Genomic DNA, 56,055 nt, shown 5'->3' with positions numbered 1-56,055 from the left:
GGCGGTGGCGGCGGCGGCGGAACGAAAGGGTCGGAGGGCGCACGGGGCACGGGCGGTGGTGGCGGCGGTGGTGGCGCCAGCGGTGGCGCACGGGGCGCGGGGGCCGCCGGAAGTGCGGACGGCTCGCCGGGAGACCCAGGTACGGGCGGCCCTTCAGAGTCCCGGGGAGACGGGACGGGAGCCGATTCCGCGCGCGGGATCGGTTTCGGCGTCCGGCCGAGCGCCGAACGGCGGGCCTCCTCGATGAACGACCCGGTCGCCGTGTCGGCCCCGGTCGCCGCCGAAGGGGGACCGCCCCGCGGCGGGTCCAGCCGCTCGATCGACGCCGCCGCTGGCGGTGCGCGCTCCGACGACGGGAGCGGCGAGGGCGTTGATCCGGCCGAGGAACGCGGAACGGACGGCGCGTCGGAGAACGGGGGCTCCGACGCCGGTTCCGGCGACGCCGGGACGGACCGAGCCACGCCGACCTACGAGAACGCGCCGATCCGGGCGACGGCCGACGATATCCCCGGACTCGGTCCGATCCAGTCGCTGGCGGCGCTCGCCCTGACGCTCTCGGTCGCCGCTCGTCGACAGCGGAAGGGGTGAACCGCGGTCTGCGGCGGGGATACCGGAGCGATGTCGGAGCGATACCGGAGCGGTTTCGGGCTGCTTCAGCGTTCCGGATCGGTTCGGGCCGGCGGTATCCTTTTGCTGGACCGTCCCCTTCGTTGTCCCATGAGCGTCACGATCACCCCGCCGCGAGCGCGCAAATGCGAGCTGTGCGGCCGCGAGGAACGGTGGGACGACGACGCCGACGGATGGCGGATCGACGACGAGCCCGGCGACATCTACTGCATCCACGAGTGGGACATCAACGGGACGTTTACTCCACTGAGCGAGTGACCGCGGGACGAGGGTGATCCGGCGTTCCGCCTGCGTCCTCATCCGCCGAGTTGACGATCGGTAAGTTACTCTCCGAATTCGACGGATTACGTCTCGAACGATTCCGTTGATGACCGTATTGTTTACTCAGATTCGGATCTATTCTGATCGAACAGCGATTACGTCATTGGTACACACTCCTGATGAATAATTACCTTATATTCCCTAATGTGTGTACGATGGTTCCTACCCCTATCAGGGTCATACCTTTAAGCGACGGATCTAGAGTGTGTACCATGACCGAGCCACGTAGTAACACCCGGGAGGTATCAGAGCGGGATCTCCCGGGCCACGGTGGGGGGCTTGCGGCGGTAACGGACGAGCGTTCGAACTGTGGGATCGGCGGCATCGTCGACCTCGACAACGATCCGAGCCACGAGACGGTCGCCGACGCCGTCGAACTGCTCGAGAACCTCGAACACCGCGGGACGACGGGCGCCGAGGAGGACACCGGCGACGGCGCCGGCATCATGGTCGCGCGCCCGGACGACTTCTTCCGCGAGGTCGTCGACGCCGACCTGCCCGAGGAGTACGCCGTCGGCTCCGTGTTCATGCCGACCGAACCGAGCGTGCAGGCCGAGATCCACGACGTCATCGCGGAGGTGTTCTCCGTGTACGGACTGGAGGTGCTGGAGTGGCGCTCGGTCCCGACGGACAACGCGGACCTGGGCGCGACCGCGCTCGACTCCGAGCCGGAGGTCTCCCAGCTGTTCGTCGCGCCGGTCGAGGGCGCCGGCCTCGCCGAGCGGTTCACCAGCGAGGAGACGCGCCCCGACGATTCTGACCCCAAGATCCTCGGCTTCGACCGCGCGCTGTACGCCGCGCGCCGCGAGATCGAGAATGCGGTGTCCGAGGTCGACGGCGCGGGGCGGTTCTACGTCTGCTCGCTCGACCGTCAGCGCGTCGTGTACAAGGGCCTCCTCAAGGGCTCGCAGCTCGCCGGCTACTTCCCGGACCTGACCGACGAGCGGTTCGCGAGCCACGTCGCCCTGGTTCACGCGCGCTTCTCGACGAACACGCTCGGCGCGTGGCACCTCGCGCACCCGTACCGCAACATCGTCCACAACGGCGAGTTCAACACGATCCGGGGGAACGTCAACTGGATGCGCGCCCGCGAGAACGACCTCGAACACCCGGCGTTCGGCGCGGAGCTCGACACGATCAAGCCGGTGATCGACGACCCGAACCAGTCCGACACCGCGAGCGTCGACAACGCGGTCGAACTCCTCCTGCAGGTGGGCCGCGACCTCCCGCACACCCTCCGGATGCTGATCCCGGAGGCGTTCCGCGACGACGACCTGATGGAGCAGGCCCGCGCGGACTTCTACGACTACCACGCCTCGCTCGTCGAGCCGTGGGACGGTCCCGCCCTCGTCATCGGCTTCGACGGCGACCGCGTCGCCGGCGTCTTGGACCGCAACGGGCTCCGTCCCTGCCGGTACGAGGTGACCGACGAGAACCGGTTGGTCGTCGGCAGCGAGGTCGGCGCGCTCCCGACCGAGCCGGCGGACGTGACGCGTCGCGGCCGGCTCCAGCCCGGCGAGATCTTCGTCGCCGACCCCGAAGAGGGACGGATCGTCCCGGACGACGAGGTGTTCGATGACCTCACCGACGAGAAGTACGGCGAGTGGGTCGCCGAGCGGCAGGTCGACCTCGACGACATCATCGAGGAAGACGCGGTGGCCGCGAGGATCGACTCGGGCGACGACGCCGACGGGGGCTCCGACGGCGCCGCCGACGACGCCGACACGGAGCCGACCGTGCGCGCCCATCAGGCCGCCTTCGGCTACACCACCGACTCGCTGGACCACCTCGTCGAACCGATGGCGACGGACGGGAAGGACCCGGTCGGGTCGATGGGCGACGACACCCCGCTGTCGGTGCTCGCCGATGTGGATCGCCCGCTGTTCACCTACTTCAAGCAGCTGTTCGCGCAGGTGTCGAACCCGCCGATCGACTACATCCGGGAGGAGCTCGTCACCTCGCTGGAGACCCGGATCGGGAACCAGCGGAACCTGCTGGACGAGACGCCCGAACACGCCGAGCAGATCGTCTCCGACACCGCGATCCTCACTGACGCCGAGACCGCCGCGCTGCGCGAACTCCCGGGGCCGGGCGAGCGCGCGCCGGGAGCGGGAGACGGTGAGGCGGGGGACGCCCCGTCGTTCACCTCCGTGACCGTCGACGTGACGTACGACCGCGACGGCTCGCTGGTCGACGCCGTGAGCCGCGTCCGCGAGGACGCCGCGACCGCCATCCGGGACGGGGCCGACGCCGTGGTGCTCTCCGACCGGGCGGTCGGCCCGGACCGGCTCGCGGTGCCGAGCCTGCTCGCGACCGGCGCGGTCCACCACCACCTCGTCCGCAACGGCCTGCGGAACCGCGCGGGGCTCGTCGTCGAGTCCGGCGAGCCGCACGAGGTCCACCACGTCGCGACGCTGGTCGGCTACGGCGCGGACGCGATCGACCCGTACCTCGCGTACGCCTCCATCGCCGACGTGGTCGCCGGCCCCGACGGCGCCGACGAGGACGAGGCGCTCGCCGCCTACCGCCACGCGCTGGAGGACGGCCTCCTCAAGACGATGGCGAAGATGGGTATCTCGACGATGGAGTCGTACCAGGGCGCCCAGATCTTCGAGGCGGTCGGGCTCTCGTCGTCCCTCGTCGCCGAGTACTTTGAGGGGACCGAGATCCGCACCGAGGGGATCGGGATCGCGGAGATCGAAGATGACCTCCGGACGCGCCACGCGATGGCGTTCGGCGCGGACCCCGAACTGGAGACGATCGGCGAGTACGAACACCGCTCGTCGGGCGTGAAGCACGGCTGGAACCCCCAGACGGTCGGGACGCTCCAGCAGGCGGTTCGCGGCGGCGACTACGAGCAGTACCAAGAGTTCGCGGAGCTGGTCAACGATCAGTCCGAGGAGCTCCAGACGCTCCGCGGGCTCCTTTCGTTCGAATCCGACCGCGATCCGGTCCCGGTCGAGGAGGTCGAGCCGGTCGAGTCGATCGTGGAGCGCTTCTCGACGGCCGCGATGAGCCTCGGGAGCATCTCGCCGGAGGCCCACGAGAACAACGCGATAGCGATGAACCGGCTCGGCGCGAAGTCGAACACGGGCGAGGGCGGCGAGCCCCCGGAGCGGTTCGACACCGAGAAAGAGTGTAGCGTCAAGCAGGTCGCCTCCGGACGGTTCGGCGTCACCTCCGAGTACCTCGCGAGCGCCGACGAGCTGCAGATCAAGATGGCGCAGGGATCGAAGCCCGGCGAGGGCGGTCACCTCCCCGGGAAGAAGGTCAACGAGATGATCGCGCACGTCCGGTGTTCCACCCCCGGCGTCGGGCTCATCTCGCCGCCGCCGCAACACGACATCTATTCGATCGAGGACCTCAAACAGCTGATCTTCGACCTGAAGGCCGCGAGTCCCGACGCGGACGTCAACGTGAAGCTGGTCTCCGAGGCCGGCATCGGCACCATCGCGGCGGGCGTCGCGAAGGCGAACGCCGACGTGGTCCACGTCTCCGGCCACGACGGCGGGACCGGCGCGTCGCCGAAGACGTCGATCAAGAACGCGGGGCTCCCGTGGGAGCTGGGGCTCGCCGAGGCGAACCAGATGCTCCGCGCGACCGGCCTGCGGGACCGCATCCGCGTCACCGCGGACGGCGGGCTCAAGACCGGCCGCGACGTGGCGGTCGCCGCCGCGCTCGGCGCCGAGGAGTACGTGTTCGGCACCGCGTCGCTCGTCACCTCGGGCTGCGTGATGGCCCGGCAGTGCCACGAGAACACCTGCCCGGTCGGCGTCGCCACCCAGCGCGAGGACCTCCGTCAGCGCTTCCCCGGCCAGCCGGACCACGTCATCAACTACATGACGTTCATCGCGCAGGAGCTCCGGGAGATCATGGCCGAGCTCGGCTACACGGAGGTCGAGGAGTTCATCGGGCGGCCCGAGCTCCTCTCCCAGCGCGAGACGGACCACGAGAAGGCCAAACACCTCGACCTGTCGGCGGTCATCGCCGAGCCCGCGGGCGACGCCCGGACGAAGACCCGCGAGCAGGACCACCCCGGCATCGACGAGCTGCTCGACTGGGACCTCATCGAGGAGGCGAGCCCGGCGATCGAGGACGGCGCGCCCGTCGCGCTCACCCGCGACGTGGAGAACGTCGACCGCGCGGTCGGCGCCGCCCTCTCGAACCGCGTCGTCTCCGAGCACGGTGGCGACGGCCTCCCGGACGACACCGTCACCTGCCGGTTCGACGGCTACGCGGGCCAGAGCTTCGGGGCGTTCCTCGCGTCCGGCATCACCATGGAGCTGTCCGGCGCCGCCAACGACTACGTCGGCAAGGGGCTCTCCGGCGGTCGGATCGTGATCGACACGCCCGAGGAGGCCGGCTACGACCCCGCCGAGAACGTCGTCGCCGGCAACGTCGGGCTGTACGGCGCCACCGCGGGCGAGGTCTACGTCAACGGCGTCGCCGGCGAGCGCTTCGGCGTCCGCAACTCCGGCGTGACGGCGGTCGTCGAGGGCGTCGGCGACCACGGCTGTGAGTACATGACCGGCGGCGCCGTCGCCGTGCTCGGCGACACCGGGCGGAACTTCGCGGCCGGGATGTCCGGCGGGGTCGCCTACGTGTACGACCCGGACGACCGGCTCGACGACCGCGTGAACCGCGAGATGGTATCGGTCTCGGAGGCCCTTGAGGAGTCCGACGAGCGCATGCTCCGCCGGCTCGTCGAGAACCACCACGCCTACACCGACAGCGACCGCGCGGCCGAGCTGCTCGACGACTGGACGGCCGCGATCGACGACTTCGTCCGCGTCTTCCCCGACGCCTACGCCGAGATCATCTCCGAGGGCACGGGCGCCGACGTGCGCGATGAGCTGCCGGAGCCCGCTGCCGCCGTCCCCGGTTCGGCCTCCGACGCGACCGGACAGGCGTCGAGCGACGACTGAGTCGGCGTGGCGCTCGCGGGCGGCGTCCTCGCCGACCGCCAACGCGATCGTCAGGTCCGCGCCGGTCACCGTCGACGGGCGATTGCGCCGGGGAGACGTACCTCGCGTCCGGTCGTCGGACCGCTTAATAGGCGCCGGCCGAACCCCCCTCCGTGGACGAACTCGTCGTGAGCACGGAGGTGTACGCCGACCCCGAGGACGTGTACGCGTTCCTGCTCGACTTCCCGCGGTACGCCGACTACTCGGAGTACCTCCGAGAGGTGCGAACGCTGGAAGGGGAAGGCGGACCGAACACCCGCTACGCGCTGACGTTCGCGTGGTGGAAGATCACCTACACGGCCCACTCGCGCGTGACCGGCGTCGAGCCGCCCGAGCGGATCGACTGGGAGATCACGAAGGACATCGACGCCGGCGGGTGTTGGCGGGTGACGCCGGCGGAGGCAGACGGAGACCCGACCGCCGACGGCGACACCGATCCAGCCGACCCGGCCGGCCCGGCCGACTCGACCGACCCGACTGACCCGACTGACCCGACCGATCACCCCTGCGAGGTCGCGCTCGAAGTCGAGTTCGACCCCGGCTCTGCCAGCTCTGACACGCTCGATCTCCCGACGCTCGTCTCCTTCGACTGGGTGCTGAAGAAGGCGATCCCCCTGATCAGAGGCGAGGCCGAGCGCGTCGTCGAGCGCGCCGTGCGCGACCTGGAGGACTCGACGCGCGACGTGGACCTCGACGTGTACGTCGATTCCGCGCGGATCTGAGGCCGTGTGGGAGTCGGTGTCGCCGGTGTCGGCGAGTCGAAGGCCTTAATATATCCAGCGGGGAACGAATGGATGCGTACGAGGGCTCGTAGATCAGTGGTAGATCATCCCCCTGGCACGGGGAAGGCCCGGGGTTCAAATCCCCGCGAGTCCACTCGACTCACTTCGTTCGTCTCGTTCCCTCGTGTGGTCCCGTTCGTTCCACTCACGGGACCCCCGCGAGTCCATTCCGACACCTCCGTTATATCGGCTGTTCTCAGACACACAGTAGAGACGCTATACAGTACGGTATCAACCGGATCGGGTCAGAGCCGAGACTCGCCGCCCGCAGTGGTGTCCCAGTAGAGCGCGGCCCCCGCGAGCAGCGGGAGCCAGAGGGCGTGGAAGAGCGCGTTCGTCGCGCCCGGAACGACGAGGCTCGCGGCCGCGTCGAGGTCGGGAGCGACCGCGGCCGCGACGACGACCGCGACCGCGCGTCGGTCGAACGCGCCGCCGAGCAGGGCCGCCGCCAGCAACGCGCCGACGGCGGCGGCGACGAGCGTCGGAGCCATACCGGCTCTGACGGTCGCACGAGAATAAGCGCACCGGGGGCGGGGAGTCGCCGGGACCCGATGCCGGATCAGGAGCGGTCTTCGCCTCGATCCGAGCCGTCGTCCGACTCCGGATCGACGGCGTCCGCCGGGATGAACTCGTCAGCTTCAGGGGCCACGGATTCGGCGCCTGTCGGCGCCTCGTCTTCCGGTTCGTCGTCTTCCGGTTCGTCGTCTTCCGGTTCGTCGTGAGCAGATGCCGGGTCGGTAGGAGCCGACCCGGCAGCGAGCGCCGAGTCGGTAGGCGCCGGGCCGCCGGTCCCCGCGGAATTCTTCGACGCCCCGTCGTCCGCCGTCGGCTCTCCGAGCAGCGCGGTCGCCATCCGCCGGCAGACGTACGCGACGAGGTTCGTGATATGGAGCGCCGCGAGCACCCCGACGATTCCGACCGGGACCGCGAGCAGCGCCTCGGGGAGCGTCTCGATCGCCCACGTCACCGGCTCCCCGTTGGATTCGCCGAAGTTGACCACGTAGGGATACCGCAGCGGGGCGACGACGAGCGGGAGCCCGTTCGCGAGCGCGAACAGGGGGACGAACGCGAGGACGGTGACGAAGAACTTCAGCGAGAGGAAGCCGACGCCCCGCCACGTCGACGCCGCGTCGACGTACTTCCTGACGTTCGCGACCGCGCCGCCCGCGTCGGCTGGCACGTCGTCGTACCGGTCGAGGTCCGTTCCCAACAGCCGGTTGGCGAGCCAGCGTTCGAAGCCGGCGGCGATCCGGGCCCCGAGAAGCGTCGCCACGAGGAGGACGAGCCCGACGAGCACCACGGAGAACACGACCCCGAACAGGAATCCGAACGAGAACAGCGTCGAGTAGATGAACCCGACCGGGACCGCGAGCAGGAGGTACAACAGGTGTCTGTACGTTTTACCGTCGACGAGGACGCCGACGATCGGGAGCGTGGAGGGTGAACGGAGGGAGACCATGCGCGGTCGAAGTGTTTCCCTCTGCCGACATAAATCGGTCGCCATTGGCGGGGCGGGAGGGGAGGGAACCGAACGTCCGCGCCGCGCCCGGCTATCTCACCCGATGAAGAAGTCGATCGCGTCGCCGGACGACCGCCCCTTGTACAGCTCCGAGTAGCCGCAGTCGGCGCACGAGACCACCGTGAACCGGCGGTTTTGCACGTCGAACAGCTTGGTGAGGCCGGTGCCGCTCGTGGCGATCTCGTCCGTCTCGGTCTCCTCGCCGCCGCACTTCGGGCAGCCGTGGCCGTCGCCGGCGGCGATCGAGTCGTGGTGGTCGTCGGTCCCGGTGGACCGATCGCCCGTCGTGCGATCCCGGTCGCCGCCCGGTCGCTCCCGATCGTCGGTCGCGCGGTCTCGGTCGTCGGTCTGTTCGTCGTCGAAGACGGAGTACTCCGTCTCGCCGTCGTCGGAGGGCATCGGTGCCATCTGCTCCCGCGACGGGTAAACCTCTTGTGGCGCCACTCGCCGCACCTCCCGTGGCGCCACTCGCCGCTCCCCTTGTGACGCTACTCGTCGACCTCGTCGACAAGCTCGTCGGCGACGCCGACGTAGCCGGCCGGGGTCAGCGCCTTCAGCTCCTCGCGGACGCCCTCGTCGACATCGAGGTCGTCGAAGAGGTCGCGGAAGTCGTCGAGAGTGACGCGCTTCCCGCGAGTGAGCCCCTTCACGCGCTCGTAGGCGTCCGTGTCGCCCTCGCGTCGGAGGATCGTCTGGACGGCCTCGCCGATCACCTCGGGCGTCGCCGCCAGCTCCTCGCGCATGACGGTCTCGTTCGGGACCACCGTCGCGAGCCCGTCGCCGGCCTTCGAGTAGCCGATCAGGCAGTGCGCCAAGGCGGCGCCGACGTTGCGCTTGACGGTGGAGTCCGAGAGGTCGCGCTGGAGCCGCGAGGTCGTCACGTAGTCGGCGAGGAAGGTGAGGTCCGAGTTCGCCTTCGAGAGGTTCCCCTCGCTGTTCTCGAAGTCGATCGGGTTCACCTTGTGCGGCATCGTCGAGGAGCCGGTCTCGCCCTCGACGGTCCGCTGGCCGAGGTAGCGGTCGGAGACGTAGAGCCACGCGTCGAGATCCAGATCGAGGAGGACGTTGTTGACGCCCCGCAGCGCGTCGAACAGCGCCGCCAGGTCGTCGCAGGGATTCACCTGCGTCGCGAGCGCGGTGTGTTCCAGATCGAGCCCGCGCACGAACGACTCGGCGAAGGCGGGCCAGTCGACCTCGGAGTAGGCCGCGTCGTGGGCGGCGTAGGTGCCCGAGGCGCCCGCGAGCTTCCCGGAGAGATCGCCGTTCGCGACGACGACTCGCCCGAGCGCGCGACCGAGCCGCGAGGCGTACACGGCCATCTCCTTGCCGAACGTCGTCGGCGTCGCGGGCTGGCCGTGGGTGCGCGCCAGCATGGGCGCGTCGCGGTGTTCCTGCGCGAGGTCGGCGAGCGCGTCTCGGACCTCGCGGATCGCGGGCACGACCACCTCGCTCACGGCCTGCGTCACCAGCAGGCGGTGCGCGAGGTTGTTCACGTCCTCGCTCGTGAGCCCGAAATGGATCCACGGGTACAGCGCCTCCCCGTCGGCGATCGCGCCGGACTCCGCCAGCCCGTCGAGTCGGACCCGCAGGAAGTACTCGACCGCCTTCACGTCGTGGTTGGTCGCGCCGTACCCCTCGGCGCCCTCGACCTCCAGCGCCTTGATCAGGCGGGCGTCCTCGGCGGAGAACTCCTCGTAGACCGCCCGAATCGCCGCCTCGGCCTCCTCGTCGAGCGCGACCGGGGTCGCGTCGAGGGCGACGAGCGCGATCAGGTACTCGACCTCGACGCGGGTCCGGGCGCGCATGAGCGCGGCCTCGCTCGCGTACGGCGACAGCGGGGCGGTCCGGGAGGCGTACCGCCCGTCGAGCGGGGACACCGCGGCGAGCGGGTCCGAGCGCGACAGCCCGGGGATCGGTTCGTCGGCCGGCGTGCCCTCGTCCGGCGTGCCCTCGTCCGGCGCGCCCTCGTCCGGCGCCTCGTCGCCCGCCGGTTCGGAGTCGTCGGTCATGTCCGCGACTGCCGCCGGAGCGAGCAAAAGCGTGTCGATGGGGGAATCGCACAGACGTGGATAGGTAGTCGCAGTTTTTGGGCTCGGGTGGGATATCTTATCCGCAAACGTGGATCTACCCCCGGAACGGACCGCAATCGATATACGCGATCGGTCGGACCACTCGCGTATGAAGATCGCCGGACTCGCGAGCAACCGGGGACGGAACCTCAGACACATCGCCGACGCCGCGCCGGGCGGCGCAGAGCTGTCGGTCGTCCTGACCAACCGCGAGCAGGCCCCCGTGCTGGAGGCCGCCACGGAGCGCCGGATACCCACCGAGGTCGTCGAGCGCGAGGAGGACGAGTCGCGCGAGGCCCACGAGCGACGGATCGTAGACCGACTGGCCGGGTACGACTTCGATCTCGTCTGTCTGGACGGGTACATGCGCGTGCTCACAGACGAGTTCCTCGACGCGGCCCCCACGACGCTGAACGTCCACCCGTCGCTGCTGCCGGCGTTCCCCGGCACGGACGCCCACGAGCAGGTGCTCGACGCCGGCGTCCGCACCACCGGCTGCACCGTCCACGTCGTCACCGAGGAGGTCGACGCCGGCCCGATCGTCACGCAGGAGCCGGTGCCCGTCTACGAGGGCGACGACGCCGACGCGCTGAAGGACCGCGTGCTTCACGACGCCGAATTCACGGCGTACCCGCGGGCGGTCCGGTGGTTCGCGGAGGATCGGGTGACGGTCGAGCGCGACGGCGACGACGCGCCCGTGAACGTGACCGTCGACGGCGACGCCGGCGGCGACTTCCCCGAGCGGCGCTTCGTCTCCGAGGAGCGCGCGGACACGCTGCGGTACGGCGAGAACCCCCACCAAGACGCCGCGCTCTACGTCGACGACGGCTGCGAGGAGGCGAGCGTCGTCGACGCCCCCCAGCTGAACCCCGGCGCGAAGGGGATGGGGTACAACAACTACAACGACGCCGACGCCGCCTTGAACCTCGTCAAGGAGTTCGACGAACCCGCCGCCGCCGTGATCAAGCACACGAACCCGGCCGGCTGCGCGACGAGCGACACGCTCGCGGACGCGTACGACCGCGCGCTCCGCACCGACGCGAAGTCCGCGTTCGGCGGCATCGTCGCCGTGAACCGCGAGTGCGACGCCGACACCGCCGACGCGGTCGTCGACTCGTTTAAGGAGGTCGTCGTCGCACCCGGCTACACCGACAGCGCGCTCGACGTGCTCCGGGAGAAGAAGAACCTCCGCGTGCTCGACGTCGGTCCCCTCGGCGAGGACGACGAGCGCTTCTCCGAGCGGTTCACCGAGAAGCCGATCGTCGGCGGACGGCTGGTCCAAGAGCGGGACCGGCAGTCGCCGACCGCCGCCGACCTCGACGTGGTCACCGAACGCGAACCCACCGACGAGCAGCTGGAGACGATGCTGTTCGCGTGGAAGACGCTCAAACACGTGAAGTCGAACGGCATCCTGTTCGCGACCGGCACGGAGACGGTCGGCGTCGGGATGGGGCAGGTGTCCCGCGTCGACGCCGTCACGCTCGCGGCGATGAAGGCGGAGAAGGACGCCGACGGAAAGTCCGCCGAGGGAGCGGTGATGGCCTCGGACGCCTTCTTCCCGTTCCCGGACGCGATCGAGGAGGCGGCCGAGGCCGGCATCGAGGCCGTGATCCAGCCCGGCGGTTCCGTCAACGACGAGGACGTGATCGCCGCGGCCGACGAACGCGACATGGCGATGGCCTTTACGGGCTCGCGCTGCTTCCGCCACGACTGAGCCGGAGGCCCCTCTCCGACTACTCGGCCGACTCCATCCCGGTGATCTCGAACCGAGCGCCGCCCGCGTCGCTCTGGGTCACGGACACCTCCCAGCCGTGCGCCGAGACGACCTGCTGGAGGATCGTCCCTACGACCCCAGCTGCTCGCGCGCGAGCTTCGCCAGAAGCGGGAGGTCGGAGAGGTGGAGCAGCTTCGCCATCGATGCCTTCTTGCCGCGGTTCGCCTTCTCAAGCGTGTTCTCCTCCGCCTGTCGGAGGTCGCGCATGAACCGGTCGTAGCGCTCGTTGGGCGCGAGGTACAGCAGCCGCGTGAGCATCAGCCGCGCCTTCATCCGCGGGGCCACGTCGCGGTGCCAGAGCCGCTCGTAGACGGCGAGGCTCTCGGCGTCGAGGCGCCGCTCCGAGTCGGTGAGACACCGATCGACGGTGGCCGCCGCGGCGCGGGCCGACTTCATTCCCTTGTGTATCCCCTCGCCCCACAGCGGATCGATGGAGGGGACCGTGTCCCCGATCGCGAGGAAGCGGTCGGTGTGCATCTCGTCGGGCATCTGGATGTGCGCGGAGCCGCGATGGACCTTCCCGTCGATCTTCTCGGCGTCGGCGAACCGCGGGTCGCGGTCGACCCACGCGTCGAGGTAGCCGTCGACGGTCTGGCCCTCCTGTGCGAACTCGCGGTGGCGGTCGTTCTGGATGTAACAGAGGCCGACCTTCGCGGTGTCCTCGCCGGTGGCGAAGATCCACGAGTAGCCGCCGGGCGCGATGTCGTGGTCGAGTCGGAGCATCATCGCCCGTCGCAGGTCGGCGTACTCCGGATGGTTCATCTCGACGCCCCCCATCTCGTACTCGATGCCGATCGCCTGGTTCTCGCGTTCGAGGTCGACCACGTCGAGCGCGCTCGCGATCGGCGCCGCGGGACCGGTGGCGTCGACGACCACCTCGGCGTACACCTCCTCGTCGCCGTTGTACCGGACCCCCTCGATGACGCCGTCCTCGTCGAGGATCGGCCGGGAGACCCGCGAGTCGAACCGGTACTCGGCGCCGTTCTCGCGGCCGTCCTCGACGAGGAACCGCTTGAACTCGGCGAACTCCAGCACCGCGCCGGGCTGGTAGCTCTTGTAGTGGCTGTTGGGCGACTCCAACACCACGTCGTCGGTGTACGACATCACCACGTCGTCGGGGACCCCGAAGGAGGACATCATCGAGGGGAACGTCCCGGCGGTCGACTTGTTGCTCTGGCGGGGGAACTCGTCTTCCGGCTCCGTTTCGAGAACGACGACGTCGTAGCCTCGCGTCGCCAGGTCGCGAGCGCACTGGGCGCCCGCCGGTCCGGCACCCGCGATCACGACGTCGTAGCGATCAACCATATACCCGTGAATACGGACCCACGTAATTAGGCTTGCTGAAACCGGTCGGGAACGACCGTTGAGCCGCCGTTGGCGGGGTATTTTGGCCGATCACCGAGGTCGGAATTCGGCGGCGAGGGGTGGCCTCACTCGACGACCGACGCGCCGGTGACCTCGAAGCGAGCCCCGCCCGCGTCGCCCGCGGTCGCCGCCACCGACCAGCCGTGCGCCTCGGCGACCTCACGCACGATGGTGAGCCCGAACCCCGTCCCGTCGGCGACGGAGGAGTATCCGCCCTCGAACACGCGGTCCCGCTCGTCGGCGGGGATGCCGACGCCGTCGTCCTCCACGTAGAACCCGTCGCCGTCGTCGAGGAGCCCGACCGTGATCGACAGCGGCGAGCCGTCGGCGTCAGATCCCCCGTCCGGGTTCGCGTCCGGCCTCCCGTCCGGGTTCGCGTCCGACCCCTCGTCGACGCCGTGTTCGATCGCGTCGCCGGGCTCCGCCCGGCTGCCCGTAGATCCGTGTTCCACGCTGTTCCGAAAGAGGTTCTCGAAGAGCTGTCCGAGCCGGCTCTCGTCGGCGCGAACGGTCGCGTCGGTCTCGACAGCGAGCGTCGCGTCGGCGGTCTCGACGGTGCGCCACGACGACGCCGCAGCGTCGCCGAGATCGACCGGGACCGGGTCCTCGACCGCCTGCCCCTCGCGCGCCACCGCGAGCAGGTCGTCGACGAGCGTCTCCATGCGGTCGAGGGCGTTCGCGGCGTCGTCGAGCCGCGGGCTGTCGCAGGACTCGCGGGCGACGTCGACGTTTCCGGCGGCCACGTGAAGGGGGTTCCGCAGGTCGTGGGAGACGACGCTCGCGACCGCCTCGGACCCCTTTCCGGTGAACAGTACGAACGGGAGGTCCGGATAGTCCTCGCGGACGATCCGGAGGAACTCGATCCCGGAGCGCTCCGGCATGTCGTAATCAGAGACGACGCAGTCGACGGGATCGCCCTCGTCGAGCGCGCGGAGCCCCGCCGCCACCGACGTCGCCGTCTCGACCGCGAACCGATCGTCGACCCGCTCGAGGTAGTTCGCGGTGAGGTCGGCGAAGTCGGGCTCGTCGTCTACGTGGAGAACCCGGATCTCGTCCATGGCTGCGTGATGCTCACGTCGCAGGTAAATAGCTGTGTTGTCGGTCCGGCGAAACGACGCGCCGAGGAGAGGTCCGGACCGCGAGTCACCGATCGCCGACGCCGGCTCAGTAGAACTCGCGGACGAGGTCCGTCGCGCCCTCGGGCGCGCCGTCCGGGATGACGGACATGTCCTCGTCGACGCCGTGACGCTCGTGGTACGGCACCGACTCCTCGTCCTGGTAGATGACGCCCTGGTGCTCCGTCTCGTCGTCGAAGATGACATCCTTGGCGGCCTGCTTGTCGCTGGGGTCGTGGTCCGCCTCCTTCAGGTCGACCAGCGAGTCGCGGAAGTAGTCGTAGGTGTCCACGTCGTTGAACGTGACACAGGGCGAGTAGACGTTCACGAAGCCGAACCCGTCGTGTTCGACCGCCTGCTGGATGATCTCCTGGTGGCGGAGCGCGTCCGAGGAGAACGACTGCGCGATGAACGTCGCGCCCGACGCCAGCGCCAGCGCGTGCGGGTTGACCGGGGGCTGTTTGGGACCCTCGGGGCTCGTCGACGTCTCGAAGTCCTCGCGGGAGGTCGGCGACGCCTGCCCCTTCGTCAGCCCGTAGATGCGGTTGTCCATCACGACGTACGTCATGTCGACGTTGCGCCGGACCGCGTGGACGAAGTGGCCCGCGCCGATTGAGTAGCCGTCGCCGTCGCCGCCGGCGACCATCACTTCGATGTCGGGCCGGGCCATCTTGACCCCCGTCCCGACCGGGAGCGCGCGCCCGTGAACGCCGTGGAGCGCGTAGCTGTGCATGTACGTGCCGATCTTGCCGGAACAGCCGATGCCGGCGACGACGAAGGTGTTGTCGGGGTCGTTGCCCGTCTCCGCGAGGGCCTTCATCATCCCGTTCATCGTCCCGAAGTCGCCGCATCCCGGGCACCACGTCGGCTGCTTGTCGGACTTGAAGTCGGTGAATCGAGTGTCTGAGCTCATTGGTTACGCCTCCACCCCCTCCGCGAGGGTCTCCTTGATGTCGTCTGCGAGTTCGTCCGCCTTGAACCGCACGCCGTTGTACTTGTTCACCCGATCGACGCGGGCTAACACGTCGTGTTCGACCAGGTCCGCGAACTGCCCCTGCTCGTTACACTCCACGACGATGACGTTCTCCGCCGCCTTGACGTCCTCGGACAGATCCGGGCGCGGGAAGATGTACGGGACCGACAAGACGCGGACATCGAGCCCGTCGTCCGCGAGGAACTCGACGGCCTCGGCGAGCGCGCCCTCGTTCGACCCCCACGAGATCACGAGCGTGTCGGCGTCCGCGTCGCCGAACTCGCGCGGGCTCCAGTCCTCGCGCTCGCGGGCCGTCTCGACCTTCCGGTTGCGCTTGTCGACCTGCTCGACGCGCATCCCCGTGTCCTCGGTGCGGCGCCCCTGCTCGTCGTGTTCGAGGCCGGTGGACATGTGCGCGCCGTCGGCGGTGCCGGGGAACGCCCGCGGCGAGATCCCGTCGTCGGTGATCTCGTGGGGTTGGAAGCCGTCGGAGTCGCTCATGTGGTCGTCGATGTCGGCCTCGTCGACGACGAAGCCGCGGTCGACCTCCACCTCGTCCATGTCGAACGTCTCCGGGGAGAACGTCTGCTCGGTGACCGCCATCGAGAGGTCGGCGGTGAGGTAGACGGGGAGCTGGTACTTCTCGGCGAGGTTGAACGCCTCGACCGTCTTCCAGAAGCACTCCGCGATCGTCGTCGGCGCGAGCACGAACCGGGGGACCTCGCCGTGGCCGCCGTACAGCATCTGGTTCAGGTCGCCCTGCTCCTGTTTCGTCGGCATCCCCGTCGAGGGACCGGAGCGCATCACGTTACAGATGACCAGCGGCGTCTCCGAGGTCGCGATGAGGCCGAAGGTCTCCGTCATCAGGTCGATCCCGGGACCGGACGTTGCAGTCATCGACCGCGCGCCCCCGCGAGCGGCGCCGAGCGCCATGTTGATCGCGGACAGCTCGTCTTCCGCCTGCACGACGTGGCCGCCGTAGTGCTCGATCCGGCCCGTGAGATACGTCATCACGTCGGTCGCCGGCGTGATCGGGTAGCCGGCGTAGAAGCGGCAGCCGGCCGCGATGGCGCCCATTCCGATGGCCTCGTCGCCGTTGAGGAGGACGTAGTCCTCGTCGGTGGTCTCCAAGTCGTAGTCGAACTCGTGGTCGTACTCCTCGACGACGTACGACCGCCCCGCGCGGGCGGCCTCCTTGTTGTTGTCGACGAGCTTCTGACCCTTGTCGGAGAAGCGCTTTTCGAGCGCGGAGTCGAGGTTCTCGATGGGGAACTCGGCGACCTCGCAGGCCGCGCCGAGCGCGACGACGTTCCGCATGATCGCCCCGCCGGCCTCCTCGGCGAGCCGCTTGAGCGGGACGTCGATCCCGATCATCCCCTCGGGGATCTCCACGTCCTGCATCGTGGTCCGCTCGCCGTCGTAGATGATCACCGACCCCTCGTGGAGCTCGTCGAGGTTCTCCTCGATGGTCCGGGGAGTCAACGCGATGAGGACGTCCAGGCGATCGACGACGCTCTGTACCTTGTCGACGGAGGTTCGCACCTTGTAGGCGGTGTAGCCGCCCCGAATCCGCGAGGCGAAGTCCTTCGACGTGAACACGTGTCGACCCGCTCGAGAGAGCGCTTGCGCGAAGATCTTCCCGGTCGAGTCGATGCCGTCGCCGGCCTCTCCGCCGACGGCCCAGTTGAAGTCCGCAGCCATGCTATACGGGGGCTTTCGCCGGACTCATCAAAAGACTTCTGGAAGGAGCTATCGACCCATTTCTGAACGAACATTGCTTTTTTAGCGGATATTGCCACAAAATAGCTCTACTATCCGCCCTTATCACGAATATAGTGGACAAACGTTTTTCGAATCTCTCACGATCGACCCCCATCGTCGTCGGGGGTTTCGACGCGCGTCGAACCGGCGAGGATCGGGTTCGGCGGGACGGCGCGCGGCTCGATCGACGCCCGCCCGGGTTTCGACACGGGCAGCACCGATGCCGACGGGAACACGTTTGTGTCTCCCGGTCGGATCGGGGTCATGGACACGACAGCGACGGTCAGCGCGGTCGAGACGGTCGGCCGCGACACGTACGCCCTCCGGTTCGACGCGCCCGACGGGTTCGCCGCCGAGCCCGGGCAGTTCGTCAAGCTCGGCACCGAGATCGACGGCGAGTCGGTCGCCCGCTTCTACACGCTCTCGTCGCCGACCGTCGGCGACACCTTCGAAGTCACGGTCGGCATCGACCCCGAGGAGGGCGGCGAGTTCTCCGCGTTCCTCGCCGACGCCGAGGCGGGCACCGAGATGACGCTCTCCGGTCCGTTCGGCGACCAGCACTACGACGGCGAGCCGCGCGCGGTCGTGATCGCGGGCGGTCCCGGCGTCGGCCCGGCGGTCGCCATCGCGGAGCGCGCGCTCGACGACGGCGCCGAGGCCGCGGTCGTCTACCGCGACGACGACGTGTCGCACGCGGACCGGCTGGAGGCGCTGCAGGAGCGGGGCGCCGCGATTCACCTCCTCGACGCGGACGAGGCGCTCGACGAGCCGGTCGCCGAGGCGCTGAAAGGTAGCGAGGGCGAGACCGTCTTCGTGTACGGCTTCGCCGATCTCGTCGCCGACGCCGAGGCCGCGGTCGAGGCCGCGGGCGGCGACGCCGACGCCGCGAAGGTCGAGAACTTCGGCTAGACGTGGGTTAGGACGTTTCAGTGGATCGTTTATAAGTAGCCGATCGCGGAGCGACGGTGAACACCTCCAAAGCCCCAGCCGCGAGGAGCCCGCACGCTCGCTGCGCTCCTCGTCGCTCGCGGTGCTCGCTCCTGCGGTGCTTGGCGTCGCCTCCGGGCTCCTCGCGGCTGCCCCTTTGAGTCCCGCCCGCCCGCACCGCACAGCACCTCACACCTCCCCAGCCTCGTCGGTCGCCCTCCGCGTCGCTCCGGGCGACCGACTCCCTCGCGCCGGCGGTTCGCGCCCCTTCGGGCCGCTCACCGGGGCGCGCCGACCGCGATTCTTACTCCCCCTGATCGAGGTCCCACGGCGCGTCGTCCGGGAGGTCGCTCGTCTTGTACACGCCTCTGCCGACGGCGACCCTCCTGCCGTCGGAGTCGTCGCCCTCCGGCTGAACGACTTCCACGTCGACGACGGCTGTCTCGCCGCCCTCGCGCACCGTCTCGGCGGTCGCGACGAGGTCGTCGGTCGCGGGCGCGAGGTAGTCGATCCGGAAGTCGATCGTCGGCGTCGGGAAGCCGACCAGCGCGGTCGCGGCCGCGCCGGCCACGCTGTCGGCCAGCGAGAAGGCGACGCCGCCCTGCGCGATCGCCTGCCGGCGATTCGAGGAGTGTTTCTCGCCGAACCGCAGTCGACCCGCCGCGCGCCCGTCCGCGGCCTCGGTCACCTCGATGTCGAGCAGGTCGCGGTACGGGCTCCGGTTGAAGTAGTCGAGGATGTCCTCCCCGTCGTTCCCGTCGTTCCCGTCGTCGCTCATCGCGAGTCTGGGGCGCCGTCGGCGAAGTAGTCGGCGAGGCGCTCCGCGGCCTCCTCGGCCCGAGGGGTCACGAGAGCGAACCGAACCCACTCGTCGCGGGCGGTGCCGAACGCCTCGCCCGGCATCCCGGCGACGCCCGCCTCGTCGATCAGGCGCTTGACGTTCGCCATCGTTCCGGGGAAGCCGTCGAAGCGCGCGAGCACGTAGAACGCCCCCTCCGGACGGGTGTACTCCGCGCCGGCCGCGTCGAGCGCATCCGTGAAGGCGTCCACGCGGTCGGCGAGCAGGTCGCGGGCCTCCGCGTAGTAGTCGGGGGGCGTCTCCGCGAGCGCGTGGTGGACCGCGTACTGCGAGGGGCGCGCCCCGGCGACGTTCACGAGCATGTGCCGCGTCTTCGCGTCGTCGACGTACGCCTCGGGGAATATCCCGTAGCCGACCCGGAACCCCGTGATCGCCATCGACTTCGAGAAGCCGCCGGTAACGATCACGCGGTCGGAGGAGAGGGCCAGCGCCGACTCGAAGTCGCCGGTCAGATCGAAGTGGTCGTACACCTCATCGACCACGACGAGGGCGTCGACCGCGTCCGCGACCGCGTCCGCGACCGCGACGACCTCGCGAATCGCGTCAAGGTCGTAGACGGCGCCGGTCGGGTTGTTCGGCGTGTTCAGGACGATGAGCGCAGTGTCCCCGCTCGCGGCCTCCCGGATCGCGTCGGTGTCGAGTCCCCCGTCGCGCTCGGTGGGGACGAGCGTCGACTCGCCGCCGAGCATGTCCACCTTGCCGGGGTAGTACGGGTAGACCGGGTCCATCAGCAGCGCCTCGTCGCCCGCGTCGTCAGCGTCGCCAGCGTCGTCCGCGTCGCCCGCGGCACGCTCGAACGCGCACGCCAATGCGAGGTAGTTGGCCTCGCCGGTCCCGTTCGTGACGACGACGCGATCGGGGTCGACGTTCCGGCGCTCGGCGATCGCCTCGCGGAGTTCCAGCAGTCCCTCGCTCGGGGGGTACTGGAAGGCGCCCGGCGGGAGGTCGGCGTACTCGCGGAGCGCCTCCCGGAGGGCGGCCGGCGGCTCCCAGTCGGGGTTGCCGCTCACCATGTCGATGACGTCCCCGTCGGCCCCGGCCGCGTACTGCATCACGTGGAAGAACTTCGGCTCCTCGTACTCCATACCGGTCGCTCGGCGTCGGGCGCCGTGGCTCTTTCGGCTGGCTGTCCGCGCGCGTTACGCCGGTCTTCCCTCCCGCCCGCCCCGATCCGGTGGTTTCACTTACGGTCCCGGCCACCCGGAGGTATGAACAAACGGGGTCACGTTCTCAACGGCTTACTGCTCGCGCTCGGGCTCGGCTTCGTCATCGAGCCCGGCCTCGGCATGGCCACCGCGCGGACCGTCGCCGAGATCACCGTCCCGATCGTGTTGGGTGCGCTGTTCCCCGACGTCGACACCGCCTTCGGCCGCCACCGGAAGACGCTCCACAGCCTCCCGGTGCTCGGGCTCTTCCTCGCGTACCCGATCGTGTTCGGCAACCTCCAGTACGTCTGGATCGGCGTGTTGACCCACTACGTCCTCGACGTGGTCGGGAGCCGCCGCGGCATCGCGCTGTTCCACCCGCTGTCCGACACCGAGTACGGGATGCCGACGGGCGTGACGACCAGCAGCAAGTACGCGGACCTCGTCACCGTGGTCGTCACCGCCGTCGAACTCGCGGTCTTCTGGGCGATTCACACCTACGTCGTGACCCTCGATCTGGACGTCTCCGCGGTCGCCTCTGAGGCGGCGGCCGGGATCGGGATCTGAGAGCCGGCCGAGATCGGGATCTGAGAGCCGGCCGAGATCGGGATCTGAGCCGTCGGAGAGATGCGCTGGAAAACGCCGAGACCGCGACCGCGACCTAGTTCGGCCGGTAGTCGGAGAGCGTCCCGGAGTAGACGCTCACGTCGTTGAACCGCCCCTCGTAGGCGACGTTGCTCGGGAGGGTCGGCTCGTCGCCCGAGAGGAACTGCCGATCGAGCTTCTCCCAGGTGTTCTCGTACGCGAGGTGGGCGAACTCCACGAGCCCGCGGAGCTGGTGGCCGGCCCCGCCGCGGTGGACCACGGTGCGGGGCCGCGCCTCGCGGAAGGCGCCGACGACCGCGTCGATGCCGTCGAGGTCGCCGTCGAACTCCGTCCACGCCTCGCCGACGGTACCGGGGAGGTGGGCGTACGACGAGCCGAACCCCGGCTGGTCGGTGGCCTCGGCGATCCGGCGCGTCCGGGTGTTCTGGTGCGGGAGGAGCTTCGTGTTGTACGTCTCCACCGCGTCGATCCGGGCGCCGTGGGCCTCGATCTCCGGGCGGGTGAGCGAGATGGTCGCGAAGCCCGGGTGGGGCGCCAAGACGGCCGCGTCCTGTCGGTCGGCTTCCGCCATCGCCGCCTCGAACGTGATGTAGTCCGGAACGGGATCGTCCAGACCGAGGACGAGGATGTGGCGTCGGTTTCCCCAGTCGCCCGTGAACACCTCTCGCGCGGGGACCACGGTGAGGTCGGCGTCGGAGAACCGGGCCGCGCGCTCTCGGATCGTCGGCAGACGGGTGAAGTGCGGGGCGTACACGAGCGCGTCGATCCCCCGTTCCTTCGCGAGGGCCACGACGTCGTCGTCGAGCACCTTCACGTGGGCGTCGACGCGCGTTCTCGATCCAGTCACGGGTGGGCGTTCTTCGTCGCCGAGCAAAGGCGTATCGTTCGACGGCGACCCGACCGCCTCGATCGCCCTCCCGCCCGCGCCGTCACCTCCCGCCCGCCCGAGAGCGCTACCGCGCGCCGTCGGTGGGGAAACCGTTAATCCCTCGCGGCGGAGACGGGATGACATGCCCCGCTGGACGTGCGGAATCGACGGCTGCGACGCCGCCTTCGACGACGTGGAGTCGGCCATCGTCCATCAGACGAACGGCCACCAGCGCCACGAGTGCAAGGTGTGCGGCACGATCGTCCCGGACGGCTACTTCGCGATCCGGCACGCGTTCGACGAGCACACTCGGGCCGAGTTCGTCCGCGCGTACGACGCCGACTCCGCGGCGGTCCGCCGACGCGAGGAGATCAAACGGGAAATCGAGCGCGAGGCGGATCTCCAGCGGATCGTCGATCAGCTGGACCGGAGCCCCTGACGGCGTCCCCGGTGGCTCGCCCGGCCGCGGCTTCCCGGTCTCAAAGCACCCGCTTTCCGAACGCGCTCGCGGCCAGCTCCGTCGCGAGCTCCGCGGTCTCGTTGTGCTGGTCGAGCGTCGGATTCACCTCGACGAGCTCCATCGACCGGACGGAGTCGCTCTCGGCGACGACCTCCATCGCGCTGTGGGCCTCCCGGTAGGTGACGCCGCCGCGGACGGGGGTCCCGACGCCGGGGGCCTCCTTGGGGTCGAGCCAGTCGAGGTCGAGGCTGACGTGGACGCCGTCGACGCCGGCCGCCGCCTCGGCCATCGCCTCCTCCGTCACGTCCGTGATCCCCCGCTCGTCGATGTCGGACATCGTGTACGCCGCGAACCCGTGGTCGCGGATCACCTCGACCTCCGCGTCGTCGACGGAGCGCAGTCCGACGAGCGCGACGTTTTCCGGGTCGAGCCCGGGCGCATTCGCCCAGTCCGACCCCGCGAACTCGCCGAGTCCGAGCGCGGCCGCGAGCGGCATCCCGTGGACGTTCCCGGACGGCGTCGTCGAGGGCGTGTTGAGGTCGGCGTGGGCGTCGAACCACACCGCGCCGATCTCCGCGTCGCGCGCGGACCCGACGAGCGAGCCGATGGCGATCGAGTGGTCCCCGCCGAGCGCGAGCGGCACCTCTCCCTCGGCCAGCGTCCCGCCGACCTCGTCCGCGAGCCGGCGGCAGACGTCGGCCGTCTCGCGGAGGAACTTCGCGTCCCCGTCGCTCGGAGACTCCGCGTCCGGGTCGCGCTCCTCGGCGCGGGGGACCGCGAGGTCGCCCGCGTCGACCGCCTCGACGCCCGCGCCCGCGAGCTGGTCGGCCAGCCCGGCGTAGCGGATCGCCGACGGTCCCATGTCCACGCCGCGTCGGTTCGCCCCGTAGTCGGTCGGCGCGCCGATGATCCTGACGGTGGTCATGTCCGAGAGAGCGACCCGGCGCCGCTTGAATGGTGGGGTCCCGGCCGGAGATCGCGCCGCGATCGCGAGGAATTTTCACGTCGCCCCGCCAACGGCGGGCATGAGCGGTTCCGAAGGCGACTTCGCTCCCTCCGACATCGAACCGATCGGCGCCATGATCGCCGTCGCGTTCACCGGCGCCGTGATCGGGCTCGTCGGCGCCGGAGTCGCCTTTTTCGTCGGCGACCTCGGGCTCGCGCTGATCGGCGTCGGCGCCGTCGTGGCGCTCTCCAGCCCGATCGCGTACGTTCGACTCCGTCGGCTCCGGCGATCGTGAGAAATAACACGATCGTTTATAACGGGCTTCCATCGCATTTAAGCGGGGGCGCCATCTATTTGCGATCATGTCATCGATCGAGCTCACATCGAGTCAGAAGAGCATCCTCACGGCCCTCATCAACCTGTACGGGGAACAGGAGGACGCCGTCAAAGGCGAGGCGATCGCGGAGGAGGTCGACCGCAACCCGGGTACGATCCGCAACCAGATGCAGAGCCTGAAGGCCCTCCAGTTGGTCGAGGGCGTCCCGGGGCCGAAAGGGGGGTACAAACCGACCTCGAACGCGTACGAGGCGCTCGACATCCAGCGGATGGACGAGCCCGCGGACGTGCCCATCTACCACGAGGGCGAGGAGGTGACCGGGGTCAACGTCGACGGGATCGACCTCTCCAGCGTTCACCACCCCGAACTCTGCCGCGCCGAGATCCACGTGCAGGGCTCCGTCCGCGACTTCCACGAGGGCGACTCCGTCACCGTCGGCCCGACGCCCCTCTCAAAGCTCGTCATCGACGGGACCGTCGACGGGAAAGACGACACCGCGAACATCCTCATCCTCCGGATAGACGACATGCGCGCGCCCGACGAACCCGCCGAGCACTAACCGTCCCGACGACGACAGCGTTCTGCGTTCCTCTCTTTGCAGCGCCGTCGACACCCCCGAGCGCAGCCGCTCGCGCTCAGTCTGTGGCTTCGCCGCTACAGACAGAGCCGTCCCTCTCGGAGACGGAAACGCCCTGAAGGAAAAACGCCGCCGAGTCGATCCTCGCTCTCGCCGACGCTACATGTCGCCGAACGCGCTCACGCCGCGCCCGGCCGAGGAGACCTTCGCGATCCACCGCACCGCGATGGACTTCTTCAGGAGCTTCGCTGGAGTCCCGCCGAACGTCTGGATCGGCATCCCCATCACGTCGTGGGCGACCGCGTCCTCGCCGACCGAGATGACGGTCCCCTTGTCCGTGTGCTCCCACGACTGGAGGGGCGCGCCGCGGGCGGCGCGCGCGAGGTTCTCGCCGGCGACCTCGGCGGCCTGCCAGGCGGCCTGCGCCGTCGGCGGCGCCACCGCGTCGTCGCCTTGCTCGACGAGGGCGGTGTCGCCGATGGCGAACACGCGGTCGTCGCTGGTGGTGAAGTCGGAGGCGGCGTGAACGCGGTTCGAGCGCTCGTCCTTCTCGACGTCGACGTTCTCCAGCTCCGGCTGCCCCGTGATACCGCCGGTCCAGATCAGCACGTCGTAGCCGAGCTCCTCGGGCTCCTCCTCTTCGCCGCCGCCGAGGTACACCGCGTCCTCGTCGGCCTTCGAGATGAAGTCGCCGGTGAGGATCTCGATGTCGGCGTCCTCGAGCCGCTGGCGGAGCGCGCCCTGGATCTGCGGGTCGTTTCCGGGGAAGACCTCGTCGAGGCCCTCGACGAGCTTGATGTCGATGGGGGCGCGGTGTTTGTCGCGGTACTCTGCGATCTCGCCCGCGGTCTGGATGCCGGAGAGGCCGGCGCCGCCGACGATGACCTCGACGGGATCGGACCGGGTCGCCTCCGCGGCGGCCGACCGCACGTCCTCGTGGATCACCTTCGCGTCGTCGAGGCTCTTGAGCTGGTGGGCGTTCTCCTCGAGCCCCTCGATGCCGAAGAAGGCGGTCGTGGAGCCGACGCCGAGCAGGAGGTAGTCGTAGTCGACGGTCGTCCCGTCGTCGGTCTCGACGACGCGCTCGTCGGTGTCGACGTCGACGACGCGGCCCTGCACGAAGTCGGACTCGGACGACTTGATCTCGTCGACGGGGATGGTGATCTTCTCGGCGACCGCGGGGTTGCGGATCGCGCGGTGAACTTCGTGGAGAACGAGGTGGTACTCGTGCTGCGAGATCCACGTGAGCTCGGCCTCGCCCTCGCCGACCTCGTCCTCGAACGCCTTCACCGCCCCTGCGCCGGCGTAGCCGGAGCCGACGACGACGACCTGTGTAGTCATGCGTGTCGTTCCGCGGTCCGCGGGTAAAGTCGCTTTGGAACGTCGTTGACGCCGCCGTCGGTTGACTGATCGGCTCGATTCGACGGTCTGACCAGCGCGGCCGCCTACAGCGAGAGCCCGGCGTGCCAGCGGTCGGCGCCCGCCTCCCGCTTGACCTCGTCCATGCTCGCGAGGAGCTTCACCGCGAGACTCGCGGTCTCGGCCGCCCGCGACTCGCCCTCGGTGCGGAACTCGCCGGTGACCCGGTTCGCGTAGACGGAGCAGACCGCGCCCGCGCGGAGCCCGTACACGCTCGCGATCGTGAGGATCGCCGACGCCTCCATCTCGATGTTCTTCACGTTCGCGTCCCGCAGCTCCGCGACCAGCTCGTCGGACCCGGCCGCCTCGAACCCCTCGAAGCCGGGCCGACCCTGCCCGGCGTAGAAGGAGTCGGCACTCATCGTCACGCCGGTGTGGTAGTCGTGGCCGAGCCGCTCGGCGGCGGCGACGAGCGCCGAGACGACCTCGCCGTCGGCGGCGGCCGGGTAGTCCTCGCGGACGTACTCGTCGCTGGTCCCCTCCTGCCGGACCGCGCCGGTCGTGATGACGAGGTCGCCCACGTCCATCCCCGGCTGGATCGCGCCGCAGGAGCCGACCCGGATGAACGTGTCGACGCCCACTCTGGCGAGTTCTTCGACCGCGATGGCGGCCGACGGCGAGCCGATCCCGGTCGAGGTCACCGAGATCGGCGCGTCCTCGTAGGTCCCGGTCGCGGTGCGGTACTCGCGGTGGTGCGCGACCTCCTCGTGGCCGTCCCACAGCGCCGTGATCTTGTCCACGCGCTCGGGGTTGCCGGGGAGGAGGACGGCGTCCGCGACGTCGTCAGCGCCGACCTCGACGTGGTACTGGACCTCGTCGTTGGGGTCCTCGCTGTCGCCGGCCGCGCCGGCGGTGTCGTCGGTCTCGCTCTCGTCGGTCATGTCTCCGGCCTTCGACGAGCCGTTTAAAAGTAGTTCCGTCTCGTGGTCCGGCGGCTCTCGCGACCCCTACGCCTCTCGACCCCTACGCCTCGCGACCCCTACGCCTCTCGCGCATCGTCGAGCGTCCCCTCCGAGATGGTGTTCGGGAGCAGTTCGCCCAGCGTGTACTCGCCGGTCTCCCCGTCGCCCTCGTCGCAGACGACGACGAGGTCGTCGGCCGCGAACTCCGCGAGTGACTGGCGGCACATCCCGCAGGGGGTGACGCCGTCGCGGACGCCGGAGGCGACGGCGATCCGGTCGAACTTGCGGTGGCCGTTCTTCACCGCCTCCGCGAGCGCGACCTCTTCGGCGTGAAGGCTGTTGGAGTAGTTGGCGTTCTCGATGTTACAGCCGGTGTAGACGGTGCCGTCGGCGGTCCGGAGCGCGGCGCCGACGCGGTACTCGGAGTACGGGACGTGCGCGTCGGCGAGCGCGTCACGCGCGGCCTCGATCAGGTCCATACGGGGGCGTCGCTCGGCGCGCCGATAAGCGGTCGGATCGCGGTCCCGGTGCGCCGTCGGGGCGCTCCCGCGTCCCGAAGGTCTGCCGATCCCATCACCGCCCCGTGTCGTACTTGTACGTGGCCGAGTCGGGGTCGATCCCGAAGTCCTCGGGCGACTCGGTCGCGTCGTCGGCGGCCTCGGCGGGCTCGGCGGCCTTGAACGCCTCGCGGAACCGGTCGGGCATCTCGAAGTCGTCGACGGCCAACCGCAGGCCGACCACGTCGCCGCCGAGGAACTCGCGCTTCTCCGCGAGCCGGTCCGAGAGCGCCTCCGGGAGGTCGTCGGTGTCGACCCGCTCGAAGCCGAACTGGGTCAGGTACTCGGGTTGGTCGGTGAGCACGTACACCGTCTCGAACCGGTCCGCGGCCGCGGTGTCGACGAGGCGCTCGACTACGTGTGCGCCGACGCCGCGGCCCCGCCACTCGGGGAGCACGCCGATTCCGGTGAGTTCGATCCGATTCTCGTCCCCCTCGTCGCCGCGGTGCAGGCGCAGTCGGCCGAACCCCGCCCGGTCGCCCGACTCCTCGTCGACCGCGATCACGTAGTCCCGTGACCGGAAGGCGACGTCGTCGAGCCCCAGTTGCTCGATCGCGTCCAGTAACCACGCCTCGTCACGGTTCTTGGCGTCGCGGACGTACATGGATACACGTACGCGGGGCGACGTAAAAACGGTTCCCCGCGGGGCGTCGGAGGGCGCCGCGGGACATCGGTGCCAACCGCCGATCAGATCCCCTGCCCCATCAGGTGACTGCGCAGCACGTCCGGCGTCTTGAGCCCGGCGTCGCTGTTCACGAGGACCACTGTCTCGTCGCCGTCGAAGAACCCCGCCTCCTTGAGCGCCCACGCGCCGGCCGGCGCGGCACCGCCGGTGGCGCCCATCTCCATCACCTCGTTCTGCGCGACCGCGATCGCGCTCGCGAGGATGTCCTCGTCCTCGACGCTCACCGCGGTCCCCCCGCTCTCCGTGACCGCCTCGACCGCGGCCGCGCCGCCCGCGGGGTCGGCGATCTCAAGCTCGCCGCAGATCGTGTCCGGCGTCTCCCACGGCTCCGGCTCGTCGAGGTCGCGCTCGATCGCGGCCGCGATCGGCGCGCAGCCCGCCGCCTGCGCCGCGACGACCTTCGGGACGTCGTCGATCGCGCCGACGCGCTCCAGCTCCGCGAACCCCTTGTACACCCCGGCGACGACCTCGCCGGAGCCGGTCGGGACGACCACGGCGTCGGGCGCCGCGCCGAGGTCGGCGACCAGCTCGAACGCGAGCGTCTTCACGCCGTCGTGGCGGTACGGCGTCGCGAACTCGGCGAGGTCGGTGTACTCCGTCTCCAGCTGCTCGTCGACCGCGTCGGCCGCGTCCGGGAAGCGCCCGCCGACCACGCGCATGTCGCCGCCGTGGACGTTGGTCATCGCCTTGTTCGAGAACGCGCACCGCGAGGGGACGAACGCGTACGAGCGCAGGTCGGCTCGGCCCGCGTACGCCGCCATCGACTGCCCGGCGTTGCCGGGACTCGCGCACGCGAGCGGCTCCACGTCGGCCCCCTCGGCGGCTCTCCCTGCGACCGCGGTGAGCGCGACCGAGAGGCCGCGGTCGAGCACGGTGCCCGTCGGGTTCCGCCCCTCGTCTTTGACGTACACCGCGTCCACGTCGAGTTCGTCGGCGAGCCGCTCCGTCGAGACCAGCGGGGTGGCGCCCTCCCCCGCCGAGATCGCATCGTCGGCCGAGAACGGGAGCAGCGCGTCGAAGCGCCAGTGGCCGCGACCGGTCCCGGCGGGCCCGTCCTGCGGTCCCGACAGCAGCGTCTCGGGATCGACCGCGTCGTAGTCGTAGGCGGGGTCGATCCCGAGACGCTGCTCCTCGGCCGACACCGTCGTCGGGTCGGCCGTCTCGTGGACGCGACCCGACGCGCGACTCTCCAGCCCGCGGAACGCCGTCGTCGTCTCCGTCGACTCCATACCCGCCCTTGCGGCGGCGGCGACTAATCGCTTCCCTCTCGGAGTTGGTGCGCCATCGAAATGGCACTCCAGTCGTTGCGGTGGCGCGTGCCTGCGAGCGCCCGGAGGGCGTGAGCAGCGCGCGCGAGGTCGTCGGGCTTCGCCCGACTGCCAGAGGCGCGTAGCGCCTCGCTGTCGCCGGCGCTGCGCGCCGGCTGCCAGAGGGACCGTCGGTCCCTCGCTGGAGTCGGCCGCCCGGAGCAACGCGGAGGGCGGCCGACGAGGCTGGGGCTTTGGAGTGTTCACCGTCGATCCACCGGCAACCATTTATAAACGATCTGTTTGAAATGTGGAGGTGCTCGCCGTCGATCCGTCAGCAACCGCTTATAAGCACACAACTCGATCACAGACGTATGGACGGAGACGCCACCGTCGTCGGCGGCGGGCTCGCGGGGCTCGTCGCGGCGACCCGGCTCGCCGAGGCGGGCGCGGACGTGACGCTGTACGAGCGACGGCCCGCGGTCGGCGGGCGCGTCCGGACCGAGACCGTCGGCGGGTTCACCCTCGACCGCGGCTTCCAGGTGTTGTTCACGAGCTACCCGGCGGTCGCGAGCGAACTGGGCGCCGATGGCCTCGACGACCTCGACGACCTCGACGTCCGCCGATTCGCGCCCGGCGCGACGATCTGCCGTCCGGGGTCGCGCTCGGTGCTCTCGGACCCGCTCCGCGATCCCCGCGCCGCGATCGCCACCCTCCGCAACGACGAGGTCTCCTTCTCCGACAAGCTCCGAACGCTCGCGCTCCGGCACGACCTCGCGGAGCGGGACGAGGAGGAGTTCTTCAGCGGTCCGGACATCACCATCCGCGAGTACCTCCGCGACTGGGGCTTCGCGGACGACTACGTGACCAACTTCGTCGAGCCCTTCTACGGCGGGATCACCCTCGACCGAGGCCTCTCGACCTCGAAGCACGTCTTCGAGTACACGTTCCGCGCGATGAGCCGCGGTGCGATCGGCGTCCCCGCCGAGGGGATGGTCGCGATTCCGGAAGTGCTCGACGCCCGCGCCCGCGAGGCGGGCGTGACGATCGAGACCGGCGAGGACGTGGAGTCGGTTCGGACCGCGGGACGGGGGCGAATCCCGTTCCGGACCGGCGCGGCCGACGCCGAGGGCGCGACCGTCGAGCTCGCTGACGGGTCGACGCGCGAGACGGACGCGGTCGTGGTCGCGACCGCACCGCCCGAGGCCCGCCGGCTGACCGGCGTCGAGTCGATCCCCACCGAGGGCGTCCCGAACGTGACGGGATGGTACACGCTGCCCGCGGGCGAGTCGTTCGAGACGGGCAGGCGCATCCTCCTCAACGCCGCGGACGACTCTCCGAACGCGGTGATTCCGATGTCGGAGGTCGCGCCCGAGTACGCCCCCGACGATCGGGCGCTACTCGCCGCGACCTTCCTCGGCGAGGCCCCGCTGGACCGCCCCGCCGCCGGCCTCCGCGACGACGTTCACGAGGCCTTGAGCGCGTGGTACCCCGGCCGCGACTTCGACGGCTTAGAGACCGTCGACACCCACCGGGTCCGGTTCGCGCAGTTCGCGCAGCCGCCGGGGGTCCACGCCGACCTCCCCGATCCCGACGACCCCGAGGGGCCGGTCGTCCTCGCCGGCGACTACACGGAGTGGTCGTCGATTCAGGGCGCCTTGGAAAGCGGGCGGACGGCGGCACGGGCGGCCGGCGAGCATCTGTAACCGGCCGGCGACGACGGCCCCGGCTCTACTCCTCCCGCCGGAACGCCTCTTCCCCGTGTTCCTCGACGGTCGCGAGCAGCCCGTCGCGCTGGCGGCGGATCTCGGGCGGGAGGTCGGCGTACGCGTGGTCGAACATGTCGGCCGGATCTGGTTCGACCGATTCCGCGAAGTCGATCGCGTCGGCGACGACCGCGTCGGCCTCCTCGCGGATCGCCGCGACACCCTCGTCGTCGATCCGCCCGGTCTCCCGGAGGAACGCCTCCATGCGGTCGAGCGGGTCGAGCGCGCGCCACGGGTCCACGTCGTCGGGGTCGCGGTAGGCGGTCGGGTCGTCGGCGGTCGTGTGGGCGCCGAACCGGTACTCGACGAACTCGATGAGGACGGGGCGTGGGTCGTCCACCGGAGCGTCGCCCGCCGAGCCGTCGCCTTCCCCGTCCTCGTCGTCCGAACCGCCTCCGCCGCCCCGCGCCCGCTCGGCGGCCTCCCGCGTGACCGCGTAGCTCGCGAGCGGGTCCATCCCGTCGACGCGGACCCCCTCGAAGCCGTAGGCGGTCGCCTTGTCGGCGAAGGTGTCGCTCGCGGTCTGTCGCGACTCGGGGATCGAGATCGCCCAGCCGTTGTTGTGACAGCAGAAGAGGGTCGGCGTGTCGAAGACGCCCGCGAAGTTCATCGCCTCGTGGAAGTCGCCCTCGCTGGTCGCGCCGTCGCCGAAGTGCGCGGCGACGACCCTGTCCTCGTCGCGGTAGTCGAACGCCCAGCCGGCGCCGACCGCGTGCGGGAGGTGCGCCGCGATCCCGATGTTCAGCGGGAAGACGTTGCCGTCGGCGATCGTCTCGGTCCCGGACTCGTGGCCCATCCAGTAGGGGAGGTACTCGGCGAGGAGGTCGCGGGCGACGATCGCCCCGTGCTCGCGGTACTGGTAGCTGATCAGGTCGCGGTCCGCGAGCGCGTGGGTCGACCCGACGGCCGACCCCTCCTGACCCGCGCAGGGCGCGTACGTCCCGATCCGCCCCTGCCGCTGGAGGCTCACCGCGCGCTCGTCGAACCGGCGCGTGACGACCAGATCGCGGTAGATCGCGCGGAACTCCTCGTTCGACAGGTCCGGGACCGTCGCGTCCGGCAGGGGACTGCCGTCCGGCCCGAGCACGCGATAGAGGTCCGCGTCGGCGAGGGGATCGGTCGCACCGTCGGTGGAGCCGGGGGCGCCGGCGCCGTTCTCGTCCATATCCGTCTGGTGTGGGTTCCGATCACAAGGAGTTAGCGGTCCCTTAGGAGGGACAGCCGGCGTCGGCACTCAGGGCGTTATCACGGCCCGCCCGTCGATCTCCCGGTGTTCGAGCTTCTCGGCGACCGCGTTCACCTCGCCGAGGTCGTACCGGCTGGTGTGGAGGTCGACATCGCCCTGCTCGACGAGCGCGACGAGCTCCTGCAGCTCCGCGTACCGGCCGACGATGTTGCCGACGAAGGAGAACTCGCCGTTTACCAGCGCCTGCGCCGGCTCGTGGACGTGCCCGCCGTAGCCGATGATGTGGTGGTCGCCGCCGGCGGCCGTGATCTCGGGCGCGTACGCGGTCGTCACGTCCTCGCCGACGAAGTCGAGCACCTGCGCCGCGCCCGTCCCGTCGGTGATCCCGTCGAGCTCCTTCCGCACGTCGGCCTCGCTCGGGTCGATCAGATGGTCGGCGCCGTACCGGTCGGCGAGGTCCAAGGCGGACTCCTTCAGATCGATCGCGGTGATCCGCGCCGCGCTCATCGCGTCGAGACACTGGAGCCCGATGTGGCCCAGCCCGCCGACGCCGATGACGACCGCGTGGTCGCCGGGGTCGAGGTCGGCGACCGCCTTCTTCGCGGCGTGGTACGCCGTGATGCCGGCGTCGGCGTGGGGCGCGATGTCGATCGGCTCGACGCCCGACGGCAGCGGGATCACCGAGCGCTCGCTGGTGTGGAGGTACTCGGCGAAGCCGCCGTCGGTGGTGAGCCCGTTGAACGCGTCGTTCTCGCAGTACATCGTCTCACCCAGTCGACACGGGCGACAGGTGCCGCAGGTCTGGACCGGGTGACAGATCACCGGGTCGCCCTCGGAGACGATGTCCACGTCTTCGCCCGTCTCGACCACCGTTCCGGCGTTCTCGTGACCGAGCGTCATCGGGAGCTCCTGTGGCACGTACTCCGCCCACATCCCCTCGATGATGTGGTTGTCAGTCTGGCACCATCCCGCGCCCTCGACCTCGACGATCACGTCGCTGGCGCCGGTCACCGTCGGGCGGTCGACCTCGTCGATCGCGAGCCCCTCATTCATGTCGTCGGTGTACTCGTGGAGTCTGGCAGCTTGCATGTGTATGACACACACTCGTACTCCCACATAAACATTCGTTGTAGATATCTCGCGAAGGTGAAACTGTGTACGAGTTTTTGGTTTTTAGTTTACCAATGGTAATTATCCTGAATAATCCTTATGATTATGTGTGATCACTTCTCACAGACTACGTATGTACGAGATGGACGGCGAGGAGATCTTCGTCATCGACGGCCACGTTCACCTGTGGGACGCGCGGCAGGAGAACATCATCCACGAGGGGGGCGAGCAGTTCCTCCAGTGTTTCTACGACTACCACACCGGGTTCACCCCGGAGGAGGAACAGTGGGACATCGACGAGTACCGCCACTACGGCGCCGACCGCATGACCGAGGACCTGTTCGGGAACGCGGCCGCCGACATGGCGATCTTCCAGCCGACGTATCTCGACGAGTTCTACGACGAGGGGTTCAACACGACCGAGCAGAACGCCGAGCTCGCGGAGGAGTACCCCGAGCGGTTCGTGCTCAACGGGAGCTTCGACCCGCGCGACGGCGAGGAGGGCCTGCGCTACCTCGAACACCTCAAAGAGGAGTACGACATTCCCGGGGTGAAGCTGTACACCGCCGAGTGGCGCGGCGACTCGAAGGGGTGGCGGCTCGACAGCGACGACGCCTTCGACTTTTTGGAGAAGTGCGCCGATCTCGGCATCGAGAACATCAACGCCCACAAGGGGCCGACGATCCGGCCGCTCAACCGCGACGCGTTCGACGTGAAGGACATCGACGACGCCGCGTCGTCGTTCCCGGAGCTCAACTTCATCGTCAACCACGTCGGCCTCCCGCGGCTCGACGACTTCTGTTGGATCGCAGCGCAAGAGCCGAACGTGTACGGCGGGCTCGCGGTCGCCTCCGCGATGTCGACCCACCGCGAGCGGAAGTTCGGCGAGATCATGGGCGAGCTCCTCTTCTGGCTCGGCGAGGACCGGATCCTGTTCGGCTCCGACTACGCGCTGTGGAACCCGGACTGGCTCGTCGATCAGGTGATGAACGCGGAGCTCACCGACGAGCAGAAAGACGAGTACGGGGTCGAGCTCGACGTCGACACCATGAAGAAGATCATGGGCGAGAACGCCGCGGAGCTGTACGATATCGACATCGAGAAGAAGAAGCGTCAGTTCCGCGACGACGACATCACCGAACGGTTCGACCTCGGCGAGCACTACGGCGGCGACACGGGGGCCGCGGCGGACTGATGTCGGGGAGCAGCGCGGACCCGCCGAGCGACGCCGGCGGCGAATCGACGACCGAGTCCGCCGGCGACCCGACCGGCGACCGCCCCGACGGAACGACGGCGGTCAGGGATCGACTGGACCGCGTCGAGGACCCGGAGCTCGCCCGTTCCATCGTGGAGTTGGAGTACATCGACGCGGTCGAGATCGACGGCGGCCGCGTCGAGGTGCGGTTCACGCTCCCAACGGCGTGGTGTTCGCCCGCCTTCGCGTGGATGATGGCGACCGACGCCCGCGACGAGGTCGAGGCGCTCGACTGGGTCCGCGAGGCGCGGATCGAGCTGTGCGACCACATGCACGGCGAGGAGATCACCGCGGGCGTGAACGCCCGCGACACCTTCGGCGAGACGTTCCCGGACGCCGACGGCGACGTCGCGGCGGTTCGGGCGGCCATCGCCGACAAGGCCCGCGTCTCCACGCAGCGCGAGGCGGTCCGGACGCTGCTCGACGCGGGGGTCGACCCCGAACAGGTCGTCTCGCTCGTTCGCTCCGACCTGACGATCGCCGGGGAGGAGGCGCACGTCGACCTCGGCGGGGTATCGATCGTCGTCGACGCCGCGCCGCTCGCCGACTACCTCGACCGCGTCACGACGAGCGGGCACGTGACTGCGGGCGACGACACGCTGTTCCTGACGCCAGAGGGCGACCCGATCCCGGCGGACCGGCTGGACGTGGTGCAGAAGCGCTCCCGGCTTGCGACCGTGAACATGGGCGGGCAGGGCGCGGTGTGCGACGCGCTTCATCGGGCACGCCACGGGCCCGACGGCCCGGACGGATCCGGGGCGTCGCACGTCGACCGGTCGGATTCCGAGGGGTCGGCGTACGACGGCGACGTCCGCGAGTTCACCTCGACCTGGACGGCTACCACCGACGACTGAGCCGGCGTCCGTCGGCCCCCCACGGCTCCGTCGCCTGCGGCCGCACTCAGCGTATCGGTCCCAGTCCTCCGAGCCCGCCGCCCCCCGAGTGACTGTCCTCCTCCGGCTCACCGTGGCCCTCCTTCTCCAGCCCGTGGCGGCCGTGTGCGGCCCACTCGTCTCGGCTCCACCCGCAGTCGGGACACTCGCCCTCGCTCCAGTCGAAGGGCTCGCCGCACCCGAGACAGGCGTTTTTCGTGTTCATGGACACCGATACACACGGGAGCGGAAAAGCGTTCGCGCCCGCCGTCACCGCGGGGATCCGCCTCTGGCGACGGCCGGCGCGCTCACCGACGGGAGCCCGTTCGCGGACCGGGCGGAGCGCCGCGGTCGCCGCCCCCTGCGCCGCCGCGGTCGGTCGGCCGGGCGCGTCCGCCCCCCTCGCCGACGTGGTTGCGCGCGGTCGCGTACGCCTCGCGGACGCGCCGGAACGACTCCTCGTCGCCCCCCTGATCCGGGTGGGTCTCCTTGACGCGCTCGCGGTAGGCGCGTTTCACCTCGTCGGCGTCGGCGTCCGTCGCCACGTCGAGCTCGGCGAAGGCGGCCGCCACGGGGTCACGTCCGCCGTGAGCGACCGACGGGTCCGGTCCCCACTCGGGCTCCGTCACGTCGAAGGGGAGCCGCCGGCCGAGCCCGCGGCCGGGCATCTCGTGTTCACAGAGGACGGTGTAGATCCCCTCGCCCTCCAGTTTGAAGTAGTCGTGCGCGTCGAAGGTGATCGCGACGCCGCGCTCGGGGAGGTAGAAGGGGACCGCGACGCCGTCGAACGCGTGGTCCTCGCGGAACCGCTCGCCGATCGCCCGCAGGTACTCGCGGATCTCGCGCCGCCGCCGCTCGTCGCCGGCCGACCCCGGATCGGCGCCAGCGGCGGTGCCCGCGGGACCGGGGCCACTTCGCCCCCTGGCGCCGTCGCTCGGGGCGGGCCCCACGTACCGGTCCCCGAGGTAGAAGGCGAGCGCGACGAGCGCGGAGGCGACGGCGCCGAGCGCGAGGCCCAACGCGACCCACGGCGGCAGGAGACGGATGAGCTCGACGACCACGCCCGCAGTTACGGCTGCGAGCGTATGAACCCCTCGGCGGTTCCACGGACGGACCGAAAACCGAAGCGTCGCGTCGAGCGCGGGCTCAGATCATCCCCTTCGCTTCGAGCCCGTCGATGATGTCGTCGACGAGCTCCTCGGAGGTGTCGTAGGGGAACTCCTGTTCGCTGCCGAGCTTCGCGGCCAGCTCCATCGCGGTGAGGCTCACGTCGCCGGCCTCGAACTTCGTGCCCGGTCCGTCCGGGAGCGCGGGGACCAGGTCCATCTGGTTCTCGACGGGGAAGTCGGCGCCGCCGAAGGCCTCCAAGAACTGTTCGCGGAGTTCCGCTTTCACGTCGGTCATACACGCACCTCCCGGGAGGGACCGCAAAAGCGTTGCGGAACAACGCTAAACGAATTGACCGTTCTCGTCGTCCCGCGCCCGCGGCGGAACCCCACGGACCTTTGTCGCTCGGCCCGTCACGCGGAACCATGTCGTTCGACTTCGACTTCGACCTGCTCCGGGAACTGACCGAGGCGCGCGGCGTCCCCGGCTACGAGGACGACGTCCGCGATATCGTCCGCCGCGAGTTCGCCGACCGCGCCGACCGCGTCCGCACCGACGCGATGGGCAACGTCGTCGCCACGATCGAGGGCGACTCGGACTACTCGGTCGCCGTCGCGGCCCACATGGACGAGATCGGGTTCATGGTCCGCCACGTCACCGACGAGGGGTTCGTCCAAGTCGACCCGCTCGGCGGGTTCGACGCCCGCGTGCTGCGCGCCCAGCGCGTCACCGTCCACGGCGAGGAGGACCTCACCGGCGTCATCGGCTCCGTTCCGCCGCACACGCTCACGGACGAGCAGACGGAGAAAGAGGACGAGGTCTCGGGCGTGTTCATCGACGTGGGACGCGACGCCGAGGAAGTGGAGGGGCTCGTCGGCGTCGGCGACCTGGTCACTCTCGACCAGACGACGACCCGCATGGGCGATCGGATCACGGGGAAGGCGCTCGACGATCGGATCTGCCTGTTCGCGGCGCTTGCGGCCGCTGAGCGGATCGACAACCCCGACGTGACGATCCACTTCGCGGCGACGGTTCAGGAGGAGGTCGGGCTCCGCGGCGCGACCGCGCTCGGCGTCGACGTCGACCCCGACCTCGCCGTCGCCTTGGACGTCACCGTCGCGAACGACGTGCCCCAGATCGGCGACGCGGCCGACGCGGTGACGGAGCTCGGCGAGGGGACCGCGATCAAGCTGAAGGACTCCTCGGTGATCACCAGCCCGAAGGTCCACCAGCGGCTCACCGCGGTCGCCGAAGAAGCGGGGATCGACCACCAGCGCGAGGTGTTGCCCGCGGGCGGTACCGACACCGCCGGGTTCCAGAACACCGCGGGTGCGAAACCCGTCGGCGCGATATCGATCCCGACGCGGTACCTCCACACCGTCACCGAGACCGCCGACGGCGACGACGTGGCCGCGACGATCGACCTACTGACGGCCTTCTTGGAGTCAGAGACCGGCGAGCACGACTACACGCTGTAGCCGGGATTCACACGCGATAGAAGAGAACGCCGTCGTCAGACCGCAGTTCTGGATCGCTGCCGACGCCTCACCGCTCGTCGACCGGAACGAACGACGAGTCCTCGGGGCCGGTGTACCGGGCCCGCGGGCGGATGAGGCGGTTGTCCTCCTGGTACTCGACGACGTGGGCGATCCAGCCGCCGGCGCGGCTCATCGCGAAGATGGGAGTGTACATGTCGACCGGGATTCCCAGCGAGTCGTAGACGGAGCCGGAGTAGAAGTCGACGTTCGGGGCGATCCCCTTCTCAAGCAGCCCCTGATCGATGAGGTACTCCTCGATCGCGGTGGTGTAGTCGAGCCACTTCGTGTCGCCCGACGACGCCGAGAGGTCGCGCAGCTTCCCTTCGAGGATCTTCGCGCGGGGGTCTTTCACCTTGTAGACGCGGTGGCCGAAGCCGGGGATGCGCCGGCCGGCCTCGCGGGCGTCCTTCACCCACTGCACGGGGTCCTTGTCGGAGGCGTCGACCTCCTGTAACACCTCCATCACGTCCTGGTTCGCGCCGCCGTGGAGGGGGCCGGAGAGCGCGCCGATCCCGCCGGTGACGCCGGAGTACACGTCGGCCATCGTCGAGCCGATCACTATCGCCGTGAACGTCGAGGCGTTGAACCCGTGGTCGGCGTGGAGCGTCAGCGCCATGTCGAACGTCTCGGCGCTCACGTCGTCGGGCTCGGTCCCAGTGAGCATGTAGAGGAAGTTCGCGGCGTGCGAGAGGTCCGGGTCGGGTGAGACCGGGTCCGCGCCCTGCCGGGCGCGCTCGAAGGCCGCGAGGATCGTCGGGATCTTCGCCGTGATCCGGCGGCCCTTCCGGAGCGTCGCGTCGAGGTCCGCGGGGTCCGCGTCCGCCTCGGGCTCGTACGCCGACAGCATGGAGACCGCGGTCCGCAGGGCGGCCATCGGGCGCTCGCCCGCGTCGGCGAGCGTCCGAACGGTGTCGAGCACGTCGTCGTCGACGCCGCGCTCGGCGGCCAGATCCGCGGCGAACTCGTCGAGTTCCTCGCGCGTCGGCAGCGAGCCGTGCCACAGGAGGTACAGCACCTCCTCGTAGCTCGCGCCGCGAGCGAGGTCCTCGATGTCGTGCCCACGGTACACGAGCTTGCCGACCTCGCCGTCGACGTAGCTCAGATCCGACTCCGCGACGAGGACGCCTTCGAGCCCGCGCTTTAACTCGTCTGACATGCAGTGACGTTCCGACCACCACCAAAAAAGCGTTATCTTTCAGGAGGAATACGCACGACGATCGACGAACACCCGCGCGTCGAACGACGGCCACGCAGTCGGCGGGTTTCCGAACACAGCGGCGGCGGACCGCGGCGATCCCGGCCGAAATCGGCGCAGAAACGCGACGATCAGCGAGCCGGCACGACCGTCACGGTGCGCTTCCGATCGATCGCGTCCTCCAGCTCCTCGGCGATCGCGGAGCCGCGGGACACCTGCACCTCACCGCCGCGGCCGACGGTGGCGGTGAAGAGATACTCGCCGTCCGCGCGCACCTCGACCGTCTCGCCGACGCCGGCGTCGACGTCGATGACGACGTGTCGGGAGGTGATCTCGGGCGTCACGACGGTGCCGCGCTCCTCGCCGACCTGCCCGCCCCGACCGTCGCCCTGTCCGTTCGCGCCGCGTCCGTCGCCGCCCGAACCTCCCCCGCGACCGCCCGGCTTCTCGTCGTGTGTGCGAACGTCGATCTCGATCCCGAGCCGGTTCTCGATGTCGCCGATGCGGCCGCCGCCCTTGCCGATGACGGTGCCGATGTCGCCCTCGGAGACGTACACCACCGCCTCGTCGTTACCCTTGAGTTCGACGTCGACGTGGCCGTGCGCGACCGACTTGATCTCGCGTTCGATCTCCTGTTTGGCGATCCGGCCGACGCCCGTCTCGCTTTTGGCCTCGCCGCCCTCCTCGTTCAGCGGGACGGTGACGACCTGCCGGTTGAACGTGTAGATCTCGTACTCCGGACGGCCCGTCTCGAAGTTCGACACCTGAATGACCGGGCGCGCGAGGTCCTCGGCGGTGAGCCCCGCGGGCACCTTCACCTCCGTCGTCACGTCGTAGACGGTGTGGACCTCGCCGGCCTCGATGTAGACGACGGTGTCGACGATCTGCGGGATCATCCCGAGCTCGACCCGGCCGACGAGCCGCTGGAGCGCGTCGATGGCGCGGGAGGCGTGGACGACGCCGACCATCCCGACGCCGGCCATCCGCATGTCCGAGAACACCTCGAAGTCGTTCGTCTTCCGGACCTCGTCGTAGATGGTGTAGTCGGGGCGGACCAAGAGGAGGGAGTCGGCCGTGTTCTCCATCTCCCCGCCGAGCGCGCCGTACTGGGTGATCTCCGGCCCGACCTGCAGGTCCCGCGGCTTCTCCATCGTCTTGACCGCGTAGTCGCTGTCGTTGAGGAACTCGGCGACCGCCTGCGCGAACGTCGACTTCCCGGCACCGGGCGACCCGGAGATGAGCACGCCGCGCTTCCGTTCCTGGAACCGCTCGCGAAGCTCGTCGGCGAACTCGTAGTCGTCGAGCGTCGTCTTCGCGATCGGTCTGACGGCCGTGATCTCGATCCCGTCCGCGAACGGGGGTCGCGCGACCGCGATCCGGTAGTTCCGGAACTGGACGATGTCCATCCCGTCGTCGGAGAGCTCGATGAACCCCTCGTTGGACTGCCGCGCCAGATCGACGACCGCGGTGGCCCACTCGTCCATCTGCGCTTCGTCCGTCTCCTCGTCGTCGATGACCTCGTACCGCATCTCGCCGAGCGCGCCGCGCTTCGCCTTCGGCTTCGTCCCCGTCTTGAGGTGGACCGACATCGTCTCGTCGGTGAAGAAGTGCTGGATCGGCAGCTCGTCGACGACGCCGCGGGCGACCGGCTCGACGTACTCGACGTCGATCCCCTTCGCGCGGGCGACCTCCGCCTGCACGACGTCGCTGGAGAGGAGCGTGGCGTCGCGGTCGGCGGCGACGTCGCGGATCAGCGCGTCCACGTCGCCCTCGTGGGCGTGCGAGCGGGCGTCGCCGTCGGCGCGCTCGCCGACGTACTCCAGCTCGATCGTCCCCTCGTCGGCGAAGTCGGCGAGCCGCTTGAGCTCGCTCAGCCCGTCCCAGCCCGATTCGAGCCCGTCGTTGGCCTGCGACTCCAGCTCGCCGACGACGGCCTCCGGGACGAGCACCGTCGCCGCCGCGTAGGTCCCGTCCTCGACGCGTTCGGACACGCGGCCGTCCACGACCGCACTGGTGTCCGGTACTACGTTCATACCCTGTTTCCGGGCGGGAACCGTATAAGCGTGTTCGACCCGTGCGGCGTTCGAATCGACGGGGGATCGTCCCGGCAAACATCCCGAGAACCGCCCCGACGACTCAGTCGCCGGCCGCCGCGACCGACTCCCGATCGGCCTTCAGTCGCCCGCCGCCGCGACCGACTCCCGGTCGGCCTTCAGCCGCCGGGCGTACGCGACGAAGTTGTCGAACAGCGGCTTCGCCTCGCAGGCGGCGTCGTACGCGTCGGGCGTGATCTCGGCCAACACCGCGTCGACGCGGGCGTCGCCGAGGCGCTCGCGTTTTCCCTCCGTGACCTCCCGCGCCGTCTCGAGGTCGTACTCGGGGTGGAACTGGACGCCCCAGCAGTGGCCGTCGCGGAACGCGTGGACGCCGTGGTCGTTCTCGGCGAGGAGGGTCGCGTTCTGCGGGAGCTCCACGACCGCGTCGCCGTGGGTCGTGAAGACGGTGAACGCCTCGTCGATCCCCGCGAACAGCTCGTCGTCGCCGCGGTGGCGCACCTCGTTGTACCCGATCTCGAACTCGTCCATTCCGGCGACGCGCCCGCCGAGCGCCTCGGCGACCACTTGGTGGCCGTAACAGACGCCGAGCACCGGGAGACCGGCGTCCGCGGCCTCGGCGACGTAGTCGACGAGCGGCGGGATCCACTCCTCGTCCCAGTAGACGGACGAGCGCGATCCGGTGACCACGACGCCGTCGAACTCGGTGTGGTCGGGGAGGTGTCCGTCGCTGGCCGAGAACTCGACGAGGTCGGCGTCGAGCTCCCGACGGAAGTTCCGGCGGGTGTTCCCGCCGTCGTGGGCAGCGTTCAGCAGGGCGAACCGGAGCCGTGTCATTGGACGCTCTGAGGCGCGACGGGGCAAAAACGGTTGCGGCGGCGGGAAGCGCTACCGGCGTCGACGAGGCGGGGGACGGCCGGCCAAGAGGCGTCCGACCGATCGGGAGACCCCGGCGGGCCGACCCGCCTACTCCGAGAAGGGATCTGCAGCGTGTTCCGCGAGCCAGCCGACGAGGGCGTCGTTGACCCCGGCGGACGCCTCCACGCCGACGAGGTGACGCGCGCCCGCGACCGCGTGGAACTCCCCGCGCGGGAGCCCCTCGGCGAGCCCCTCCGCGGCCGGTTTCGGACACGCCGTGTCCTCGGTCCCGTGGACGACGAGCGTGGGCGTGGTGAGCTCGTACAGCCGGTCCGAGAGGTCGAACCCCTCGACCGCGGCGCGGTGGGCCGCGAACGTCTCGCGGCCGGCGTCCTCGCCGAGGCGCCACTCGACGATCCGCGAGAGCACGTCGGGATGCGTCTCCCGGAACGACTCCGAGAGCAGTCCGTTCAGCGATCCCTTCACCGCCGTCGGCGTCGACGGGTCGGCCCACACGCCGGCGGAGTTGTAGGCGTCGCCCGCGGGCGGCGTCCCGATGACCGAGAGACTCGCCGGGCGCGACGAGGCGATCGCGTACGCGAGCGCGACCATCCCGCCGAGCCCGTACCCGACGAGGTGCGCGTTTCGGACCCCTTCCGCGGCACACACCGCGTCCACGTCGCTCGCGAGCTCCTCGACCGCGTACGGTCCCGGCGGCGCGTCCGATCGCCCGACGCCCCGCGTCTCCGGCGTGATCACCGTGTGCGGACCCGCGAGCGCGGCGTGTTGCCAGCCGAACTGCCACGCGCCGAGCCCCACGTCGCCGCAGAACACGACCGCCTCGTCGGGGTCGCCGGCGTCGGGGGCGTCCACCTCGTACCGGATCTCGACGCCGGCGTTGTTCGCGCGGGGCATGGGAAGCGTGCGAGAGCCGTCAGGCCTCCTGTAAGTTACGGAGCACGTCCGGCGCCGCCGCCAACGCGTCGTCGAGCGCGTCCGCGTCCGGGCCGCCCCCCTGCGCGAAGTCCGGCGGGCCGCCGCCGCCGCCGCCGACGCGGGCGGCGAGCTCCGAGACCACCTGTCCGGCGTTCATGTCGACGCCGTCGGGGACGCCGACCACGAAGCTCGCGGAGCCGTCCGCGCCGCTGCCGACGACCGCGACCTTCCCGTCGTCGACGTGGGCGTTCGCGGTCGCGCGCAGCTCGTCGGCGTCGCCGTCGAGCCGCTGAATTACCGCGGTGACGCCGCCGATATCGACCTCCTCGGCGTCGGCGCCGCCGGAGGCGCGCGCCGCCGCGAGCTCCTCTTTGAGCGACTCGACTTCCTTGCCGCGCGCCTTCCACTCCTCGAAGAACCGCTCGGCCGTCTCGGGCATGTCGAGCGGGTCGACGTCGAGCGCGTCGGCGGCGTCGTACAGCGCGTCCTCCGTGCGCTGGGTCGCCTCGATCGCCGCGCCGCCCGCGGCGAACACGATCCGCTCGACGCCGTCTTGGACGGGCTCCGTCTTCAGCACCTTCACCGCGCCGATCTCGCCGGTCCGCTCGACGTGGGTCCCGGCGCAGGCCTGCACGTCCTCGTCGCCGACGTGGATCAGACGGACGTTCGTTCCCGGCGGAACGCCGCCCTGATAGAGGTCGAAGCCGTGCTCGGCCTCCGCCTCGTTGCGGTCGGGCCACTCCTGTCTGACCGGCACGTCGTCGCGGACGAGCCCGTTGGCGACGCGCTCGATCTCCTTGACCTGCTCGCGGGTGATCCGCTCGAAGTGGCGCACGTCGAGCCGGGAGGAGTCGATTCCCTTCTGGGCGCCCGCCTGCCGGACGTGGTCGCCGAGCACCTCGCGGGCCGCGTGGCCGATCAGGTGGGTCGCCGTGTGGTGGGCGCGGAGCCGGTCGCGGCGGTCGCCGTCGACCTGCCCCGTGACGAACTCGCCCTTCCCGGGGTCGGCGTCGGTGCGGTGGAGCACGACGCCGCTTCGCTCCTGGACGTCGACCACGTCGACGGTCGTCTCGCCGGCGGTGAGCTGGCCCCGATCGGCCGGCTGCCCGCCGCCTTCGGGGTAGAACATCGTCTGGTCTAACACCACGTCGTACCCCTCCTCGCGCTCGAACACGTCGAGGACGACCGCCTCGAACTCGGTGCGGCCCTGGTCGTCGTAGAACAGCTTCTCAGTCTCGGGGAGGTCCTCGAAGCGGTCGTCGCGGTCCGCAGCCGCCTCGTCGCCCTCTTCCTCCTCGTGACGGTCAGCGACGAGCGAGTAGAAGTCGTCCGGCACGTCGACGGTCGCGCCGCGCTCGGCGGCGATGTCGGCGACCATGTCCGGCTGGATGCCGTGGGAGTCGTACAGCTCCAAGAGCGCCTCCGTCGGGATCGGTTCGCCCGTGCCGGCGTACTCGTCCGCGAGCGACTCCACCTTCCGGGAGCCGCGTTCGAGCGTCTTGCGGTACTTCCGCTCCTCGGTGCGGACGATCTCGCGGATCGTGTCGCGGTTCTCGTAGCCGAGCCGCTCGGCCTGCATGTCGACCAGCTCGTCGAGCGGGGCGTCGACCCCGACCTCGTCGACGAGCCGTTTCGTGCGTCGCAGCACCATCCGGGCGAGGTACCCCGTCCCGACGTTCGAGGGGACGATTCCGTCGCCGAACATGTACGCGAGCGTCCGCGAGTGGTCGGCGATCGCGTAGATCGATTCGAGCGGCTCGACCAGCTCGCGGAGCCGGTCGACGTCGACGTCGAGCCGGTCGGCGATCTCGCCGCGGGCAGCCTCCACGTCGTCGACGTCGTCGATGTCGAGCCGGCCGGAGAGCTTCGCCGCGCGGTGGACGAACTCCCGCTCCTCCGCCGTGCGTTCGATCCCGGCGTTTTCCTTGAGGAAGTCGATCGCGTCGGGGTAGATCGCCTCGTACACCGTCGCCGTCCCCTGACTCATCCACGTCCACCGTTCGAGCCCGTATCCGGTGTCGACGATGTACGTGTCCATGAACGAGTAGGTGTGCCCGTCCTTCATCTCGTAGTCGCCGTCGGGGTCCCGCTCCATGCACATGAAGACGAGCGTCGCCAGCTCGGCGCCCTTGTAGATGACCTCGATGGCGGGGCCGGCGTTGCCGCCCCCGACCCACGGGTCCTCGATGTAGGTGATCTCCTCCAGATCGGCGCCGAGGCTCCCGAACAGCTCGTCGCAGTACTCGACGGTCTCGTCCTTCCAGTACACCTCGCCGTGGTAGGCGTACTCGTCTTCGTCGACCTCCTCGCGCGTGTTGAACGCGTGGTGGGCCATCATCTCGAAGGCCATCGTGTGCCGGCCCGTCTTGCCGACGTTGTCGATGTCCTGCATCCGGATGCAGGGCTGTGAGACGGTGAGGGGGTTCGCCGGCGGCGGGGTCTGGCCCGACGTGACGAGCGGCTGAAAGTCGTAAATCGACGCCTGCGTCAAGAGCACGTCGTCGCGCCAGCGGTTCGCCGCGACCGGGTACGGGTCGATCCGCTCGTGGTCGTGTTCCTCGAAGAAGGAGAGGAACGCCTCCCGCATCTCGGTCAGCGAGTGGGCCTCCGGAAAGCCCGGGTCGTCGATGAAGCTGTAGTCCTCGCAGGGCGGCTCGCCGCACAGTTCGCGGTCGGCGTCGCGGGTCCAGAAGTGCGCGCCGCAGGAGGGACACTCCTTTCGCTCGAACCCCTCCTCCTCGAAGTAATCGAGGCGGTACTCCGCTTCGAGATCGCTCATTACAGGAACGTGACCCGTGTTCCGCCAAAAGGGTTCCGGGGCGCCTCGCGACCCGCTTCGGGGCCGTGCCGCGATCGCTCCGCGCTCGTTTCCCGTCCGCACCGGACGCGTGTCGTCCCTCGAACGCGCACCACTCCTCCAACGCACACCACTCCCTCGAACGCGCTCCGGCGGAACGCTCCGATTCCGGAGAGACCGACTACGGGAGGAAAATTTATCCGGACCCCAGTAGTGTCTATCTCCATAGTGACCACCGAGTCGAGCGAGCGTCCGTCCGTCCTCGTCCTCGGCGGTGACGCGGACGCGGCGGCCGAGGTGGCCGACGGGTTGGGGAGCGGCGCCGTCTCCTCCGCGTCGGCCGGCGGCGACGCGCTCGCGGCGGCGGACGTGGCCGTCGTCCTCGACGCCGAGGGGATCGACGCGGTTCGCGGCCGCGACCGGCCGTGCCGCGTGGTCGCGTTCGTCGACGGCCCGGACGCGGAGGCGGCGGCCGACCCCGTCGTCGACGCGATCGCGACCACGCCGGCGGACCTCGACGCGACGGTCCGTTGGCTCGCGGCCAGAGACGAGCCGGGGCTCGACCGCGACGGCGAGGCGTTGCGGACGGAACGGGACCACCTGCTCGCGCTGTTCTCGAACATCCCGGACTCGGCGATCGCCTACGACTACGTCGACGGCGAGCCGGTCGTTCATCGGATCAACGACGCGTTCGAAGAGACGTTCGGCTACGACGCCGACCGCGTGGTCGGCGAGTCCGTCGACGACTACATCGTCCCGCCCACCGACGAGGCCGAATCCGAGGCCACAGAGCTCAACGAGCGGCTGCAACGCGGGAAGAACGTCAGACGAGAGGTGACCCGCGAGACCGCAGACGGCCCGAGACACTTCATCCTCCACGTCGTGCCGATCCGGCTCGACGCCGAGAACGTCTCCGGATACGCCATCTACACCGACGTGACGGAGCGACGCGAGCGCGAAGCGGCACTCGAACGACAGAACGAGCGACTTGACGAGTTCGCGAGCATCGTCTCTCACGACCTCCGGAACCCGCTCTCCGTCGCAGAGGGGTACGTCACCCTCGCTCGCGAAGCCGGAGAGACGGACCACTTGGAGAAGGCGGCCGAGGCGTTGGGCCGCATGGACGAACTCGTCAGCGACCTGCTCTCGCTGGCCCGACAGGGGGAGTCTGTCGGCGAGACCGAGCCCGTCTCGGTCGAGGCCCTCGCGAGGGACGCGTGGGAGAGCGTCGACACCGACGGCGCCGAACTCGTCATCGACGGCGACGTGACGATCCATGCGAACGCAACCCGCACGCGGGAGCTGCTGGAGAACGTGTTTCGGAACAGTGTCGAGCACGGCTCGACTGGCAGTCAGGCTCCGCCCGACGACAGCGTGGAACACGGCCGGAGATCACCGAACGCGGACGGCGGCGCCGGCGGCGACGCCCCCCTCACCGTGCGCGTCGGAGAGGCGGCGTTCCGCGGCGACGAAGAGGAGACGGAGACCGGCTTTTTCGTCGAGGACGACGGTCGCGGGCTCCCCAAGGGCGAAAGCGACCGCGTGTTCGAGAGCGGGTTCACAACCGAGGAGAACGGGACCGGTCTCGGGCTCGCGATCACGAAACGGATCGCCGACGCGCACGGCTGGGAGGTACGAGCGCTCGCCGGCGAGTCCGGCGGCGCGCGATTCGAGTTCAAAACGCCGTGATCGCGGACGGCCGCGGCGGCGAGGTGATTCCGTCCCGTCGACCTTCCCCGAACCGGTCCGAAACGACCTTACGCCGCGCGCTCGCCTCTCCGGTATATGGTCGAGAACGTCGTCTATCCCGCGTACTTCGACGCCGACCGATCCCGGTCGGCGGGGCGCCGCGTCCCGATGGACCTCGCGGTCGAGGAGCCCACCGTCGACGAGATCGCGAAGGCGGTCCAGCAGGTCGGCTACGACGCGGTGATCGAACGCGAGAAAACCTACTCTCGGGAGTTCGAGCCGCGAGGCGCGGTGGTCGTCCGCGGCACCGAAGACACCGCGAAAAACGACCTCGTGCAGGCGATCGCCGCCTACCTCGGGGTTATCCGGGAGTGACGATGCGCCGCGTCGGCACCGTCGTCCGCACCGCCGGGGGGCTCGCCATCGCGCGCGCCGAAGCGGGCGCGGAGCCGCCGCGGATCGGCTCGTCCGTGGTCGACGAGTCGCTCGCGACGGTCGGGCGCGTCGTCGACGTGTTCGGCCCCGTCGACCGCCCCTACGTGGCGGTGACGCCGAGCGACGACGACCTCGCGGCGCTCGTCGGCGGGAAGCTGTACGCGCGCTGACCGCCTCCTACTCGGGCGTCGGCGCCTCGGCGGGGTCGTCAGCGTTTTCGTCCCCGTCCTCGGCTCCGTTTCCGTCCCCGTCCTCGGCTCCGTTTCCGTCCCCGTCCTCGGCTCCGTTTCCGTCCCCGTTGCTCTCCACGACGGCGAAGTCCTCGATCGTCTTCGTTGAGCGAGCGATCCGCTCTGCGACGACGAGCCTCTCGGTTCGATCGAGCCGCTCCCAGTCGATCTCCGTCGGCGGCGACTCCTCGAACGCCCGGAACTGCCGGTACACCGCCTCGTTGACGAACCGTTCGAACGACTCGCAGTTCGGGCACGTCACCGACAGGTGCGAGGTGTCGAACTCGCGGCTCACCGTGTGTTCGAGGCAGTTCAGACAGCGATAGGTCCGGGTTCTGCTCACGGTTCGACGAACGCGATGGACGCGCTAATACCTGCGGGTACCGGTGCGGAGAGCGGAGACCGAAAGCGCCGCGAGGGCGGCGACCCGCTAGAACAGCGCCGACGCCGCGGCCTCGGCGGTCTCGATGACCGGTCCGAAGCCGGGCAGGAGCAGCACCGTCGCGACCGCCGCGAAGACGACCGCGGCGTACAGCCCGGTCGGCCGCACGTCGATGGCGTCCAGCGCGCTCGACGACGCGGGGTCGTCGATGAACAGCGCCTTCACGACCCGGCTGTAGTAGTACAGCGAGACGACGCTGTTGACGGCGCCGAGCCCCGCCAGCCACAGGAAGCCGTTGTCGATGGCGCCCATGAACAGGAAGTACTTCGAGAAGAACCCGGCGAAGGGCGGCAGCCCGGCGAGCGAGAACATGAACACGGCCATCGCCGTCGAGGCGACGGGCGCGCGCCGCGCGAGCCCCGCGTAGTCCTCGAACGTCCGGCCGACGCCCCACCGCTCCGCCATCGCGACGAAGAGGAACGCGCCGGTGTTCATGAACCCGTAGACGAGCAGGTGCGCCATCGCCGCGCCCATCACGGCGCCGTTGGCGCCACCGTCCTGCGAGAGCGCCGCGACGCCGATGAGCACGTAGCCCGCGTGCCCGATGGAGGAGTACGCGAGCATGCGCTTGACCTCCTCCTGAACGGCCGCCGCGAAGTTACCGAGCGTCATCGTCACGGCCGCGAGCACGCCGAACGCCAGCACCCAGTCGATGCCGGCGGCGAGCGACGCGCCCACCGGGAACGCCTCGGTGAACAGGCGGAACGCGACCACGAAGCCGGCCGCCTTCGAGGCCGACGAGAGGAACGCGCTCACCGGCGCGGGAGCGCCCTCGTACGCCTCCGGCGCCCAGAAGTGGAACGGGACGGAGGCGGTCTTGAACGCGACGCCGCCGAGGATCATCACGATCCCGAGGCCGGCGACGCCGGCGAGCCCGTCGAGCGAGCCGATCCCGTCGGCGACGTCGGCGAACAGCAGCGAGCCGGTCGCCGCGTACACGAGCGAGATCCCGAACAGGAAGATCGCGGAGGAGAGCGCCCCGACGAGGAAGTACTTCATCCCCGCCTCGACGCTCCCGTGGTTCTGTTTGAGGTACGCGACGAGCACGTACGACGGCAGCGACACCATCTCCAGGGCGACGAAGACGACCGCGAGCGAGTTCGCGGCCGCGAGCAGCGCCATCCCGGTCGCCGCGAACACGACGAGCGAGTAGAACGCCGCCGGGCTCTCGTGGTCGTGGAAGTAGTCGTGAGCCGCGACGACGACCAGCGCCGTCACGGACGCGAAGATGGCGGTGAAGAACAGCGCCATCGTGTCCACCTTGATCGCCTCGGCGAACAGGGTGATCGCGCCGCCGGTGTCGGCGCTGCCGGTGCCGGAGACGACCAGCCAGACGCTCGCCGCGAGCGCGGCGAGCGATCCGAGCGCGCCGACGACGGCCATCGAGGTGTTCGACCGCGCGTCGGGACTGATCGTGTCGACCAGCAGCAGCGCGAGCCCGGTGAACGCCAGCACGAAGACGGGCAACAGCGCCGTCATCTGCGGAAGCGTGTTAACCATTGACGGTCACCCCCTCGACCACGGGAACGACAGCGTCACGGATCATCTCGAAGAAGATGTCCGGCGCGACGCCGAGCACGATGATCGCCACCAGAAGCACCGCGAGCGGGGCGACATCGTGGAACGGCGCGGGACCGACCTCGTAGTCGGTTTCGAGCTCGAACGGCCCGAACAGCGTACTCTGCATCGCCGACAGAAAGTAGCCGGCGACGATGACTATACCGAACATCGCGAGCGCCGTGAAGACCGGCGCGTACGGCAGCGCCGGCGCGGCGAACGAGCCCACGAAGATGAAGAACTCCCCGGCGAAGCCGGCCATCAGCGGGAGCCCCATGTACCCGAACGCACCGGCGACGAGGATGCCCACCGCGACGGGCATCCGGTCGGCCATGCCGGACATGTCGCCGACCATCCGCGTGTGCGTCGCGTTGTAGACGACGCCGACGGCCATGAACAGCAACCCCGAAATGAGACCGTGCGCGACCATCTGGAACGTCGCGCCGCCGACGCCGTACTCGGTGAACACGACCAGTCCGAGGATGACGTACCCCATCGACGAGACCGAGGAGTAGGCGACGATCCGCTTGAGGTCCTTCTGGGCCAGCGCCAACATCGCGCCGTAGATGACGCTGATGACGGCGATGGCGGCGATCGGGACCGCGAGCGCGGACGCCTGATCCGGAAGCATCGTGAAGTTGAACCGGAGCAGCGCGTACGTCCCCATCTTCAGGAGCACGCCGGCCAAAAGCACCGACACCGGCGTCGGCGCCTCGACGTGGGCGTCCGGGAGCCACGTGTGGAACGGAACGATCGGGACCTTCACCGCGAATCCGGCGAACATCGCGAGGAACGCGACCATCGCGATCCGGTCCGGCGAGATGCCGAACCACGTTCCGAGACCGCCGTCGGCGATCGCCCCCGTGATCTCCGGCAACGCGAACGAGCTCACGGAGTCGCCGAGCGCGAACGTCAGCGACATGAAGCCGATGAACATCAGCAGCGACGCCGCGTTCGTGTAGACGAAGAACTTGATCGCGGCGTACTTCCGGCGGGGACCGCCCCAGACGCCGATGAGGAAGTACATCGGCACCAGGACGGCCTCCCAGAAGACGAACCAGAGGAAGAAGTCGAGCGCGGTGAACACGCCGAGCAGGTTCGCCTCCATGAACAGCATGAGCCCGTAGAACTGGCTCTGACGGGCGTCTATCGGCGTCCACGCGCTCACGATCGCGAGCGGGACGAGGAACGTCGTGAGCACGACGAGCGGGAGGCTGATCCCGTCGACGCCGACGAACCACGATACGGTCCGACCGCCGACCTCCAGCCATTCGATCTGGGTGGCGTACGCGATGTCGCCGCCCGTGAGGGCGTTGCCGGCGCCGTCGAAGCCGGACCAGAGGTACAGCGAACCGACGAACGGGAGCAGGCTGAACGCGAACGCCAGCCGCCCCGCCCACTCGTCCGGGGCGAGCAGCACGAGGAGCGCGGCCACGAACGTGAACCCGATGAGGGCTTCGATCATCACAGGAACCACCCCCCGGTCACGCCGAGCGCGAGCAGTAAGGCGACGAGCCCCAGCGTGAGCAGCGTGGCGTACTGCGAGACCACGCCGCTCTGGAGCCGGCGGACCCGGCTTCCGCCGAAGAGGCTCACCGACGAGACGCCGTTGACGACGCCGTCGATGATCCCCTGATCGAACGTGTTCGCGCCGCCGGCGACGTCTTCGGTGCGATACGCGAGCCATACCTGCAGTTCGTCCAAGTAGTAGTTGTTGTACAGCACGTCTTTGATCCCGCCGAGCTTCGCCGTGTGCTCCGTCGGCGACGGAACGTTGTAGAGCCGCCAGGCAACGAGGAGTCCGGCCAGCGCCAAGCCGAGCGAGACGGCCGCGCCGACGAGGACTGTGCCGACCTCGCCGCCGACGAGGTACCCGCTACTGTACGGGCCGATGTCCCCGTAGTGGTGCGAGGAGAGCCCCTCGATGCCGCCCCAGTGGTTGTCGAGCCAGAGGTGGAGCAGATCGATCCCTTCCAGTCCGAGGACCTTCTGGACCGGCACCATGTTGATGAAGCCGGTGACGACGGCGAGCGCGCCCAGCACGGTCAGCGGCCCCTTCACGTTCCAGCGAACGGGTTCGGGGTCGCGTGCGGTGTCGCTGCGCGGTTCGCCGTGGAAGGTCAGGAACACCATCCGGAAGGTGTAGAAGGCGGTGACGGGCACCGCGAGCAGCCCCATCAGGTAGCCGCCGAGCAGCAGCGGGTCGTTGAGCCCGTGGACGAGCGCCTCGTAGAGAATCTCGTCTTTCGACCAGAAGCCGGCGAACGGGAAGATGCCCGCGAGCGCGAGCGACCCGGCGAGGAAGGTGTAGTACGTGACGGGCATCTTCGATTTCAGCCCGCCCATGTCCCACATGTCCTCGTTGTGGTGCATCGCGATGATCACCGCACCGGCGCCGAGGAACAGCAGGGCCTTGAAGAAGGCGTGGGTCGTCAGGTGGAAGACCGCCGCCACGTACCCGCCCGCGCCGAGCGCGAGCATCATGTACCCGTACTGCGAGATGGTGGAGTACGCGAGCACCTGCTTCAGCTCGTCTTTCACGACGCCCATCGTCGCCGCGAACAGCGCGGTGAAGCCGCCGATGAAGGCGATCACCGCGAGCGCCGTCGGCGACAGCGCGTAGAACCCGTACATGCGCGCGACGAGGTAGACGCCGGCCGCCACCATCGTCGCGGCGTGAATCAGCGCGGAGACGGGCGTCGGACCCTCCATCGCGTCGGGGAGCCACGTGTGCAGCGGGAACTGCGCGGATTTCCCGACGACACCGCCCAACACGAGCAGACCGACGACCGTCAGCCACGTCTGTAGTTCGACTCCGCCGGGCGTCCACGCGACCGATCCCTCTCCGGCGAGCGCGGCCTCGGCGAGATGCGGGAACGACTCGCTACCCGCGAACTGCGCGGTACCGAACGTCGCGAGCACCGCGACGACGCCGATCAGGAAGAAGTAGTCCCCGAACCGCGTCACGAGGAAGGCCTTCTTCGCCGCCGACGGCGGACCGGGCTCCCGGAAGTGGAAGCCGATGAGCAGGTACGAGCAGAGCCCGACCAGCTCGAAGAACATGAACGCCATCAGCAGGTTGTCGGCGACGACGAAGCCGAGCATCGAGGCCGTGAACAGGCCGAGCCCGGCGTAGTACCGTGGCAGGCCCGTCTCGCCCTCGTCGTTCATGTAGCCGAGCGAGAACACGTGAACCAGAAGCGCCACGAGCGTCACGATGACGAGCATGAGCGCCGACAGCGGGTCGATCAGGATACCGAAGGACAGCTCGACGTCCGTCGGGCCGATGCCGCCCGCGCTCGCCCACGTGTAGAGCGTGCGGTTCGCCGCCTCCCCGCCCGCCACCGTCGCGAGCACCCACAGCGAGAGCAGGAACGACCCCGCCGTCGCCGCGATGCCGCCGAAGGCGCCGCCCTTCGGAAGGTGCTTGCCGGCACCGAGGGCGATCAGGAACGAGAAGAACGGGAGGAGAACGATCGCCGGAACGTATGAGAACACGTCTATCATGTTACCACCTCATCTCCGTTGGAACGGTCACGTCGGTGACGCCGAAGTTGCGGTACAACACGAGGATGATGCCGATCCCGATCGCGACCTCCGCGGCCGCGAGCGCGATGACGAACAGCGCGAACACCTGTCCCGTGAGGTCGCCGTAGTACAGCGCGAACGCGACGAAGTTGATGTTCGCGGCGTTCATCATGAGCTCGACGCTCATCAGGAAGTACAGCGCGTCACGCCGCGTGAGCACGCCGAACAGGCCGATACAGAACAGGCCGGCGGCGAGCAGCAGGTACCACTCGGGCGGGATCGAGGAAGCGACGGCGGTCATCGCCGCTCACCTCCCTCGCGCCCGCCGTCGGTGAGCGCCTCGCCCACCGCGGCGACGATGGAGCCGTCTTTCTCGCGCTTCGCCAGATAGACCGCACCGTCGACGGCCACGTCGAGCGCGACCGCCGCGATCAGGAACGCGGCGAGGAATCCCTCTGACGGGACCGAGCCGAGCTCGTACTCGCCGAGGTTGAACAGGGCGTACCCGATGTTGTGAACGATCGACGCGTCCGCCGGGAACGCCGCCACGGCCCCGAAGTCGGCAGACAGCACCGTCAGGGCGATCACGGCGAACAGGAGCCCGACCGCGGCTGCGGGCACGAGGCGCCCGCGGCTTCCGGAGTCGCCGTCGCTCATGCGCTATTCACCTCCGTTTCCGTGTCCGATCGCGTGAGCATCACGGCGAACGTGACGAGGATCAAAACCCCGCCCACGTAGACGAGGATCTGCATGGCGGCGATGAACTCCGCCTGCAGCATCACGTAGTGCACCGCAACGCTCGTCAGGGCACCGCCCAGGAGCAGCGCGGCGTGGAACACGTCGCGCGCCAGGACGACCCCGAGGCCGAACGCCAGCGTGACCGCGGCGAACAGCCCGAACGCGATGGTAGCATAAACCATTGTGTGTGTCTCCTATGAGAGTCCCTTTGAAGATTTCGAGACGCGCCCGTTACTGGTAGTCGACCTCGCCGTCTCCCTCCCCGATCCACGCGCCGCGATCGGGGTTGCGGGACTCCAGCGGGTCGATTCCCTTGTACCACGGGACGTTCTTGAGCTGTTCTTTGTTGAACACGAAGTCGTCCTTCGTGTCCGCGGTGAACTCGAAGTTCTGCGTCAGCAGGATGGCGTCGACGGGACAGACCTCCTCGCAGAGCCGGCAATAGATGCACTGGCCGATGTGGAGGTTGTACTGCTCGCCGTTGCGCTGGTCGTCTTGGACAATCTGGATCGTGTCGTTCGGACAGACGTTCTCGCACTGCCGACACCAGATGCACCGCTCCTGACTGAACTTGTGGACGCCGCGGAAGCGCGGGCTCACCTCGGGCGCGTCCTCCGGGTATTCCACCGTGAACGTCGTCCCGTCGAGCGCGTGCTTCATCGTCGTCGCCATGGATTTCATGAGTCCGATCATGTTACGCGATCACCCCCACGATTACGGCCGTGAGCACCAGGTTCGCGAACGACAGCACCAGCATCCCCTTCCAGCCGATCTCGATCAGCTGGTCGATCCGGACGCGCGGCAGCGCGGAGCGCGCCCACTGCGTGAACAGGAAGAAGCCCCAGACCTTCACCACGAACCAGATGAAGCTGATGCTCTCCGGACCGGGACCGGACGCACCGCCGAGGAACGTCACGGCGAGGATCGCACCGCCGAGGAAGATGTGGACGAACTCGCCGAGGTAGAACAGGACGAAGTACGCCGAGGAGTACTCCGTCTGGTACCCCGCGACGATCTCCGTCGGTGCCTCGGGGATGTCGAACGGGTTCCGTCCGATCTCCGCCATGTTCGCCGTGAGGAACAGCACGAACGCGAACGGGTTCACGAACGCGTACCACGCCGGGATGTCGAATCCGCCGATCGTCACGAGCGTCTCCGTCTGCGCCCCGACGACGCCGCTTATCTGGAGCGTCCCCGCGAAGATCACGACCGACATCGCGGTGACGATGAGCGGGATCTCGTACGCGAGGTTCTGCGCGACGGCGCGGAGCCCGCCGAGCAGCGAGTACTTGTTGTTCGACGCGTAGCCGGCTATCACCAGCGACACCGAGGCGATGGAGGCGAACGCGAACACCAGCGCCAGCCCCACCTCGGGGTCGGCGAGGTGGAGGTTCAGCGGACCGATCCGTCCCATCGGGATCACGGAGAACCCGAGCATCGCCGACGCCGGCAGGAGGATCGGGGCGATGTCCCACGACGGGCGGTCGACGCCCTCGGGGACGATGAGCTCCTTCGCGAGCAGCTGAACCGCCGCCGCGGGAATGATGAGCAGGCCGAACGGCCCGATCCGGTCGACCGCGATCCGGTCGGTGAACGCCGCCGTGATCTTCCGTTTCGCCCACGGCCCGGCGACGCCGGAGAACGCGAGAATGACGTTGGCGACGACCGCCGCCCCGATCAGCGAGGCGACGACCTCGCCAAGCACGCCCGGGAGCCCGAACGTGTCGACGAGGAACTCGGGGAACAGCTGTGCGGGCGCCGTCCCCATCAGCGGTCCACCTCCCCGAGCACGATGTCCAGGCTACCGAGCGCGGCGACCACGTCGGGGACGTACTCCCCGTTCGACATCTCGGGGAGCGTCTGGAGGTTGGAGAAGCAGGGCGACCGGATCTTGAAGCGGGCGGGCTTGTCCGTGCCGTCGGCGCGGATGTAGATGCCGAGTTCGCCCTTCGCGCCC

53 protein-coding genes, 1 tRNA gene and 1 pseudogene (1 of these 55 only partly in view) are annotated in these 56,055 nt (G+C 69.5%); 18 read left to right on the top strand and 37 right to left on the bottom strand.

Features of this window, described 5'->3' with window-relative positions; genetic code table 11:
• The 5 genes from ESO89_RS18985 to ESO89_RS09260 form a co-directional block, all read left to right on the top strand.
• Window positions 1-588 carry the 3' end of a hypothetical protein gene (locus ESO89_RS18985; RefSeq protein ID WP_241686181.1) on the top strand. 2,430 nt of this gene lie to the left of the window's left edge, so the window shows 588 of its 3,018 coding nt (coding positions 2,431-3,018); its start codon lies beyond the left edge, outside the window; it ends in the stop codon at window positions 586-588.
• A gap of 129 nt (window positions 589-717) precedes the next feature.
• Window positions 718-885, top strand: a complete 168-nt coding sequence (locus ESO89_RS18525) for an HEWD family protein (RefSeq protein ID WP_164932771.1) — start codon at window positions 718-720, stop codon at window positions 883-885.
• A gap of 275 nt (window positions 886-1,160) precedes the next feature.
• Complete coding sequence (gene gltB, locus ESO89_RS09270) at window positions 1,161-5,873, top strand: glutamate synthase large subunit (protein WP_128905244.1); 4,713 nt, start codon at window positions 1,161-1,163, stop codon at window positions 5,871-5,873.
• A gap of 152 nt (window positions 5,874-6,025) precedes the next feature.
• Window positions 6,026-6,634: an SRPBCC family protein gene (locus ESO89_RS09265; protein WP_128905243.1), complete on the top strand. Its 609-nt coding sequence runs from the start codon at window positions 6,026-6,028 to the stop codon at window positions 6,632-6,634.
• Window positions 6,635-6,716: 82 nt separating this feature from the next.
• Window positions 6,717-6,788: transfer RNA gene (locus tag ESO89_RS09260), tRNA-Ala, on the top strand.
• A 154-nt stretch (window positions 6,789-6,942) separates the two neighbouring features.
• On the opposite strand, the pseudogene ESO89_RS09255 reads toward ESO89_RS09260, so the two are convergent.
• From ESO89_RS09255 to purB, 4 genes and pseudogenes are all read right to left on the bottom strand, one after another.
• Window positions 6,943-7,185, bottom strand: a pseudogene (locus tag ESO89_RS09255) (hypothetical protein); the annotation flags it as partial.
• A gap of 68 nt (window positions 7,186-7,253) precedes the next feature.
• Window positions 7,254-8,153 (bottom strand): sensor domain-containing protein, encoded by a 900-nt coding sequence (locus ESO89_RS09250; protein WP_128905242.1) that lies wholly within the window; start codon window positions 8,151-8,153, stop codon window positions 7,254-7,256.
• Between the two features lie 96 nt (window positions 8,154-8,249).
• Window positions 8,250-8,612 (bottom strand): zinc ribbon domain-containing protein, encoded by a 363-nt coding sequence (locus ESO89_RS09245; protein ID WP_128905241.1) that lies wholly within the window; start codon window positions 8,610-8,612, stop codon window positions 8,250-8,252.
• Between the two features lie 89 nt (window positions 8,613-8,701).
• Window positions 8,702-10,222: an adenylosuccinate lyase gene (gene purB, locus ESO89_RS09240; protein ID WP_241686180.1), complete on the bottom strand. Its 1,521-nt coding sequence runs from the start codon at window positions 10,220-10,222 to the stop codon at window positions 8,702-8,704.
• A 169-nt stretch (window positions 10,223-10,391) separates the two neighbouring features.
• On the opposite strand from purB, the gene purN reads away from it, so the two are divergent.
• A complete protein-coding gene (gene purN, locus ESO89_RS09235) occupies window positions 10,392-11,996 on the top strand; it encodes a phosphoribosylglycinamide formyltransferase (RefSeq protein ID WP_128905240.1) in 1,605 nt (534 codons plus the stop codon).
• 129 nt (window positions 11,997-12,125) lie between these two features.
• Here purN and ESO89_RS09225 read toward each other — a convergent pair whose 3' ends face one another.
• The 4 genes from ESO89_RS09225 to ESO89_RS09210 all read right to left on the bottom strand — a co-directional run bounded on the left by ESO89_RS09225 (window position 12,126) and on the right by ESO89_RS09210 (window position 17,210).
• Window positions 12,126-13,361: a digeranylgeranylglycerophospholipid reductase gene (locus ESO89_RS09225; protein WP_128905239.1), complete on the bottom strand. Its 1,236-nt coding sequence runs from the start codon at window positions 13,359-13,361 to the stop codon at window positions 12,126-12,128.
• A 125-nt stretch (window positions 13,362-13,486) separates the two neighbouring features.
• A complete protein-coding gene (locus ESO89_RS19200) occupies window positions 13,487-14,479 on the bottom strand; it encodes an ATP-binding response regulator (protein WP_128905238.1) in 993 nt (330 codons plus the stop codon).
• A 106-nt stretch (window positions 14,480-14,585) separates the two neighbouring features.
• Window positions 14,586-15,449: a 2-oxoacid:ferredoxin oxidoreductase subunit beta gene (locus tag ESO89_RS09215; protein ID WP_128905237.1), complete on the bottom strand. Its 864-nt coding sequence runs from the start codon at window positions 15,447-15,449 to the stop codon at window positions 14,586-14,588.
• 3 nt (window positions 15,450-15,452) lie between these two features.
• Window positions 15,453-17,210 carry a 2-oxoacid:acceptor oxidoreductase subunit alpha gene (locus ESO89_RS09210; RefSeq protein ID WP_128905236.1) on the bottom strand — a complete coding sequence of 586 codons (1,758 nt, stop codon included), beginning with the start codon at window positions 17,208-17,210 and terminating at the stop codon, window positions 15,453-15,455.
• Window positions 17,211-17,534: 324 nt separating this feature from the next.
• Here ESO89_RS09210 and ESO89_RS09205 point away from each other — a divergent pair, with 324 nt between their 5' ends.
• Window positions 17,535-18,179: an FAD-dependent oxidoreductase gene (locus ESO89_RS09205; protein WP_128905235.1), complete on the top strand. Its 645-nt coding sequence runs from the start codon at window positions 17,535-17,537 to the stop codon at window positions 18,177-18,179.
• Window positions 18,180-18,501: 322 nt separating this feature from the next.
• Here the strand turns inward: ESO89_RS09205 and ESO89_RS09200 are convergent, their stop codons facing one another.
• Both ESO89_RS09200 and ESO89_RS09195 read right to left on the bottom strand, forming a co-directional pair.
• The gene (locus tag ESO89_RS09200) at window positions 18,502-18,975 is read right to left on the bottom strand and encodes a PaaI family thioesterase (RefSeq protein WP_128905234.1); all 474 of its coding nucleotides are present in this window, start codon (window positions 18,973-18,975) and stop codon (window positions 18,502-18,504) included.
• Window positions 18,972-20,141, bottom strand: coding sequence for a pyridoxal phosphate-dependent aminotransferase (locus tag ESO89_RS09195; RefSeq protein ID WP_128905233.1), 1,170 nt, complete (start codon window positions 20,139-20,141; stop codon window positions 18,972-18,974). The genes ESO89_RS09200 and ESO89_RS09195 overlap by 4 nt, the downstream gene beginning before the upstream one ends.
• Before the next feature lie 123 nt (window positions 20,142-20,264).
• Between ESO89_RS09195 and ESO89_RS09190 the strand changes: the two genes are divergently transcribed.
• The gene (locus tag ESO89_RS09190) at window positions 20,265-20,768 is read left to right on the top strand and encodes a metal-dependent hydrolase (RefSeq protein ID WP_128905232.1); all 504 of its coding nucleotides are present in this window, start codon (window positions 20,265-20,267) and stop codon (window positions 20,766-20,768) included.
• A gap of 94 nt (window positions 20,769-20,862) precedes the next feature.
• Here ESO89_RS09190 and ESO89_RS09185 read toward each other — a convergent pair whose 3' ends face one another.
• Window positions 20,863-21,681: a PHP domain-containing protein gene (locus ESO89_RS09185; RefSeq protein WP_128905231.1), complete on the bottom strand. Its 819-nt coding sequence runs from the start codon at window positions 21,679-21,681 to the stop codon at window positions 20,863-20,865.
• Between the two features lie 136 nt (window positions 21,682-21,817).
• On the opposite strand from ESO89_RS09185, the gene ESO89_RS09180 reads away from it, so the two are divergent.
• Window positions 21,818-22,114: a DUF7565 family protein gene (locus ESO89_RS09180; protein ID WP_128905230.1), complete on the top strand. Its 297-nt coding sequence runs from the start codon at window positions 21,818-21,820 to the stop codon at window positions 22,112-22,114.
• 40 nt (window positions 22,115-22,154) lie between these two features.
• On the opposite strand, the gene rocF is transcribed toward ESO89_RS09180, so the two are convergent.
• Window positions 22,155-23,060 (bottom strand): arginase, encoded by a 906-nt coding sequence (rocF, locus tag ESO89_RS09175; RefSeq protein ID WP_128905229.1) that lies wholly within the window; start codon window positions 23,058-23,060, stop codon window positions 22,155-22,157.
• 100 nt (window positions 23,061-23,160) lie between these two features.
• Here rocF and ESO89_RS09170 point away from each other — a divergent pair, with 100 nt between their 5' ends.
• Together ESO89_RS09170 and ESO89_RS09165 are read left to right on the top strand one after the other, a co-directional pair.
• Entirely contained in the window at window positions 23,161-23,376 is a 216-nt protein-coding gene (locus ESO89_RS09170; RefSeq protein WP_128905228.1) for a hypothetical protein, read from the top strand.
• Between the two features lie 67 nt (window positions 23,377-23,443).
• The gene (locus ESO89_RS09165; RefSeq protein WP_050025443.1) at window positions 23,444-23,977 is read left to right on the top strand and encodes an Rrf2 family transcriptional regulator; all 534 of its coding nucleotides are present in this window, start codon (window positions 23,444-23,446) and stop codon (window positions 23,975-23,977) included.
• A 177-nt stretch (window positions 23,978-24,154) separates the two neighbouring features.
• Here the strand turns inward: ESO89_RS09165 and ESO89_RS09160 are convergent, their stop codons facing one another.
• The 5 genes from ESO89_RS09160 to ESO89_RS09140 form a co-directional block, all read right to left on the bottom strand.
• Window positions 24,155-25,336, bottom strand: coding sequence for an NAD(P)/FAD-dependent oxidoreductase (locus ESO89_RS09160; protein ID WP_128905227.1), 1,182 nt, complete (start codon window positions 25,334-25,336; stop codon window positions 24,155-24,157).
• 104 nt (window positions 25,337-25,440) lie between these two features.
• Window positions 25,441-26,295, bottom strand: coding sequence for a nucleoside phosphorylase (locus ESO89_RS09155; RefSeq protein ID WP_128905226.1), 855 nt, complete (start codon window positions 26,293-26,295; stop codon window positions 25,441-25,443).
• Between the two features lie 98 nt (window positions 26,296-26,393).
• Complete coding sequence (gene cdd, locus ESO89_RS09150) at window positions 26,394-26,795, bottom strand: cytidine deaminase (RefSeq protein WP_128905225.1); 402 nt, start codon at window positions 26,793-26,795, stop codon at window positions 26,394-26,396.
• Window positions 26,796-26,889: 94 nt separating this feature from the next.
• Window positions 26,890-27,477: a GNAT family N-acetyltransferase gene (locus tag ESO89_RS09145; protein ID WP_128905224.1), complete on the bottom strand. Its 588-nt coding sequence runs from the start codon at window positions 27,475-27,477 to the stop codon at window positions 26,890-26,892.
• Window positions 27,478-27,560: 83 nt separating this feature from the next.
• Window positions 27,561-28,787: a pyridoxal-phosphate dependent enzyme gene (locus tag ESO89_RS09140; RefSeq protein WP_128905223.1), complete on the bottom strand. Its 1,227-nt coding sequence runs from the start codon at window positions 28,785-28,787 to the stop codon at window positions 27,561-27,563.
• 392 nt (window positions 28,788-29,179) lie between these two features.
• Between ESO89_RS09140 and ESO89_RS09135 the strand changes: the two genes are divergently transcribed.
• A complete protein-coding gene (locus ESO89_RS09135) occupies window positions 29,180-30,511 on the top strand; it encodes an NAD(P)/FAD-dependent oxidoreductase (protein WP_128905222.1) in 1,332 nt (443 codons plus the stop codon).
• Window positions 30,512-30,536: 25 nt separating this feature from the next.
• Here ESO89_RS09135 and ESO89_RS09130 read toward each other — a convergent pair whose 3' ends face one another.
• Together ESO89_RS09130 and ESO89_RS09125 are read right to left on the bottom strand one after the other, a co-directional pair.
• Window positions 30,537-31,736: a thiamine pyrophosphate-dependent enzyme gene (locus ESO89_RS09130; protein WP_128905221.1), complete on the bottom strand. Its 1,200-nt coding sequence runs from the start codon at window positions 31,734-31,736 to the stop codon at window positions 30,537-30,539.
• Window positions 31,737-31,805: 69 nt separating this feature from the next.
• The gene (locus tag ESO89_RS09125; protein WP_128905220.1) at window positions 31,806-32,846 is read right to left on the bottom strand and encodes an NAD(P)-dependent alcohol dehydrogenase; all 1,041 of its coding nucleotides are present in this window, start codon (window positions 32,844-32,846) and stop codon (window positions 31,806-31,808) included.
• 154 nt (window positions 32,847-33,000) lie between these two features.
• Here ESO89_RS09125 and ESO89_RS09120 point away from each other — a divergent pair, with 154 nt between their 5' ends.
• Both ESO89_RS09120 and ESO89_RS09115 read left to right on the top strand, forming a co-directional pair.
• Window positions 33,001-34,062 (top strand): amidohydrolase family protein, encoded by a 1,062-nt coding sequence (locus ESO89_RS09120; RefSeq protein WP_128905219.1) that lies wholly within the window; start codon window positions 33,001-33,003, stop codon window positions 34,060-34,062.
• The gene (locus ESO89_RS09115) at window positions 34,062-34,976 is read left to right on the top strand and encodes an iron-sulfur cluster assembly protein (RefSeq protein ID WP_128905218.1); all 915 of its coding nucleotides are present in this window, start codon (window positions 34,062-34,064) and stop codon (window positions 34,974-34,976) included. The genes ESO89_RS09120 and ESO89_RS09115 overlap by 1 nt, the downstream gene beginning before the upstream one ends.
• Window positions 34,977-35,022: 46 nt before the next feature.
• Here the strand turns inward: ESO89_RS09115 and ESO89_RS09110 are convergent, their stop codons facing one another.
• The 3 genes from ESO89_RS09110 to ESO89_RS09100 all read right to left on the bottom strand — a co-directional run bounded on the left by ESO89_RS09110 (window position 35,023) and on the right by ESO89_RS09100 (window position 36,398).
• A complete protein-coding gene (locus tag ESO89_RS09110; protein ID WP_128905217.1) occupies window positions 35,023-35,220 on the bottom strand; it encodes a hypothetical protein in 198 nt (65 codons plus the stop codon).
• An 82-nt stretch (window positions 35,221-35,302) separates the two neighbouring features.
• On the bottom strand, window positions 35,303-36,055 hold the full coding sequence (locus ESO89_RS09105) for a J domain-containing protein (RefSeq protein ID WP_241686178.1): 753 nt from the start codon (window positions 36,053-36,055) through the stop codon (window positions 35,303-35,305).
• Between the two features lie 85 nt (window positions 36,056-36,140).
• Window positions 36,141-36,398 (bottom strand): MTH865 family protein, encoded by a 258-nt coding sequence (locus tag ESO89_RS09100; protein ID WP_128905216.1) that lies wholly within the window; start codon window positions 36,396-36,398, stop codon window positions 36,141-36,143.
• Window positions 36,399-36,526: 128 nt separating this feature from the next.
• On the opposite strand from ESO89_RS09100, the gene ESO89_RS09095 reads away from it, so the two are divergent.
• Window positions 36,527-37,579, top strand: a complete 1,053-nt coding sequence (locus tag ESO89_RS09095; protein WP_128905215.1) for a M42 family metallopeptidase — start codon at window positions 36,527-36,529, stop codon at window positions 37,577-37,579.
• Window positions 37,580-37,646: 67 nt separating this feature from the next.
• Here ESO89_RS09095 and citZ read toward each other — a convergent pair whose 3' ends face one another.
• The 5 genes from citZ to alaS all read right to left on the bottom strand — a co-directional run bounded on the left by citZ (window position 37,647) and on the right by alaS (window position 45,461).
• Window positions 37,647-38,795 (bottom strand): citrate synthase, encoded by a 1,149-nt coding sequence (gene citZ, locus ESO89_RS09090; protein ID WP_128905214.1) that lies wholly within the window; start codon window positions 38,793-38,795, stop codon window positions 37,647-37,649.
• Between the two features lie 170 nt (window positions 38,796-38,965).
• A complete protein-coding gene (locus tag ESO89_RS09085) occupies window positions 38,966-40,867 on the bottom strand; it encodes a PINc/VapC family ATPase (RefSeq protein ID WP_128905213.1) in 1,902 nt (633 codons plus the stop codon).
• Window positions 40,868-41,008: 141 nt separating this feature from the next.
• A complete protein-coding gene (locus ESO89_RS09080) occupies window positions 41,009-41,725 on the bottom strand; it encodes a type 1 glutamine amidotransferase (protein ID WP_128905212.1) in 717 nt (238 codons plus the stop codon).
• 129 nt (window positions 41,726-41,854) lie between these two features.
• Window positions 41,855-42,661: an alpha/beta fold hydrolase gene (locus ESO89_RS09075; protein WP_128905211.1), complete on the bottom strand. Its 807-nt coding sequence runs from the start codon at window positions 42,659-42,661 to the stop codon at window positions 41,855-41,857.
• Window positions 42,662-42,680: 19 nt separating this feature from the next.
• Complete coding sequence (gene alaS, locus ESO89_RS09070) at window positions 42,681-45,461, bottom strand: alanine--tRNA ligase (protein WP_128905210.1); 2,781 nt, start codon at window positions 45,459-45,461, stop codon at window positions 42,681-42,683.
• A gap of 246 nt (window positions 45,462-45,707) precedes the next feature.
• Between alaS and ESO89_RS09065 the strand changes: the two genes are divergently transcribed.
• The 3 genes from ESO89_RS09065 to ESO89_RS09055 all read left to right on the top strand — a co-directional run bounded on the left by ESO89_RS09065 (window position 45,708) and on the right by ESO89_RS09055 (window position 47,773).
• Window positions 45,708-47,168: a sensor histidine kinase gene (locus ESO89_RS09065; protein WP_128905209.1), complete on the top strand. Its 1,461-nt coding sequence runs from the start codon at window positions 45,708-45,710 to the stop codon at window positions 47,166-47,168.
• 96 nt (window positions 47,169-47,264) lie between these two features.
• Window positions 47,265-47,543, top strand: a complete 279-nt coding sequence (gene srp19 / locus ESO89_RS09060; protein ID WP_128905208.1) for a signal recognition particle subunit SRP19 — start codon at window positions 47,265-47,267, stop codon at window positions 47,541-47,543.
• A gap of 2 nt (window positions 47,544-47,545) precedes the next feature.
• On the top strand, window positions 47,546-47,773 hold the full coding sequence (locus ESO89_RS09055; protein ID WP_004049836.1) for an H/ACA ribonucleoprotein complex subunit GAR1: 228 nt from the start codon (window positions 47,546-47,548) through the stop codon (window positions 47,771-47,773).
• Between the two features lie 7 nt (window positions 47,774-47,780).
• Here ESO89_RS09055 and ESO89_RS09050 read toward each other — a convergent pair whose 3' ends face one another.
• From ESO89_RS09050 to ESO89_RS09005, 10 genes are all read right to left on the bottom strand, one after another.
• A complete protein-coding gene (locus ESO89_RS09050) occupies window positions 47,781-48,176 on the bottom strand; it encodes a hypothetical protein (RefSeq protein ID WP_128905207.1) in 396 nt (131 codons plus the stop codon).
• 87 nt (window positions 48,177-48,263) lie between these two features.
• Window positions 48,264-49,775: an NADH-quinone oxidoreductase subunit N gene (locus ESO89_RS09045; protein WP_128905206.1), complete on the bottom strand. Its 1,512-nt coding sequence runs from the start codon at window positions 49,773-49,775 to the stop codon at window positions 48,264-48,266.
• Window positions 49,768-51,297: a complex I subunit 4 family protein gene (locus tag ESO89_RS09040; protein ID WP_128905205.1), complete on the bottom strand. Its 1,530-nt coding sequence runs from the start codon at window positions 51,295-51,297 to the stop codon at window positions 49,768-49,770. Before ESO89_RS09040 ends, ESO89_RS09045 begins: the two co-directional genes overlap by 8 nt.
• Window positions 51,297-53,339, bottom strand: coding sequence for an NADH-quinone oxidoreductase subunit L (nuoL, locus tag ESO89_RS09035; RefSeq protein ID WP_128905204.1), 2,043 nt, complete (start codon window positions 53,337-53,339; stop codon window positions 51,297-51,299). The genes ESO89_RS09040 and nuoL overlap by 1 nt, the downstream gene beginning before the upstream one ends.
• Before the next feature lies 1 nt (window position 53,340).
• Window positions 53,341-53,661, bottom strand: a complete 321-nt coding sequence (gene nuoK / locus ESO89_RS09030) for an NADH-quinone oxidoreductase subunit NuoK (protein ID WP_128905203.1) — start codon at window positions 53,659-53,661, stop codon at window positions 53,341-53,343.
• Entirely contained in the window at window positions 53,658-54,017 is a 360-nt protein-coding gene (locus ESO89_RS09025; RefSeq protein WP_128905202.1) for a hypothetical protein, read from the bottom strand. The genes nuoK and ESO89_RS09025 overlap by 4 nt, the downstream gene beginning before the upstream one ends.
• Window positions 54,014-54,280 (bottom strand): NADH-quinone oxidoreductase subunit J, encoded by a 267-nt coding sequence (locus ESO89_RS09020; RefSeq protein WP_004049822.1) that lies wholly within the window; start codon window positions 54,278-54,280, stop codon window positions 54,014-54,016. Before ESO89_RS09020 ends, ESO89_RS09025 begins: the two co-directional genes overlap by 4 nt.
• A 49-nt stretch (window positions 54,281-54,329) precedes the next feature.
• Complete coding sequence (locus ESO89_RS09015; protein WP_006113010.1) at window positions 54,330-54,791, bottom strand: NuoI/complex I 23 kDa subunit family protein; 462 nt, start codon at window positions 54,789-54,791, stop codon at window positions 54,330-54,332.
• Window position 54,792: 1 nt separating this feature from the next.
• Window positions 54,793-55,866 (bottom strand): complex I subunit 1/NuoH family protein, encoded by a 1,074-nt coding sequence (locus ESO89_RS09010; protein ID WP_128905201.1) that lies wholly within the window; start codon window positions 55,864-55,866, stop codon window positions 54,793-54,795.
• Window positions 55,866-56,055, bottom strand: a 190-nt coding sequence (locus tag ESO89_RS09005; RefSeq protein ID WP_449404942.1) for an NADH-quinone oxidoreductase subunit D-related protein, incomplete at its 5' end; no start/stop codon positions are given. The genes ESO89_RS09005 and ESO89_RS09010, both read right to left, overlap by 1 nt.

This window comes from Halorubrum amylolyticum (assembly GCF_004114995.1).
Lineage (GTDB): Archaea > Halobacteriota > Halobacteria > Halobacteriales > Haloferacaceae > Halorubrum > Halorubrum amylolyticum.
The sequence above is the reverse complement of the archived record's forward strand: the minus strand, read 5'-3'. Positions and strand labels throughout refer to the sequence as shown.

Coding starts and splice junctions, on each gene's coding strand:
- ESO89_RS09165 (WP_050025443.1), top strand. CDS start 23,444: ATGTCATCGATCGAGCTCACATCGAGTCAGAAGAGCATCCTCACGGCC.
- ESO89_RS09075 (WP_128905211.1), bottom strand. CDS start 42,661: ATGCCCCGCGCGAACAACGCCGGCGTCGAGATCCGGTACGAGGTGGAC.
- ESO89_RS09245 (WP_128905241.1), bottom strand. CDS start 8,612: ATGCCCTCCGACGACGGCGAGACGGAGTACTCCGTCTTCGACGACGAA.
- ESO89_RS18525 (WP_164932771.1), top strand. CDS start 718: ATGAGCGTCACGATCACCCCGCCGCGAGCGCGCAAATGCGAGCTGTGC.
- ESO89_RS09025 (WP_128905202.1), bottom strand. CDS start 54,017: ATGAGCGACGGCGACTCCGGAAGCCGCGGGCGCCTCGTGCCCGCAGCC.
- gltB (WP_128905244.1), top strand. CDS start 1,161: ATGACCGAGCCACGTAGTAACACCCGGGAGGTATCAGAGCGGGATCTC.
- ESO89_RS09135 (WP_128905222.1), top strand. CDS start 29,180: ATGGACGGAGACGCCACCGTCGTCGGCGGCGGGCTCGCGGGGCTCGTC.
- ESO89_RS09115 (WP_128905218.1), top strand. CDS start 34,062: ATGTCGGGGAGCAGCGCGGACCCGCCGAGCGACGCCGGCGGCGAATCG.
- ESO89_RS09045 (WP_128905206.1), bottom strand. CDS start 49,775: ATGGTTAACACGCTTCCGCAGATGACGGCGCTGTTGCCCGTCTTCGTG.
- ESO89_RS09110 (WP_128905217.1), bottom strand. CDS start 35,220: ATGAACACGAAAAACGCCTGTCTCGGGTGCGGCGAGCCCTTCGACTGG.
- ESO89_RS09055 (WP_004049836.1), top strand. CDS start 47,546: ATGCGCCGCGTCGGCACCGTCGTCCGCACCGCCGGGGGGCTCGCCATC.
- ESO89_RS09120 (WP_128905219.1), top strand. CDS start 33,001: ATGTACGAGATGGACGGCGAGGAGATCTTCGTCATCGACGGCCACGTT.
- ESO89_RS09085 (WP_128905213.1), bottom strand. CDS start 40,867: ATGAACGTAGTACCGGACACCAGTGCGGTCGTGGACGGCCGCGTGTCC.
- ESO89_RS09180 (WP_128905230.1), top strand. CDS start 21,818: ATGCCCCGCTGGACGTGCGGAATCGACGGCTGCGACGCCGCCTTCGAC.
- ESO89_RS09215 (WP_128905237.1), bottom strand. CDS start 15,449: ATGAGCTCAGACACTCGATTCACCGACTTCAAGTCCGACAAGCAGCCG.
- srp19 (WP_128905208.1), top strand. CDS start 47,265: ATGGTCGAGAACGTCGTCTATCCCGCGTACTTCGACGCCGACCGATCC.
- ESO89_RS09095 (WP_128905215.1), top strand. CDS start 36,527: ATGTCGTTCGACTTCGACTTCGACCTGCTCCGGGAACTGACCGAGGCG.
- ESO89_RS09040 (WP_128905205.1), bottom strand. CDS start 51,297: ATGATCGAAGCCCTCATCGGGTTCACGTTCGTGGCCGCGCTCCTCGTG.
- ESO89_RS09015 (WP_006113010.1), bottom strand. CDS start 54,791: ATGATCGGACTCATGAAATCCATGGCGACGACGATGAAGCACGCGCTC.
- purN (WP_128905240.1), top strand. CDS start 10,392: ATGAAGATCGCCGGACTCGCGAGCAACCGGGGACGGAACCTCAGACAC.
- ESO89_RS09225 (WP_128905239.1), bottom strand. CDS start 13,361: ATGGTTGATCGCTACGACGTCGTGATCGCGGGTGCCGGACCGGCGGGC.
- cdd (WP_128905225.1), bottom strand. CDS start 26,795: ATGGACCTGATCGAGGCCGCGCGTGACGCGCTCGCCGACGCGCACGTC.
- ESO89_RS09190 (WP_128905232.1), top strand. CDS start 20,265: ATGAACAAACGGGGTCACGTTCTCAACGGCTTACTGCTCGCGCTCGGG.
- ESO89_RS09145 (WP_128905224.1), bottom strand. CDS start 27,477: ATGTACGTCCGCGACGCCAAGAACCGTGACGAGGCGTGGTTACTGGAC.
- nuoK (WP_128905203.1), bottom strand. CDS start 53,661: ATGACCGCCGTCGCTTCCTCGATCCCGCCCGAGTGGTACCTGCTGCTC.
- ESO89_RS09200 (WP_128905234.1), bottom strand. CDS start 18,975: ATGAGCGACGACGGGAACGACGGGAACGACGGGGAGGACATCCTCGAC.
- ESO89_RS09205 (WP_128905235.1), top strand. CDS start 17,535: ATGGACACGACAGCGACGGTCAGCGCGGTCGAGACGGTCGGCCGCGAC.
- ESO89_RS09125 (WP_128905220.1), bottom strand. CDS start 32,846: ATGCAAGCTGCCAGACTCCACGAGTACACCGACGACATGAATGAGGGG.
- ESO89_RS09100 (WP_128905216.1), bottom strand. CDS start 36,398: ATGACCGACGTGAAAGCGGAACTCCGCGAACAGTTCTTGGAGGCCTTC.
- ESO89_RS09160 (WP_128905227.1), bottom strand. CDS start 25,336: ATGACTACACAGGTCGTCGTCGTCGGCTCCGGCTACGCCGGCGCAGGG.
- ESO89_RS09155 (WP_128905226.1), bottom strand. CDS start 26,295: ATGACCGACGAGAGCGAGACCGACGACACCGCCGGCGCGGCCGGCGAC.
- alaS (WP_128905210.1), bottom strand. CDS start 45,461: ATGAGCGATCTCGAAGCGGAGTACCGCCTCGATTACTTCGAGGAGGAG.
- ESO89_RS09140 (WP_128905223.1), bottom strand. CDS start 28,787: ATGGAGTCGACGGAGACGACGACGGCGTTCCGCGGGCTGGAGAGTCGC.
- ESO89_RS09250 (WP_128905242.1), bottom strand. CDS start 8,153: ATGGTCTCCCTCCGTTCACCCTCCACGCTCCCGATCGTCGGCGTCCTC.
- ESO89_RS09080 (WP_128905212.1), bottom strand. CDS start 41,725: ATGACACGGCTCCGGTTCGCCCTGCTGAACGCTGCCCACGACGGCGGG.
- ESO89_RS09210 (WP_128905236.1), bottom strand. CDS start 17,210: ATGGCTGCGGACTTCAACTGGGCCGTCGGCGGAGAGGCCGGCGACGGC.
- ESO89_RS09010 (WP_128905201.1), bottom strand. CDS start 55,866: ATGGGGACGGCGCCCGCACAGCTGTTCCCCGAGTTCCTCGTCGACACG.
- ESO89_RS09020 (WP_004049822.1), bottom strand. CDS start 54,280: ATGGTTTATGCTACCATCGCGTTCGGGCTGTTCGCCGCGGTCACGCTG.
- ESO89_RS19200 (WP_128905238.1), bottom strand. CDS start 14,479: ATGGACGAGATCCGGGTTCTCCACGTAGACGACGAGCCCGACTTCGCC.
- ESO89_RS09195 (WP_128905233.1), bottom strand. CDS start 20,141: ATGGAGTACGAGGAGCCGAAGTTCTTCCACGTGATGCAGTACGCGGCC.
- rocF (WP_128905229.1), bottom strand. CDS start 23,060: ATGACCACCGTCAGGATCATCGGCGCGCCGACCGACTACGGGGCGAAC.
- citZ (WP_128905214.1), bottom strand. CDS start 38,795: ATGTCAGACGAGTTAAAGCGCGGGCTCGAAGGCGTCCTCGTCGCGGAG.
- purB (WP_241686180.1), bottom strand. CDS start 10,222: ATGACCGACGACTCCGAACCGGCGGGCGACGAGGCGCCGGACGAGGGC.
- ESO89_RS09170 (WP_128905228.1), top strand. CDS start 23,161: ATGAGCGGTTCCGAAGGCGACTTCGCTCCCTCCGACATCGAACCGATC.
- nuoL (WP_128905204.1), bottom strand. CDS start 53,339: ATGATAGACGTGTTCTCATACGTTCCGGCGATCGTTCTCCTCCCGTTC.
- ESO89_RS09130 (WP_128905221.1), bottom strand. CDS start 31,736: ATGGACGAGAACGGCGCCGGCGCCCCCGGCTCCACCGACGGTGCGACC.